Genomic DNA, 43,570 nt, shown 5'->3' with positions numbered 1-43,570 from the left:
TGTTGGGTGTGTTTGGGGGGGGGTTGGGGGGAATGGGTGGTACAGGCACGTTTGCTTGCCGATTGATCAGCAGTGGGTCGTTGGGGATTGAGCTCGGATTGATGGCACTTGGGGTGGGGCCTGGTGCCAATGTCGCCGTTTGCGCCTACGACTACCCTGGGAACTTTCGAGCCATCGAACTGCTCGGTGCACGTCCCGTCCTGGTCGATGCTGCTCTTGATAGCTATTCGATTTCCCCTGATTCGCTCCGCGACATCGAAAGTGACCAAGTCGACGTCGTAATCGCCTCCCACCTCTATGGGGTGCCCGCTCAGGTCGCCGAAATCGATGCCATCTGCCGTGACAAGGGCTGGAACTGGGTCGAAGATGCTTGCCAAACGCCTTTGATGGCAATCGATGGGCGGTTTGCTGGCAGCCACGGGGATCTTGGCGTGCTCAGTTTCGGTGGCAGTAAACCGCTGACCGCTGGCAACGGCGGCGCGATCCTGACTCGCAACCCGCTGCTGGTGAGCAAGCTGAATGCCCGGCTGGATCGGCCCAGCGACGCCACTCCGGTCAGTTCACTGCAAGCGGCGGCACTGCTGCCGCAACTCGATCGAATTGCTGAATGCAATCGGCGGCGGGCCGACACTGTCCGACGGATCGTCGACGAAGTCCCTTGGATCGTGGAATCGCTGCACGGCATTTGCCCTGCCCCATCGGCAACGTGCTACAAGCTCGCTTTCTTGTCGCCAAAACGTGATCACATCGTCGATTCATTGATTCGCGCTGGCCTTCCGGTCGGCGCCGGTTTCCGTTCGATGCACCGCAGCAGCAAACGGCGGTGCAATAAAATAGGCGAGCTCAATCGCAGCGCGCAACTTGGCGACCAAGTTTGCTTGCTCGATCACCGGGCGCTGCTAGCCCAAGGTGACTCACAGGATCGATTGATCGAATGCCTGCGGCGATTCAGCTAGGCATCGTTTGCAACACTGCGTTTTCAACACTGGGCAGCTTTGAACAGGAGGCAGTACTAATCAGGAGGCTGTGAAATCCAGCACGCGAATCGCGTGTCCCGTGCTCGCACCGTTTTTTTGACTCGCCAACGCGAAGTCTGACTTCATGCTCGCCGTCGTTGAGTTCCGCTTCCAAGACGACAGTGCGTGGATAATGGAGTCCTTTGCTAAAACGATGAAACAGATCACGCGACTTCCATTCGCCACCGTCGACGGAGTATTCGAGGACGCCAGCATCGGGACCCGCTAAAACATAGGCTCCAAATGCATTCCCGCGGAAAGTGAACGAGCATTGCGCGCCCGGTTGTTCGGCGACCATCAGGTCACGATTGGCAAACCGATCACGGAATCCACCAGCGATCGTTTTCCAGTCTGGTGTTTGCCAAGTCCATTCGGCGCTTCCGTTGATCTGATCGTGTTCCAGATACCGGCCATTCGAAAAACTGAATGGGTCGATAGGTGGCTCGTCTGCTGATCTGCGTTGGTCGCTTTTGCGTTCCCCCTTTATCAGTGCATGATCGAAAACCTGGGCGACCAGATTCGCAGCCAACTGATTGCCAGGTTGCTGTGGGTGCACGCCACCGTATTCCGCCCACGTCATCTCGCCGGCATTGATTTGTTTCGCCAGTTCTACAGCGACGCTGCAGGTCGACACGCCATAGCGTTCTGCAACTGCAAGGTGCGCCGCGATACTGACGGGTGTTTCGCCCCGTTGAATCGTTTCGAGCATCGATTCATTGACGAAGAGCAGCATGATGATGTCCATCTCCGGCCGCTCGAGTCGGGCGGCTCGGATGATGCCTTCCATTCCACGGACTGCATCGGTGTAAGTGTGGCCCGCGTCTTGGTCATCATTCACGGCGAATTCGACGAGCAGCAGGTCCGGGGCTTTCGCCAGCACGTCGCGGCGAAATCGGAACGCACCGGTGTGCGAGCACGTCGAGGAGATGCCTGCGTTCACGAACTCAAATTCGGTATTCGGAAATCGTTTGCGAAGCGATTCCATCACGATCGGTCGATAGCCATCCATTTCAGTGATCGAGCCCCCCATAAAGGCCGCTGTGCCTTTGCCGGCCGCAAATGTCGCGCTGCTTGTGAATAAATCACCGCGAACCTGAATCGACGGAGGCAGCGTCTGGGAGAACACGTTCGGTGTCGCTGCCGCGCCGGCCAGCAAGATGGCAAACAGCATTGGTGTGACCATGCTTCGGAAGGGAATTACGTCATCGCTTCGGAGCCAAGAGGGTGGCGAGTGCATTAAACTTGAAGGGGTGGGCGAGTCTTGGTGGGCGGGGAAATCCTGGGGGACGGAATCCGTTCATGATAAACGCACCGGGAGTCGGCCTTGAGGTCGCGATTCGCGAAAAAGGCGAACGTCGGTGGCAGGTGTGACAAACGAAGGGGCCGAGACGCGTTCGTCCCAGTGGCATTGACGTGACGTCCGGCAGTGGCCAGGGTTTGCGGGAGCAGGCGGTTCGAAAACTAGAATTCAGGTTGATCGAGTGCTTGCGTTGAGCCGAGAACGTAAAATGATGGTCTGGCCATCACCCAACCAAATCAATGGAGCCCTGAAGTGGATTCACCGATCGTTATTGTCGACGACAAGCATGTCCCGTTGTACCGCATCGTCTGGGTCTCAGACTTGCCTCATTATTGCGGTGACGAAGAATGCCAATGCGAAGGTGAATATGAAGTCCGTCTGGATATCGATGATTCCCTTTGGACAAGTCAAAAAGGACGCGACGACGTGATTGCGGCACTCAAGAAGTGGTGTAGCGATCCCGTCGACGGTACCGACAATTCGCTTTAGTGTCTGCGACGAATTCGCGACCACGTTTACTTACCTGTTGACTCGTTTCGCCCCAACCGACTCGATGTTGTTTGAATCTCATTCGCACACTCCGCTGTGCAAGCACGCGACCGGTGATCCGGTCGAATACGCCGCCGTTGCCGAAGAGCGTGGCCTCTCTGGTATCCACATCACCTGCCATAACCCGATGCCCGATGGCTTTTCGGCAAACGTTCGGATGGGGTTGGAAGAGTTCGACACGTACGTGGATTTGGTGGCCCAAGCGACTGACGAATTCAAAGGACGCGTGGAGGTTTGTTTGGGACTGGAGGCGGATTATTTCGAAGGCTACGAAGCGTTCTTAGAAAAGCAACTCGCCAGCGCTGACTTCCATTTCGTATTGGGATCGGTGCACCCACAGATCGCCGAGTGGCGTGAGCGATATTGGCAAGGCGACTTGGTCGAAGTCCAACGCACGTATTTCAACTTGCTTGCCAAAGCGGCTGAGACGGGGATGTTCGATTCGATCTCGCATCCTGATTTGATCAAGAACTTCACCGATGAAGTTTGGGAGATTAACGTCGCACTCGACTTGGTTCGTCCGGCACTCGATCGGATCGCAAAGACCGGCGCCGCGATGGAACTCAACACGAGCGGAATGTTGAAGCGGATTCCTGAAATGAATCCTTTTCCAAAGATGCTTCGTGAAATGAATCAGCGAGGCATTCCAGTGACATTGGGAGCCGACGCGCATGTTCCTGAACGCGTCGGCGACGGGTATGTCGTCGCGATGGGATTATTGAAGGACGCCGGGTACCAGCACGTGCGGTACTTCCGGTCGCGTCAGCCCATCGATGTCGAAATCGATGCCGCGATCGAATCGTTGGCCGCCAATTCGGCCAACGTTTCGTAGTCATTCTCTCGGAGCCGCAGCGAGCTACTTTGCCCAGCCAACCGGCTGCGTCCAAGCTTGCTTCTTCTGTCCTTCGAAGGACGGATCGGTGTGTGCGGCGCTGCTCGTGATCAGCGCCCGGATGTAGCACTCGCCGTCTTTCATCTGGTAACTCGCCGAGTTGCCTTTCTGGGATGAAACGGTGATTCCAATCTTGTGTGGATCGGTTCCCGGTTTCATCGTCGTGATGAAATCGATTTGGTAATCTTCGCCTTCCGCCGGATCGATTTCGACCGTGAGAGTGCGAGTCGATTCGTCGAATTCATGTTGTTTGAGAACGACGCCACTGGACGCATGGAAATCGCCACGACGCATCGCATGGATCAAATATTCCGGCGTCAGGAAGCGGCTTCGTACCATCACCCAACCACGTCCCGGGCGCGAGCCGCGACGACCGTGGTATTCGTGTGAATCGTCGGTCGCGATACCGAGGATTGGCTCGACGCCGGCGGCAAACCGGATCGCATTGATCTGATCCCACATCAGTTCGATGCTGGGATGCTCATCATCGCCGAGTTGGTTAACGCCAGGGTGCCCGTTGTAGACCTCGAAGAATTGTTCGGCGACAACCGCCGCCAAATCTTCGGCCGTCATTGCGTATCCGAAGTTGGGGTGATTGACGTGCGGCAGGACCGGGCGTCCGTGCGACTTTTCGTGTTCGAGGATCATGCGAAGATTGTTCTGCATCGCTTCGCGGACGGTGTCTCCGCCAACCGGCTGCAACGCCTCGGCGACATTGGTCGCGTTGATATGCACCGGTTTGCCCTCGCTACGATCACTGATCTCTTCGGCCTGGATCATCAGGAACTCGCTGGGGCGTTCCAACAAGGCGCGGAACTCGCTCAGCGGTTTCAGGCGGATTTCGAGTTCGTCGTTTTTGGGGGACTTTCGCTGTTCGACCCAGTGGTCACCGAAGCGGTCGCGATAGCGATCGAGCACTCCGTCGTCGCTGCGATCGATGATCGACTTCAAGCTTTTCCAACGCTGTCCTTCGCTGATGACGTTGTGGTCCGTCAGTGCCAGAAAGTTGTAGCCGCGTTCGCGATACCAGTCCGCGATCATTTCAGGGAACTGGTCACCATCGCTCCACAGCGAGTGGGTATGCAGATTGCCTTTCCAGTGGCGCGGCTGGTCGTCGGTCAACTGGGTTTGCGCGACGGCCAGATGGGTCTGGCAAATCAGCAAGGCTACAAACGCAAATCTAAACAAAATCTTCATCGGGTCGCGGTTACTAAAGTCAATGTTTTCCTGTCTGAAATCGGGCTGCGACCGAAGTGCAGCACGGGTGCTCAGTATAGCTTCACCCCGGGGAGCTGACCTCACTGGTACACCGGGTCGGCGACTCGCTCGGGGGAGCGGTCGCCCGTCGGACTGGCAGTTTCATGCCCACGTTGGGGCTTGCTACGTCGTACAAAAACGGCTGAATTCGGCGCTCTCGCCCCCTGGCGAAGGGCAAATGTGGGGGCGACTGGCATTTATGTACTAGGCAATGCCTCCTCGATCTCGCTATACAACGCGGTAGATAAATCGCGATTACTTCGCGCGATCTTCACCGCATTGGTGCACCGAATTCAACGTTTTGGCGATCTGCTGGTCGCGCCGATGACGATTTTCGACTAAGCCAATGTTCAATTCAGCCAATGGCTGCCGACGGCACGGCCCCTGCGAGATGGGGCATTCATTTGCCGTCGTTGGATCCAGCCCATTGAATCATCGCTCCGCTTGATTTTGTCACTTCATCTATGGAACAGTCTTTCCTCGCCTACCTCCGTGGTCGAACACGTGGCATGCGCCAAGTCGATGTTGGGATTGGTGATGATGCGGCCGTGATCAGTGTGCCGGCAAACCCGATTGTTGTTTGTGCCGATCAGATCATTGACGGAACTGATTTCGATTCTGAAAATCAATCACTGTCGGACATCGGGTACAAAGCGATGGCGATTAATTTGAGCGACATCGCCGCGATGGGGGCGGTTGCTGATAGCGCGATCGTGACGTTGGCATTGCCCCAGCAGGACGCGACGAAGATTGCGGGTGATTGTTACGAAGGAATCTTAGAAGCGGCAAAGCGATTCAATGTGGCGATCGCCGGCGGTGACTTGTCGACTTATGACGGTCCTTTGTCGATCAATGTCACGCTACTGGGGCATGTCCCTAATGGCGGAAAGCCTTGGTTGCGTAGCGATGCCCAGGAAGGCGACGTCGTGTTGGCGAGCGGAAGCTTTGGCGGTTCGCTTCGCGGTCGACACTTGCGTCCCGAACCACGCATTGAACTCGCTCAAGCCATCCGTGAACTCGCCGACGTTCATGCGGCGATCGATGTGAGCGATGGATTTTCACTCGATCTCGATCGATTGTGCGCGTCCAGCGGCTATGGCGTTGAATTGGATGTCGACGCGGTCCCGGTTCATCCCGATGCGACCTCCATGAGCGCCAAATCTGGCAAGTCGGCGTTTCATCACGCATGGAGCGACGGCGAGGACTTCGAATTACTGCTTACTGTCAGCCCTGAAGATGCCGAGCGATTGCTGGCCGCGTCGTTGCCAGCGCCGCTTACCGCCGTCGGCAAGATCATTGGGCGAACCGGATTGTGGAAAATGCAATCCGGCAAATACATCCGCATGGCCCCTCAGGGCTATCAACACACCGAATAGTGCGTAGCGTCATCATGGCGAAAAAGAAACAATCCTCCCGCCCACGTGGTTCGGCTTCGCGAAAGCGTTCTGGCGGTCAACGATCTGCAGGCCCACGTTCCGGAGGTGCTCGTTCAGGCGGTTCATCGTCCGGTCGTTCGTCGTCCGGCCGTTCATCGGCACCGCGGGCAAAGCGTAAACGTCCCGAACGCGATGTGGTCGCGGAGGACGCCAACGAATCCGCCGCACCGCAAGCGAAGTCGCGTTCCAAAGCGAAACCTTCGCAGGGGAGCACCAAGTCCATTACCAAACCGGTAAGTACGCGCGACAAACCACAGCGTTTGCAGCGACTGCTTGCGGCGGCCGGCTATGGCAGTCGTCGTCAGTGTGAGGAGTTGATCGAAGAAGGGCGTGTTGAAGTCGACGGCACGATTGTTTCCGAACTTGGCACCACGGTTGATCCCAAGAAAAGCCGTGTGCGCGTCGATGGCGTCGAACTGCGTCAACAAAAACTCGTGTACTACGCGGTCAACAAACCGACCGGATACTTGAGCACCAACGCCGACCCACGCGGCCGGCAGCGTGTGATTGATCTCGTCCCTCGCAGCGAACGTGTCTTCCCCGTGGGGCGTTTAGATCAAAGCAGCCAAGGGTTGATGTTGCTGACCAACGATGGTGATTTGGCACAGCAGCTGGCGCACCCCAAATACGGCGTGCGAAAGGTCTATCGCGTAACCGTTGCGGGCAAGATCGATACCGAAACGATGCGGAACATGCGGAAGGGGATTTATATCTCCGACGGTTTTGTCCGCGTCGAAGGTGCCAAGATTCTGAAGTCACGTGCGCGTGCGACGGAATTGGAAATCACGTTGCGTGAAGGCAAGAACCGCGAAATCCGCCGGATCCTGGCTCGTCTCGGCCACAAAGTACAGGTACTCAGCCGCATCGCGATCGGCCCATTGCGTTTGGGTGATGTGCCGACGGGGGCGTATCGCCAGCTGACCCGCGAAGAGGTCCAACGATTGAAACTGGCGGTCGAACATAGCCGCCGTGAAGTAGAACAAGAAGAAGAGCAGGTCCGCGAACGACGTAGTGCCTCGAAGGGTTCCGCATCAGGCGGAAAACGAAAGGCCACTAAGAAGCGTTCGGGTGGACAGCGTCATGCCGAAAGCCGGTCAGACGTGATGGCGAAACGGACGGGACGCAAACATGCCCCCACCAAATTTTCGTTCCAGCCCAACAAGAAGAAGCCCGATGGCGGTTCGATCATCGGCGGCGATTGAGCTGCCGACCTAGCAGGCCGCTAATGTCCGGCAAGCGTATGGCTGTTGACCGAATCGTGGGCGACAGATTGAAGCACACGACCTTGGGGGTTGATTGACGAAACCAAGGTCGTGAAATCGTTCGGCGAAAACGATTCACGCAGGCGATCGGCGCGTTCGCGATTTTCACACCACGCGAAGACGGTCGGCCCCCAACTGCTCTGCCCTGCTCCGCTAGTCCCTTGGTGTTTTAACCGGTCCACAATCGTTGCGACCGCCTCGCCGTTGTACGGTCCGCCTTGGACTGCTTCAAATAGTAAGCCGCTTTCGTAGTTATAGCTTTCGATCGAGTTTGCGAACGATTCGAAGTCGCCTCGCTCCGCCGCCGGCATAACTTCTTTGATCGCGATTTGCTTCAGGCGTTCGGTGCGTTTGGGATCCCGGTCAAGTTTGTCGAATTGCGTTTGTTCCTTGTCACCGGCAACCGGTGGCGGTGTTTGGTTGGGACGAATCAACAGCACGCACCAATCGGGCGGCGTCTCGACTCGACCGGCGATCGCATTCAGGCGATTATCGGCTGTTTGTTCGCTGCTTTCTTGATTGGTTTCGAAAATCAATCCGCCAACGAAGTAACCGTGGGCACCAACAGCGCTGCGTCGAGCTCGTGCGGCGATGTCGATGACGAGCGTTTCCTTGTCGATCGGATTGCTACTGATCAATCGGCAGTACGATTCGGCAAAGGCCAACGAGTACTGCGTGCCACTTCCGAATCCGCTGTGTGTTGGCGGGTATTCGAGAAGCGAAACGTTGACGGGAATTGGCCGGGGCAAGCCAAAGTGCTTTGCCGCTCGCGCCATGATCGCGCGGGTGCGCGCTTCGAATCCGATCGAACTGATTCGCGGGTCAATGGTCGTTTGATCGGACTGCGTCAGTTGGATCGTTGTCGCAGGCGCATCGATCATCACGCCGAGGCCACCAAACGGCGGCAAGCAGTCGAGCAAGCCGAAGTGCAGGCGAGCACCGGTTTTGATTCGGATCGTTTGTGGTGCTCGATTCATGTTGATGTATTGACCGAAACTTGGCTGAGCTTGCGGTCGACATAACTCGTGATCAAGTCCCAAGCTGCGCGTTCGTCATCGCCGGCCGTTTTTTCGACTGGGATGCGAAGCTGTTCGAGTTGGGAGCGTAGCGATGCTTCGTCGATCAGGCCGATGCGTGTCGCAAGGATCGCCGCTTCGATCACCGCATGTTTGGCTCGATTGAATCCGATGAAGGGTGCATCGATGCCTTGGTCAAGCACTCTGCATCGCATTTCGTAGCGCGGCGGCATTGCTTCGATGTGTTCAATCTCTACGGCAAACCAGCGATGGCATGGATCAAGGATCGCATGTTGGTAGGGGAGATCATCATTCGGCACCAGCATCCGAACACGGTCGTTCGCGTCTTCGATGCGTCCGACGGCAGCCTTGGCGAGCAGCAGCACATCGTCCGTCAAGTGAATGGTGGCCCGTCGCGATTGTTGCAAATTCGCCAGCGTGCGCGAGCCTTCGAAGGGACGCAGAACAAACCCCGGGTCGTCGGCGACCGACAGACGCATCCGATCGGGATGACGAACCCATGGCCCCATCGGGGCAATGTTGACTTGCCCGGCGTTGTCGATGGTGGTCACGATGGATTCAAGGATCACGATTTCGTTCAGGCTCGATGGCGTGTCAACGCGGCGAAGTTGTCGATGATTTGCTGGCCGCAGGGGCTGAGGACGGATTCGGGGTGGAATTGAACACCGAACACGGGGCGGTCACGGTGCCGCAGGCCCATGATGCAATGATCGTCCAAACTGCGTGCGGTCACGACTAAAGTTTCTGGCAAGCCGGCTTCGCGGACGATCAACGAATGATAACGCGCGACGTCCACGGGATTGGGGCAGCCGGCAAAAACGCCACGTCCGTCATGTTGCAGGGGGCTTGCCAACCCATGCCTTGGTTCGCTCTGTCCGATCGTTCCTCCGAAGGCGGCGCCGATCGCTTGGTGGCCCAAACAGACCCCCAGGATTGGAAGCTGTTCGGGTGCTTTTCGAACCAGATCGACGCAACATCCGGCATCTTCGGGGCCCAATGGGCCTGGAGAGAGCACTATTGCACAGGGGGCAAGGTCCAGGGCTTCTTCGGCGGTGACTTGGTTACTGCGCAGAACCCGCGTTTCGGCGCCCGTAAGGCGGAAATATCGCGCCAAGTTATGCACGAAAGAATCCTGGTTGTCCAACAGCAGAATCATCGTCGCCCGCCCTTGCGGCCTGTCGTGTCGGTGGGATAATCGCCGGTCGAACTACAAGTCTTCAACACCATTTTTAGCTCAAGGTACTCGATCATGGCATTGGTCCCTCTTCGCGTCGTCTTGGACCACGCTGCGGAAAACGACTACGGCGTCGCGGCATTTAACGTCAACAATATGGAGCAAATCCAGGCGATCATGGAAGCCGCCGAAGAAACGGATTCTCCTGTCATCATCCAAGCCTCGCGCGGTGCTCGCTCTTACAGCCAAGACGCTTACTTGCGTCACCTGATGATCGCTGCGACGGAACTCTACCCGCACATTCCGATCGTGATGCACCAGGATCACGGCAACAGCCCCGACACTTGCCAATCGGCCATCGAAAACGGCTTCACCAGCGTCATGATGGACGGATCACTGGAAGAAGACGGCAAGACTCCTGCTGATTACGACTACAACGTCGCCGTCACCAAGAAAGTCGTCGAACTTGCACACAAGCAAAACGTCAGCGTCGAAGGCGAACTGGGTTGCTTGGGATCGCTCGAATCGGGCGGTGGCGAACAAGAAGACGGCCACGGTGCTGTCGGCGAACTGTCGCACGACCAATTGCTGACCGACCCCGATGAAGCCGCTCGCTTTGTCGAAGAAACCGGCGTTGACGCATTGGCCGTCGCGATCGGAACCAGCCACGGCGCGTACAAGTTCACCGCGAAGCCAACCGGCGAAGTTTTGGCAATGGACCGTATCGAAGCGATCCACGCCAAGATCCCAAACACTCACTTGGTCATGCACGGCAGCAGCTCGGTGCCACAAGAACTGCAAGACATCATCAACCAGTTCGGTGGTCAGATGAAGCAGACTTACGGCGTACCAGTTGAAGAAATTCAACGTGGTATCAAGAGCGGCGTTCGTAAGATCAATGTCGACACCGATTGCCGTATGGCGATCACCGGTGCGATCCGTAAGGTCCTAACCGAAGACCCATCGGCATTCGACCCACGTGCTTATCTGAAACCAGCACGCACCGCGATGAAAGAAGTTTGTGTCGCTCGTATGACCGCCTTCGGTCAAGCTGGCAACGCTGCTAAGCTTCGCGCGACTCTGTAACCAGTCGCTTTCAAGCAGATCAATCAACGAAAAGTGCCAGGGTGTTTAGCCCTGGCACTATTTTGTTGTCTGCATTTCGCGGAAGCGTGTCGATTCAATCGCTGGGGATCAGCACTGATCTGAAATCAGTGCTGATGAAGGCCGCCTCGCAACTCACGCCGCGACGAGTTCGCGATTCTGTTTCGCGTAGCTGATCCACTCGTTGATCTCTTCGAGATCCGGCAGCTTGCCGCCACGTAGGATTCGTTTGCCTTCGTTGCTCTTTGCGATCGGGCTGATCAGTTCGAACAGTTCGTCGGCATCCGATTCGGCGACTTCTTCCGCGGTGTTGACGTCAGCCGCAACGAGCAATTGAGCATCGTGTCCACGCAACATCGGGATCCGACAGACCAGGATCGCTTGGTTCTGCCAAACGCGGATCACATCGGCGTCGATCCGTCGATGGTCCAGTTGATCTGCCAAGGTTTCCGGGTCCGCTTCGAGGAGGTCGTTCACATCAATGATTCCGACCGTTTCCAGGCGTTCTGCCATTCGCGATCCGATTGATGGTGCGTCAACCACGGGACTGTTTCGTTGCAGGTAGAACTTGAGTTCCCCGTCTTCGCCGTAGACTTCTCGATCAGACGAGCGTTCTCGTTGCGATCGTTCGGATGTGCTGCGGCGTTTCTTGAGGCTGCGTGCTGGCCGGCCGGAGCGTTCCGTTTCAACACCGTTGGCTGACGATCGTGACTCGTACGAGGTCGTCGATCGAGAGCGTTCCGGGCGTGACTGACGGGGCTCGCGGTCGGTGCGTTCGTGGTTTCCGTTGATTCGGTTGGTCTGTTCAGACCGCTGGCGGTTGAGATTGCTTTCGTGTCCGTTCGCGTAACCGTTGGTGCGCGATTGAGACGAGCGTGCAGCGTTGTCACGCGAGCGTGCAGTGCTACCACGCGAGCGTCCGGCGCTACCACGCGAGCGACCGGAACTCGCCCGAGCAATCCGTCCGTGGTCGTCGGTGAATTCGTACTCATAGCAATCTTGGTCGCGTTGGCCGCTAATCGCACGGCGTTCTTGACCGGACAGGCTGCGTGACTGTCGGACGACTCGGCCATTGACGGTGCGCCGTTCGCGTTGGCCATTGGCGGCGTCGATCATCGGTTGTACGCCGGCAGCGGCGATCCAGCTTGTGATGCGGGAAAGCTCGTAGCTTGTTCCGCTCAGCAGGATGCGTTGACCACGTTCGGTGGCCAAGAATGCTTCGACGCGGTCTAACAAGTCATTGGGATCAGTTGCGGCAAGCAGACCTGGATCCGAAATTCCGCAGCCGACCAGGACCCGTGCATCGAAGCCACGAAGTTGTGGCACGTTGCAAACCAACCGGCATTCAGCTTGCCAGCGACGGATGGTTGCCGCGGTGACGCTGGCCAACCCCAGCGCGTCGGCCAAGCGATTGGGGTCTTGGTTCATCAGGTGCGTGATGTGAGTCACATTCAATGCACGCAAACGAGCTGCGGCCACTGCATCGACCGAGGGTGCTTGGTCGATTGGGCTGTCGATCGTCAAGAAAAATGGCGAGCTTGATGGTCGTTCGCCATTGCGAGCTTTGTTGCTAGGTTCCCCTTGCGACTGCGTCGGCTGTGACCGCGAGAGTGGTGCGGTGGTGTAGCTGTCGCAATAGTAGTACCCATCGTTCCAGGTTTGATGTGGGGCACTCGGTGCTTGGGTCGGAATCGACCCTTTCGATTGGTAGGCTCGAGCGGCGGAAGCGTTTGACGCTACACCGTATTCCGGTGCCGCACCGTAGTTCGGTGCGAAGGAATCATTCGGTGCAACGCCGTGGCCTTGTGGATTGCTGCTCGTTTGCAGGTGTGAGCGAAATGCCGTTCCGTTGACCGCACCGTTGTATGGATTGCCATGTCCGTTTGCCGTTCGATAAGGCATCTCGGTCGCCGCGTAACCATGTTGCGAGGACGCGGGGTATCCTGCGATGCCGTATGCCTCTTGCCAGACGGCGTCCAGGTTGCGATTGACGTCGGCAAATGATTGCCCAACTGGCAACCCTTGGAAGTATTCGTCGTAATAGTGGTCGATCATCGCATCGCCGTTCAGCAGCGGGTCGACCGCTTCGCCAGGAACGAACGCGCCCGCATGCGGACCGACGTAAGTTTCCGAAGCGTAGTGTGGTCGCCACACGGGGCGATGTTCATGTGCAACACGTTCGCCTTGGATTTGGAAGACTCGACCGCCACGGCGCTGAACTTGGTCGGCGAACGCAGGGTCGCTAGTCAGGACAACCAGTTGGCGACCGCTTTTGGCGTAGTCATTCAAAGCCGCGATGACCGCCAAGTTGACTTCGGGAAATTGCCCGTAGGCATTTTCGAGCGTGTTGGCATTCAGTGCGGAAGCCGATGGTTCCGTCGTGGTCTGTGCCGCTGCATGCAGCAATTCCCGATGGGCTTCAACAACCAGTGGGATTGCCCGGCCAGTGCGAGCCAATAGGTCACCTGCCGCAAGCCGGATTGCCAACGTTGCCAGGGCGCGGTCGACGCCCGAGCAGCTGGTTTCGTCTTGCCCATCGATGTGAGCACGGCCGGCTGGTTTGTTACCAGTGGTGAATTCGGCAGGGTTCCAGTCGACGCGTCGCAAACGTCCGCCGGACAAACGCACGAGCCAAGCACTCGCCTCGTCAGCCAACGGGACGGCGCTTCGGTATGCCGATTGTGGTGCACCCAATTTTTCTTGCAGTTCACTTCGGCGTCGCTGCAGCCATTCCAATCGCGGTGAACTCGGCGTGGCGAAGCTTGCTTGATCGATCGCGCCAAGTTCGGCGTGGATCGAATTGATTTCGGCGTCGATGGCACCAAGTGTTGTTGTGTCGTAAGCGGCTGGTCCCGCAAAATCACGAAGTGCGACACGCAATTCCGAGGCACGCGAAACGCAGCGGTCCAGTTCTGCGGCACTTGATTGCAGTTCTGCCGTTCGTGCGGCGATCTCTTGTTGCAGATGATCGACGTACCATGGCGACCAGGATTGGACGTAGTAGCGATCGTCCAGCCACGATGGGTAACGGACCAGTTCCATTTGGCGATGATCCCGGACCAATTGGCTGCGGTGAACGAGCAGTCGTTCGATCGACGCGATGATCCAGTTCTCGCTCGCTTGCAAGTCCATCATTTCGCGTTCGCGACGAACTGAGATGGCATTTGGTGCGCTGACAGGCAGTGTGCTGACGGGCAGTGCATTCGCGAATCCGAATCCGTGACGGCGTGCCGCGGAAAGGTCTTCGCGCAGTGCACGCAAGTGACCGACCAAGCCACCGTCATGGTAGCGGGCCCAGTTGTTCGGCAGATCCGGATAGGTTTGGCCAGTGGCGTCACCGTACCATGCCCAGGTGCTTCGCCCCGATTGGCCATAGTAGTGATGCAGTGAATCGATTTTGCGGATCAACGCCTCGACACGCAGGTCGATTTCATCGGGCCAGGCGAACGATCGCGTGGCTTCGATTTCGGCCCAACTGTGCAGTTGCGAAGGCGCGACGCGTGGATGACCGGCAAAGTAGTCGAGCGATGACGCGACGTAGTTCATTCGTTCGCGTTGCAGCCACCAGTCGGAAAGCGGCTGTGCATCGGTGCGGGTCGCGAATTGATGCAATGCGTGGCGGTGACGGTCTGCCCAGACCATGTCTCGCAAGCTATTCAGTTCGGCAAGCACTCGGCGCCAGCGGATGATTTGGCCATCCACTTCGGTCAAACGCTCGCGTAGCCGGGCGTCGATTTCCAGTTTGGAGTATCCAGGTTGTGTCGACGGACCGGCCATCGAACTGCTGGCGTAAGGCGACGAAGTGATCGGCGCGGAATAGCGAATACGATTTTGGTCGGACTTGAGGTGATCAAGCCAGCGGACCAGTTCGCCGTGACGGACACGTAGCGTCCAAATGCGATGTTGGAGCGACGACAGTTCTTCGGAGGTCGCTTCGTTTGCCGCGTAGGGAACGCCGTATCCGGCGCGGACGCGGTGCGATCGCGAGTACAGATCGTTTAATCGCGCACGGAGTGCTTGGCGGCGTGATTCGCTGTTGGTGACAGGCGTGTCGCTGTTGGGGATCGTTGCCAGTTCGGCTTCGATGCGAGCGAGTTCGTCTCGGATCGCACGGCGCTGTGCTTCGGCGTCTTTTTGTTCCGCTGGAGAAAGTCCGCTGACTGCCGATGCGTTCTGTGGCAATTGCGAAAACAGCGACGGATCGTTCAGGCCGGCGGTCAGGCAAGCGGCGATGACGCGTGAAACGCTTGTCACGGCGGTGTCAGTGACAATACCGTCGACGATCGCGTCGGGGATACGAATCGACTCGAGAGCGCGCGAAGCGTCGTTCGAATCGGCGATGCCGTTGATCCAGCTGCCGTGCAGCCAGTCGAAGCGATGTGCGGTTTCGCCCCGTGTTTCGAATTCGATCGTGCGGCGACCGGCGGCAGTTCCATCGTGTTCGCGACGGCAATGAATCTTGCCGTTTTGATCGGCCCAGACGACTCGGCCAGCCGAAGAGCTCATCATGCCGAGCGGGTATTCGCGGCGAACCAATGAATCGCGGATAAAGCGAACGAGTGCGGTCTTTCCCGAACCTTCGGGAGTGCAGACGACGTTCAGGCCTTCGCTAAAAGGCCCCAGTTCGACACGATTGAGTGGGCCATGTGTGTCAATGTCTATGCGATCCAACAACATGGTCAGGCTCCTCCTTGGCCTTGATTGCATTGATTCGGTGCCACTCAGGGTGTTTGAAACAACAATTTCAAACGTTTGCGGGATGTGGGAGTGGCTTGCGATGCGGGACGGGCGAACTTTAGTGAAAAGCGAGTTTCACGGAAAGGTCGATTTAAGACCTGCCTTGACGCGAGGCTTTAAAACAGCGTACTCCCCCGCGTGTGAGATACGAAAAAAGCCTCGATCGCCGTTCCTCCACCGTCATTTCGATGGCCGCTTTGTTGCTGGCTGTCGTGATTGGCGGCTGCGCTTCGTTGACGTCTTGGCCCGAAACGGAGCGGACTGATACGGCGAAACCGCTCGCGAACTCGCCGCTGCGAAAAGTCAGGCGTTCGATCGAACTTGACGCACAGTTCGTCAAAATTCGATTCAATCCCAGCGAACCCGATCAATTGCAATCAATGTGGCAGTGGGTCGATGAGACGGTTTTGTCCCCCGAGATTCGCCAATCGCTTTACGCCAATGGCTTGCGGATCGGCAAAGCGGTGCAGCCGGACCGTCTGAAATCGCGGCTCGACGATTTGAGAAGCCAGGAAGCACGCGACGAGTTGGATACTTTTTTGACGTCGGCCGGCGTTGCGAGCCATCAAAGTGAAGGCCGCGTGGCGATACCGATGCGTTTGGGACGCCGTCATGAGTTGCCGGTACGCGATCCGATGGTCGGTGCTCATGTGATTATCGTCGATGACGAGCCACAGCCGGTTGGCCGGACGCTTCTTAATCCCCATTTTCTGTTCGCGATCACGCCGCAGCCATCGCGTTCGCCAGCAGAGGTCAGGCTGTCGATTCGTCCTGAAATCCCCTATGGCGACATGCAAATGGACGGTTTGCAGGCCAGCGCGGCCTTTCGAATCGACGTCCGTCGGCAAGCTTGGGTGCTCGACAAGTTGGGGTTTGAACTCGTCGGCGGCGAGGGCGACGTCTTCGTGATCGCCGAAACCGCCACTCGCCATGGCTTGGGCGAGATGATGCTGGGCGGCAAAGACGTGAACCAGCTGAAAGAGCAGACCGTCATCCTATTACGGGTGGCGAATATTCCGACTCCGGCCGAAGAAATCTAATCGCCGAGATTGTTCTACTCGCTTTTTAGTCCCACCCGTTTTTGGGGCGAGCTTATGGGGCAAGGCGTTCTAGCTGTGTCCGCAAGGTGAATCCAAGTCCGGTTCGTGACCGAAAAACGGTGCGAGCCTGATCGGTCGCCAAGTTGCCATCTTCGAGAAAGCCGTTCCATCCGATATCATCGGCAACGTTTGTGAGCATATTGACTGCTCGACCCATCTCCCCGTTCTATCCCCCGTCCGTTCGCGATCCATGAAGACAGACGAATTACGCGAAAAGTACCTGGACTTCTTTGAAACCAAAGGCTGTGTCCGTAAACCGAGCGATGTCTTGGTCCCCACTTGGGATCCATCGGTCTTGTTCACACCTGCGGGGATGAACCAGTTCAAAGACCACTTTTTGGGCAAGGTCAAGCTGGACTTCACCCGCGCGACGACCTGTCAAAAATGTCTGCGAACCGGGGACATCGAAAACGTCGGCCGCACCGCGTTTCACCACACGTTCTTTGAAATGCTGGGCAACTTCTCGTTCGGCGATTACTTCAAAAAAGAAGCGATCGCGTGGGCATGGGAATTTTTGACCGACAAGAAATGGTTGGGCATCGATCCCGCCCGTTTGTCGGTGACCGTTTACAAAGACGATGACGAAGCGTTCAAAATCTGGAACGAGTCGATCGGGTTGCCCGATAAACGCATCACACGCATGGACGAGGACGAGAACTTCTGGCCGGCTTCGGCGCCAAGCGAAGGTCCCGATGGCGTTTGCGGGCCATGTAGCGAAATCTATTACAACCTAGATGACGGCAGCGACGTCGAAATCTGGAACCTGGTGTTCACGCAGTTCAACCGGGTTGGCGATCCGCCGGACAACCTGAAACCGCTGCCCAGCCAGAACATCGATACCGGGATGGGCCTGGAACGGACGGCAAGCGTTTTGCAAGGCGTACCGACGAACTTTCACATCGACACGCTGCGTCCGATCGTTGACGCGGCCAGCGAAGTCGTCGGCGTGAAGTACGAACTGGACAGTGACAACGGCCGCCGCTTGCGCCGAATCACCGACCACGCTCGCGCATGCACGTTCGCGATCCACGAGAACGTTTACCCCGGTCGTGATAAGGCTCGCTACGTCGTCCGCCGGCTGATCCGTCGCGCGGTACTGGACGGCTATCAGATGGATCTTCGCGAGCCGTTCTTGCACAAGTTGGTGCCAGCGGTCGCGGACGCGAGCAAGACTCCGTATCCGGAATTGGCCGAAACGATCGAACGCGTCACCGAAGTCATCGAGGCGGAAGAAAAAGCGTTCTTCGGCACGATCGATGGCGGCATGAAACGCATCGAGCAACTGTTCGGCGAAATGGAAGACGAATCCGCCGTGATGGTTCCTGGCCAAGAGGCCGCGTCGCTGAACACGACGTATGGCGTGCCGCCAGAATTGCTGCAGACGATCGCGGCCGAGCGTAATTTCACCTTCGATTGGGAAGGCTACAAGAACGCGATGCACCAGCACGCAATCGACAGCGGTGCTGGCCAAGTCGAACTGTTCCAGACCGGTCCGCTGGAAACGCTCAAAGAAGCGCTCCGAGAGACTCCGTTCGTCGGTTACGACGCGACCGAATCCGAAGCAATCGTCAAAGGCATCATCACCGGCGATGGCAAAGGAAAAGACGATGATGGCCAATTGCTCAGCAAGCTGAGCCGCCCTGGCGATGCTGAGCTTCGCTTGGTGCTCGATCACTCGCCGTTCTATGGCGAATCGGGTGGCCAAATCGGCGACACGGGAACGATCTCGTCCGATGATTTCGAGTTCAACGTCATCGATACGCAAAAGCACGGTGGGCTGATCGTCCATCACGGGATGCTCGTCAGCGGCGAAATCAAAGAAGGCGTGAGCTGCAAAGCCGTCGTGGATACCACGCGTCGTGACGCGCTCGCACGTGCCCACTCTGCAACGCACATCCTGCATCACGCATTGCACACCAATGTCGGCCAGCACGCCCAGCAACAGGGCAGCAAGGTGGAGGAGGATCGCTTGCGGTTTGACTTCACCAACCAAAAGCCGATCGACGACAGCGTCTTGGCAAAGATCGAACGTGATGTTGTCACTCGCATTGCCGAGAAAGGAGCTGTGAGCTGGAAAACCGTTCCGCTGGCAGAAGCTCGCGAAGCGGGTGCGATGATGTTGTTCGGCGAAAAGTATCCCGACCCGGTGCGAATGGTTTCGATCGGCGAATACAGCAAAGAGCTTTGTGCGGGAACTCACGTCGGCAACACTGGCGACGTGACCTCGTTCGAGCTGATGGCCGAAGAGAGCGTTTCTGCCGGAACTCGCCGGATCGTCGCGCTCACCGGACAACGTGCGAAAGAGCATCGTGAGCAAACACAAAAGCTGCTCGGTGAACTCGCCAAGTTGCTTTCGATCGACGAATCAAAAGTTAACGGTGCGGTTGAGCAACTGGCCGAAGACGTCCGTCAAATCCGCAAGGAATTGACCAGCGGCAAGCCGAGCGAGCACGCCGCGACCTTCGCTGTCAGCGGTGACGTTGCCAAAGATAACGTTGAGGATTACTTCGGCGTTCGCGATGTCGTTCGCCAAGTCTCACGTCGCTTGAATGTTTCGCAAGATGACGTGCTGGCGCGTGTCGAAGCGTTGCTGGCTGAGCGTGCCGACTTGATCGAACAACTCAAGCAAGCGACCGCCGGTGGCAAGATCACTGCCGATGACTTGATCGCCCAAGGTGAAACGGTTGGCGAGTGCATGGTCGTGGTTGCCGAAGTTCCCGGTGCAAACCCGAACGTGATGCGGGGCTGGATCGACCAGATTCGCAAGAAGAGCCCCGGCGGATCGGCCGTGTTGCTCGGCACCGTCCAAGGTGACAAGGTGCTGTTGGTCGGTGGCCTTTCGGATTCGTTGGTCAAGCAAGGCTTGAAAGCTGGCGAGTGGGTTGGTGCCGCGGCCAAAGTGGTCGGCGGTGGTGGTGGCGGTCGCCCCGACATGGCCCAGGCCGGTGGTAAAGATCCGGAGAAACTTGGTGAAGCGTTGGCAAACGCCAAGACCTCAATGACCGCGAAGCTGACTGCCTAGTCAGCCGATCGCGATCGAGCCAGAGTCCAGGCTTTAACTGTCCAGCCGTCGCCGCTTGTGGCGAAGGCTTTTGAGGCGGTCGAGGTCTGGACTTCGGTCTGTTGCGAATCCTTGTTGTTAATTATCTGTCCCTTTTGTTCACAGCCGATTTTCGATTCCGATGACCGTTCTGATTCAAGTTCGCGACGCTCATAAACGCTATGGCGATCAAGTGCTGCTTGATGGTGCCGAAGTTTCCTTGACTGACGACGTGAAAGTCGGATTCATCGGACGCAACGGCGCGGGGAAGAGTACGTTCCTGCGTGCGATTCTTGGTGATGAAGAACTGGAAAAAGGTGACGTGATCCATCACCCGTCGCTTCGGATCGGTTACTTGCGCCAGCATGATCCGTTTCAGCCGGGCGAGTCAGCGCTCGATTTTCTGATGCGTGAAAGTGGCCAGCCGGATTGGAAGTGTGGCGAAGTCGCCGGGCAGTTTGAGCTCAAAGGCGACTACCTCAACGGCCCCGTCAAATCTTTGTCCGGTGGATGGCAAACCCGTGTTAAGTTGGCCGGGCTGCTGCTGAATGATCCGAACTTGTTGATGTTGGACGAGCCGACCAACTTCTTGGACTTGCGCACACAGATTTTGCTCGAGCACTTCTTGCGAAGTTTCAATAAGGCGGCGTTGATCGTCAGTCACGACCGCGCGTTCTTGAAAGCGACCTGTTCACAGACGCTGGAGCTTTCACGTGGCAAATTGACTATGTTCACGGGGCCGATCGATCGGTTCTTGGAGCATCGTGAGGAACGTCGTGAGCACGACCGGCGTGTTAACGCGACGGTGGTCGCCAAGCAAAAGCAGTTGCAGCGATTCATCGACAAAAATCGTGCTAACGCGTCGACTGCAAGCCAGGCGCGTAGTAAGGCGAAGCAGCTCGAACGCTTGCAAACGACAGAGGTTCAATCCGATGAGCCGACCGTTTGCATTCGCGCCCCGCTGGTTAACCCGCGTCAAGGAACGGTGATGCGGGCCGAAGGGCTGGCCATTGGCTATCCCGACAACACCGTTGCCGACAACATCTCGCTTGAAATCGAACACGGCCAACGGGCGGCAATCGTCGGTGACAACGGCCAGGGAAAGACAACGTTGCTGCGGACCCTCGTCGATTCGTTGTCGCCAATCGAAGGCCAGATCAAGTGGGGCCACGGGACGGAGTTGGGGATCTATGCACAGCACGTCTACACCAGCTTGGACGAGCGTCGCACCGTGCTGGAGCACCTCGAATATGAATCGAACGCCGATACAACGCGGCAGGAATGCTTGAACATGGCCGGGGCGTTGCTGTTCCGTGACAGCCATATCAACAAGAAAGTGAAGGTGCTTTCTGGTGGCGAGCGTGCCCGGTTGTGCATGGCTGGTTTGCTGCTGGGGACGGCCAACGTGTTGGTGCTTGACGAACCGGGCAACCACTTGGACGTTGAAACCGTTGAAGCTCTCGCGGAGGCACTCGAGAGTTATCAGGGAACGGTCATCTTTACCTCGCACGACCGGCACTTCATGGGACGCGTCGCAACCAACGTGATCGAAGTTCGCGACGGGACCGTCAAAAACTACTTTGGCGATTACAACTCGTACTTGGAAAGCGTCGAAAGCGAGATCGATCAAGGCGAACGAGAACGATCGTCAGGCAACAGCAATTCAGTCCCAGCCGGTAAGGCCAAAGCATCGGCCACCAGCTATCGCGAAAACCAGCGCGAGTCGCGAAAGGCCGAGAAAGAAATCAAGAACCTGGAAAAGAAGATCGCGCGCTTGGATGACGAAAAAAAGGACATCAACGCCCAACTGTTGACGGAGACGAACCCGGGCAAGGCGGTGAAGCTGCACGAGCAACTGACGAAGGTCACCGAAGAATTGGAAGCGGCAGAAGTGCGCTGGATGGAATTGAGCGAGTTTTAGTCTCCCGCGTCTTTGCCCTGTGCCTCGCCCGCGCGCTATAACAACTCAGTCGCGCTTGCGCGACTTTGTTTTTCGATTCTTCTGATCAAGCGGCAACGATGGGATTTATAAAAGACTTCAAAAAATTCGCCATGCGCGGCAACATGCTGGACCTGGCGATCGGCTTTACCGTAGGTGCCGCATTCACAACCGTTGTCAAATCGTTGGTCAATGACGTTATCATGCCACCGATCGGAATGGTCACGGGCAATGCCGATTTTTCAGATCACTTCGTCGTTCTGAAAGGCGAAATCCCCGAAGGTGGTTTCAAGACACTTGCGGATGCACAGGAAGCCGGTGCCGTGACACTGAATTACGGCGTATTCCTGAACAGCTGCCTTTCGCTGCTGATCGTGGCGATCGCGATGTTCGTGATCATTCGCTTGGTGAACCGCTTGGACGAAGAGCTCGATGAGCGGTTTGGTGAACCACCGGCTCCGGGAGAGCCGACGGAAAAGAAGTGCGAGTTTTGTCGTTCAACCATTCCCTATCGAGCGACGCGCTGTCCGCAATGCACGTCACAGCTGGCCGCGGCAGAGCCCGCAGCCAGCGTTTAGAGAGACGATTTGGTGAGCAGTACTGCTAACTAGGCGACGTCGTCGGTCGTCCACACGCCGTCGATACGGCGTGGCGTTTTGCCGGTCGGATTCTTGTCCGCCAACAACGCCGGCAGGCGTGCCGCGCGAACGTTGTCAAAGCTGGTCAGCTTGCCGAATCGAATCAAGCTGGCTGGGATTCCGACAGCGGTAAATCCAGGGTGCCCGGTCGAAGGGAATGGCCCGCCGTGGTTCATCGCGGCAGACACGGCGACACCGGTGGGCATCTTGTCATTGAGTACACGGCCGACTTTAGGCGTCAGCTCAAACGCAACGGCATCGTAGGCTTCGTCGTCGCTGCCTGCCGGATCGCTGTAAACACAACCGGTCAGATTACCTTCCAAGCTCGCGATGACTTTGCAAAGTTGATCGAGGTCGTCGGCGACAACGATCAGCGACGCATTGCCGAATGCCTCAGTTTGGAAGCCTTCTGGATTGTCGATGAACTGGCTGGCACTGGCACGCAGCACAGTGTTGGCAAGTGCACAACGTCCGGCCTCCAGTTCGCCGCCACCAGCGAGCAACTCGGCACCGAAACCACACAGTGTTTCGACGCTCGACTTCAAACTGGTTGCGACCGCTGGAGATAACAAGGTGCCCGGAGTTCCGCCGGCGTAGCGTTCTTTCACTTGAGTGATGAATGATTCGGTCGCATCGCTGGCGAGTAGCAACACCAAGCCGGGGTTGGTGCAGAACTGGCCGGTGCCCATCAACGCACTGGTGGTGAACTCGTCCAAAATTTCGTTGCCGCGTGCTGCCAATGCGCCGGGCAGGATGACCACGGGGTTCACGCTGGACAGTTCCAAATAGATTGGCTTGCCAGCGGCGTCCGCGGCTGATTTTAGCTTCAAACCTGCACCTCGACTGCCGGTGTACCCCGTCGCACCGACACGTGGATCGGAGACCAGGCGTTCGCCATCGGCATGGCCGGTGCGGTAGATCAGCTGAACGATCGATGTCGGAACGCCGGTTTCTTTGGCTGCGGCCAACGCCAATTCGGCGAACAGTCGTGTCGTTTCGGGGTGCGAACTGTTTGCTTTGCCGATGACGGGGTTACCCGCCGCAATCGCAGCGGCAAAGTCACCGCCGGAGACGCTGCCGAATGCGAAGGGAAAGTTGTTTGGTCCGAAGACGCAGACCGGTCCGAGCGACTCGAAGCACGAGCGGATACCGGTAGCGGTGTCGATCGTCGCTTGCGCCCAGTCGCCCGATCGGCATGACGCGGCGGCGGTCCGCAACTGATTGCTGGTTCGTGGCAATTCGACATCGGCCAGACGAGGTGACTTGGCCAATCCGGTTTCGGCGAACGCTGCATCGGAGAGCGCGTCTTTAGCGGCTTCGATTTTGTCCGCGTAACACTCCAGGAACTCGGCGATTTTTGCGGCAGGAAGCTTGCGCATCTCGCGTGCGGCTTCGACGGCAGCGTCCAGTGCCGCGTCGCAGTCCGCCCAAGAGCTGACCGGGAATTCGGTAGGCAGTTTTTCGTTGGTGTTTGGGTTGGTCGCTTGGAAGGTTCCTGTGGCATCGGCTTCGCGCCACGAACCGGCAATTAACACTTTGGCGGACATAGAATCAGGTCGACTTGGAGTTCGATAGAGTTGGAAAGGCGGCGTTAGCGGCCAATTGATTTTCAGAGTTGATTTCTACCGATGTCGACTATTGCTGGGCAAAAGCAGCGAAACGGAACGCTGCGTTCGCGGAGCGAACAGCGACAATCGAAAATCAATCGGCTGTTAGCCTTGGACGATCGGGTTGGTCAGGGTGCCGACACCGGCAATGGTGATGTGAACTAGGTCGCCAGGCAGCAACGTAAAATCGCTGGTTGGTACGATCCCGGTTCCGGTCATCAGGAATGCGCCATCGGGAAAGGAATTATCCTTGGAAAGCCAGCCCACCAGGTCGACAAAGGTTCGTGCCATTTGGTCGCCAGCGGTCTGTTGATCGAACACAATTCCGCCATCGCGTTCGATTTTCAAATCCACTGTGATTTCGCTTGGTGCGGGCAGTGAATCGAATAGCGTGATCCACGGTCCCAGGCCGGCGCATTGGTCGTAACACTTCGCTTGTGGCAAATAGAGCGGGTTTTCGCCTTCGATGTCACGCGAGCTCATATCGTTGCCGACGGTCAACCCGACGATCTTCATACTCGGGCTTAGCACCAGGGTGATTTCGGGTTCGGGGACGTTCCAGGTCGCGTCTGCGCGGATACGGAGTGGTTGTCCATTCCCGGCGACACGGTGTGGCGTCGCTTTAAAAAACAGCTCGGGCCGATCTGCGTTGTAGACTCGGTCATAGCAAGATGCCGCCGCTTCGGATTCTTCCATCCGTGCGGTTTGGCTGCGTTTGTAGGTGACGCCGGCGGCCCAGACCTCTTGACGGTCGATCGGCGGCAACCAACGGACACTGTCGTCGATTGTGATTGGGGCTTCGGTCGCCAAACTCTGCACGGCCTCCATGGGGGAGGATGCGGCCAGAATTGACGCCAGCGTCGGATAGGCGTCGCTAGCAACCAGCGGAATTAATTCGTTTTCAGCAACGCAACCAAATCGTACCGAGTCGGAAGAGTCGATAAATTTTGCTAACTTCATGGTGAATCGATTTTCAATTCTTTTCTAGCGGGACCAGACCGAGAACGGATTTATGTACAGAAGCCACTTTGCCGTGTTCGCGTTGTGCCTGCTGACCGCATTGGGATCCAACAGCGGTTGCCGCAAGAAACCGGCAGATACAAACGGTACCACGCCCAGCGGCTCGGGTGAATCCGAGGCAACTCTGGTCAAATTAAATACGGCGTTGGCCGCTACGGAGAATTTAGAGGCGGATCAAGCTGTCCAATTATGGCAACAATTGGGACAGCAGCTGCCCGAAGACCCCTCGATCGAGCTTAACCGGGCACTTGCGTCGGTATTACGTGTCGATGATCTGACCGCGATCGCGACCGATTCGGTCAAAACCAAAGACGAACAGCGTGCGGCTCGATCCAAGCTGCCGACGGCAATTGATGTCGCCCGTTCCGCGATACAGGCTTACGGCATCGTGTCTGGTGATGAAGTGACGAAGCTCTGGCTGTCGACGCGAATTGATGCCCACGAGGCCGCCTTGCTTGGCACAACGATTGGGAAGTCACTGCGCAAGGAATTGCTGCAGCGGATCAATCAAGCCATTGCAGGCCCACTCGGCAAAGATCCGCACGCGGTCATTTTGGGCGGTCCATTGACCGAGTTGCTCGACAAGATGTCAGATCCTGTTGACGGATTGCCCAAAGACATCCTTGGACCGGCGGCAGAAACGCTTCAGCGTCTGTCGGATGCAAACCCCGACAACTTATTCATCGCGATGCAGGCGTTGCGTCTGGCGATCGACGGTCGAAAGAAAACGGCTGCAACATTGGTCGATCGAACATGGGACTTGGCTACCGCCGTCGAACCGACCCTGCGAGCTTACACCAAGCCGATCGGTATCGAACCCAAAGAACTCGCCGATCGAATCAAGCAGTCCATCACTGATGGCGACTGGGCCAAAGCAGATCAGTCGTATGTATTGTGGTCGAACGTGTTGAACCCGTTGGAAATCGTGCGTGCCGATCGCCGCCGCGCGAATCCGCACCCACTGGACCGATTGAACTTTGACGTCGTCCGTCGACTATCCAGTGAAATCACCAACAAGTCGCCGATTGGCGCATCAACCGAACCGTTAAAGTTTGCCAGTTCGGCCGTCGATGTTGGCGGCACCGTCACGGCCGTGTTGTCGATCGACTTCGATCTGGACATGGATCTCGATTTGGCAATCCTGACCGTGGACCAGCAACTAAAACTGGTCGAAAACGCAGCAGGAAAATGGAGCAACTACGCTTCGTTATCGCTGAAGAATCAACCCTTGGGTTTGATCGCCGCGGACCTATTCATGGTCGACAGCAGCGATACTGATCGGATCAAACAATCACAATCGGCCGCCAGCCAGGAAAGCTCCAGTTCGGCACGTCACAACACGTTCCAAGGTTTGGTGTTGTATGGCGAAGGCGGCGTGCAAATCGTCCGGATCGATGCCCGCGCACAAACGGAGGCCGATCAGCGACTCGCTTACCTTGATGACGAAACCGGCTTGGAATCGGTCGCGGCAACTACCGCAGTGATCACAGGCGACTTGGAAGGCGACGGCGACTTGGATTTGATTGTCGGCACCCGCGACGAAGGCATTCGCGTGTTCGTCAATCGTGGTAACCGAACATTCTTCGAAGCCCCTGTGAAGTCGTCCACCGTAGCAAAAGACGACCCGGTTGCCGATTTTGCCATCGGTGACTTGGACCGTGATATTGACCTGGATGTCGTCGCCATACACCAATCGGGACTGGTCAGCCAACTCGAAAATTTACTGCACTTACAGTTCCGACATCGAGAATTGAAACAAGTCCCCGCGTTGCCCGTCGCCGAAAACGACACGGCACTGACAATCAATATCGAGGACGTCGATTCGAATGTCGGTTGGGACATCATCGCAACGAGCAGCAAACAATCACAAGTCGCCTTCGCCAACTCGTCGGACATCGGCGTCTGGACGGTTGACCGCGTGGAAACCAGCAAAGGCTTTCCCGTTGCTCCCGCGATCGCCGACTTTGATGGCGATAGCTATTTGGAAATGGTTGGCGGAAAAGTTGCAACTCGTCTCGGGCCATGGGGGATCGCCGAAGTGAACGAAGCGACCTCCGTCCCCAACGGCTTAACGGCAGCAGGTGATTTCAACGGCGACGGAAAAGTCGATCTCGCGACCGCAGGCGACAACTTGCAACTCCAACTCAACCAATCCGCCGACAAGCCCGGATTTGTGAAGGTTCGCTTCAAAGGCATCGCGGACAATGCCGCCGCCAGCGGGCGTGTCAATCACTACGCAATTGGTTCTGTTCTGGAACTGCGCAGCGGTCCGTACTATCGCAGCCGAATCGTCACCCAGCCGGAAACCTACTTCGGACTTGATGGGCTGGCAAGGATCGACAACATCCGCGTCATCATGCCGAATGGTTTGACGCAAACACTGCGTGAACCGAAGATCAATTCGGTGATCGAAGAAGAGCAAACGTTGAAAGGATCTTGCCCGTACCTGTATAGCTGGGACGGCGAAAAGATGGCGTTCCAAACGGACTGTTTATGGGCCGCGCCACTGGGACTGCAAGTCGCCGCCGGTGTTGTCCAAAAGGATCGCCCTTGGGAATACCTGAAACTGGATGGACGCTCGATCGCACCAACAAAAGACGGTCACTATGACTTGCGGTTGACCGAGGAACTTTGGGAAGTCGCATACGTCGATCACATCGAATTGATCGCGGTTGATCGACCCGCGGATATGCAGGTCTGGACCAACGAGAAAGTCGGCCCGCCAACGGTCGCCGAACCAAGGGTCTATGCCTTCCGTGAATCGGAATTGTTCTCGCTGCAAAATGCGACCGACACCAATGGCGATAACGTCACCGAAAAGCTCAGCAAGTCGGACGAGGTCTACGTCAAAGGCTTCGATCGTCGTCTGCGTCAAGGATTGTGCCCACCGCACTGGATCGATCTGGACTTCGGTGATCGGGCCGCCAAAGAGTTACAGAAAGCTGCTGAAGACCGCCGAGTCTGTGTCGTTCTGCGTGGCTGGATCCTGCCGACCGACACGTCGCTGAACATTCAAATCGACCAGAACCCAGAACTGCCATCTATCGAATTCCCGTCGGTCTGGGTGCCACAAGAGGTCGATTCGGAGGACTGGAAACAGGTGATCCCGTTCATGGGATTCCCAGGGGGCAAAACCAAAACGATCGTCGTCGACGTTACCGAGCATTTATTGCGTGATGATCCACGCGTTCGGATTCGAACCAGCGCCCAGATTTACTGGGACAGTGCTTCGCTGGCGATCGCCAGCCAAGACGCGGACATCAAACAACAAGTCCTGCCGCTGAATAACGCGATGGTTACCTTCCACGGTTTCAGTGCCCGTAGCAAAGCAGACGAAACACGACCTGAATCCTATGACTATGGCAACGCCAGTGTGAAGCCGAAGTGGCCGCCACTTCGCGGTGCGGTCAGTAACTTTGGCGACTGCACCGATCGGCTGTCACAATGGGATGACCAGATGGTCGTGATCAGCGGTGGAGACGAGATCCGCATGCAATTCGAAGCTCCTGCCAATGGACCGCCCGAAGGTTACCAACGCGACTTCATTTTGCACTGTGTCGGCTGGGACAAAGACGCAGACCTGAACACACTGACCGGACAATCGATTGGTCCGCTGCCGATCCGTGACATGCGATCCTATCCGCCAACGTTTGATTCGGCTGCCGAATTTGACGCGATCGCGGACCGACATGACGCTTCACGCCGCAGGCGGCAATCGTTCCGTGCGTTCTGGCAACGCGGCGACCTGCCGACCGACGCGTTCTTGCCGACGAAGGAATCACGCTAATTAAATGCCGACCCGTATCGCGCCAACGGTGCGCTAATCGGTCTGCGAGATTTCGGCTTGGCCGTTTGACGGTTCCTGTACGCGAGCTTCGACGCCCACACGGCTCCGCATCAGCGTTTTGATGTCGGTGCCGTCGGAGAACGAGAAGTTCACGTCGCGCTGCGGGAATGGGATCTCGATGCTGGCCTTGGAGAACGCTTTGGCAATCGCGGTGTTCAACTGATGAGTGATCTCAATTCGGTTATCGAGTTTTTCCAGATACAAGCGAATCGCGAAGTTCAGTGAGCTGTCGCCGAAGCTTTCGAAGTTGATCAATGGGGCGGGGTCTTCCATCACTTCCGGATGATTGGTGACCACATCAAAAAGGATGCCACGGACTACGTTGGGATCCGATCCATAAGCCACGCCGACGTTCAGCGTCAAACGATTGACGACGTTGGTCAGTGACCAGTTCAGTAGTTTTTGCGTGATCAGGTCCTTATTGGGAATCACAAGCTCCTTGCGGTCCCAGTTGGTCACCGTGGTCGCACGCATTTGAATGCGACTGACGATCCCGGTGGTATCATCAATCGTCACAACGTCGCCTACACGGACCGGGCGTTCGAGCAATAGGATGATGCCGGAGATGAAGTTCGCGACGATTTCCTGCAAACCAAAACCCAGGCCGACCGAAACAGCCGCGAGCAACCATCCCAATCGGTCGTATGGCACGCTCAGCATGTTCATTACGATCACCGCCCCGACGATGATCAATGCGTATCGCAGCAGCGTCGAAATCGCATACCGGGCACCGGCGTCCAGTGTGGTTCGACCAAGAACCAACAAGTCAAACAAACCTGGCAAAACGCGTGTGATGTAGATCGTCACTCCAACACTTATCAACGCAATCACAGCATCCAAAATGCTGACGCGGTCGATGTTTTCGCCAGTGCCGACTTCGATGGCCCATTCGTCGAACAGTTGCAACGCAGGAATCACGTCGCTCCAGATGTAGCCCAATCCGACAATCGCCAGGATGGTCGAGATCACGAAGGAGGTTTGCCGGGATTGCAAATCGATCGCACCGAAGTCAATCTCCTCTTCTTGCAATACGATGCCAGCTTCTTTCGCGGCGGCTGTCGGTGTTGTGCCTTCCGCTTGCAATTCGGCGGTGCGGCGTGCCCGCATTTCCTTGACTTTTTGCCGTGCCAGATCACGTTTCTTAAGTGTCATCCAGCGCGAAATCAAACCGGATGTCAGTACCACGACGACCAACAGCAGGAACGTCGATTGCAGCGAACGCCCTAGGCGAGCAGTCGTGTCGAGGTATCCGGCCATCGCAAGTGCCGCGAATACAACCGGAATCGCGATCGCGATTGCCCAAATCAGTTTTCGAAAATGATAGAGATTCGATTCGTGATTGTGACTGATCACTTCCGCATGTAGCGGACTCTTGGTTTTCAAAATGATGTGGTGAAACAACGCCGTCAAAGTGAACAGGCAGGTTGCGGCAACCCGAGTCGCAAAGGCTCGTGTTGCCGTATCGGGATGCTGATGGAATCCGGCCATCACCAAGACACAAACGCTGCCTAGCAGCGTGTACCAACGCAGGTGTTTCCGCAGGTACTTGCGAAACGCATCGCCCCAATCGAAGTGGTACATTGCCAATCCCTTCTCGCGGCAGATCTGTCGTAGCAGCTCTCGAGAAGCGATATACAACGCCACGACGCCCAATCCGACACCGAGTCCACGGACAAAGGAGCTTGCGGTCCCCGTTGCGGTCAGCAGGAAACTGAACGTGACAAACACCATCGGCCAGCAAAGTGAGTCAGCAATCGTGCCTGCGAGCGCCATCAACGTCGACTTGAACGTCGCGTCGCTGCGACGTGCCGCGTCGCCTTCACGGTTGACGACTCGGCGAATTCGCGATCGTCCCATCAATAATCCCAACACGGCCGAGACCATCACCAGCGACTTGAGCGGGTAACTGGAAATCGTTGCCAAGATCTGTGCGAACGCGTTGTTCCAAGCGTTTGGGTCGGCGACCCATTTCACCGCCGCAGGAGCACGCGCCAATTCTGAGATCGAAAATGCCGGCGCACTGCGGGTCCAGAACAAGTGGCGATCGACGAATTCGGTAAACGTATCGACTGCTTTACCAAATTCGCGACGCTTGGTGTCGATCACCACCATCGATTGCAAAACCTTGTTCTGGCTCTGAAGCGTTGTATCGAGCAAGTCCTTGCGGCGGCGGAGCAGCACCCATTCGGCTTCTTCAATCGTCAGGTCCGCCCAAGGAATCGATGTTGCGGTCCAGTCAATGGATGCCGGAGTCAACTCTTCCAACTCCTTGTTGATCTCTCCCAAGTCTTCTTCCAGTTGAAATGCATAGACTTGGTATTCGTTCAGTTTTTCTGTTAGCTCCGCTCGTGGCTGGTACTTGGCTCGCAAGTCCAACGCTTCTTCACGTTGCTTTCGCAAGATCACCCCAAGCGCGTCAGTCAAGCCGACCGCTTCGATCCGATTTTCGCTGGTCGCCAAGTCAGCCTGTACATCGTCGAAAACATTCTGAACCTCGGTTTTTTCCGCCTCCGCCCTTTCATCTGCGGTGACCAATACTTGGTTCTTTTCGGCCAATTCGATGTTGGAGAGTGCCAGTTCACGAAGTTGCTCTGGAACTGAATGGACGGCTTTCTTCATGTCCGTCGTGGTTTCTTTGGCCGCCTGCTGCTGTCGGGCGTTGACGACAGCAGTTAGCTTTTCAGCTTGCACTCGCAATTGTTGTGCATTTGCTTCGGCCAATTGCCGCTCCAGCGGTAGCAGTTCTGCGGTTGCCATGTACGCCGCTTGCTCGCGCTGTAGAGCCTCGATCTTCGTCGTTAGCTCTTTGATTTTTGATCTTAACGTGAGCTTTTGAACCCGCTGTTCCAGATCGGTCGTTCCTTCGACAACTGGCTGCGCGAGTTGAGTCCGAACGGCGGTCACTTCTTGTTCAGCTTTGGTGACCAGTTCGGGGATTTCGCCAAGCCGGGTTCGACGACGTGTCGGCTCTGCCGTGAGGTCGGCAACACGTTTCGCCGTTGACGCAGTTTCGTTCGTGATCGTTGCTAGGCGAGTGGTCAACGCTGTCGTTGATTGATTCTCGTCGACAGTGAACTTCTTTTCGGTCACCTGCTTGATCTGGTCCTGAAGTTGCCCCTGGCGGACAGGGGCTTCCTGCAACATCGCTTGATAACGTTTGGTCGCTTCCTGGTTCGTGGCGACGTTCGTCAGCGACTCCTTGGCTCGCTTCAGCGAATCGGACAATCGGCCTTTGACAGCATCCTCAAGACCGGTATTCGCTTCGAGATCCGCCAGCTCTTTGTCGATGGCAGCGACATTCAACCCATCATCAATTTGGTCCGCCGCTGTCGGCGTCTCTTTCGCCTGTGGAAGAGTGAGCTGCGCAGTGGCTTTCGTTGCAGCGAACCAATTGAAAGCAATGAACGCAGAAAGCAGGAGAAGACGGAATCCGTGCCGTGTCATTATTTTGAATCGAATGGAGTCAGCAGTTGACGGGAAAGCAAATCCGTTAGCTCCCGTTCTAATGATCCGAGCGATTGTTTCCTAGAGCGACTCCCCGGTAGAGCCTGCTTAGTGACCCGGATGACGGGTTAATCGCCAGCATGGACGCCTGTAGGGCCGGTTCGTTCATCGGGAGAACGCACCTGACAATTCAAGCGAGACGCTGACGGTTTCACCGGAGATTTAAGGATTGGTGATCCGCTGTAAGCCATCGGTACGCCAAACCGAGACATCACCTTGTTCGCCGCTGACCGAAAGGAATTCTCCATTGTCAGTGATATCCAGTGCATACAACAGTTGACCCGCACCAGCAGCAGAGACCTGATTGCCGTTCCCAGTGTCGTGGATTCGGATTTGCCCGTCCAGCGTCGTGCTGGCAACTCGGTTGCTATCTGCGAGATACCGTACGGCTGTTACTTCTTCAGAAAGCGGTCCGATGTTGCGTTGTTGCTGGCCGCTCTCGACGTCCCAAAGTTTGATGTTTTTGTCGGCACCGCCGCTGACCAGCATCCGTCCGTCGCGTTTCCAGTCCAATGCCAAAACGTGGTGAGTGTGTCCGTCGAGTGACTTGATCACTCGCGACTGCCGAAAATCGATCAGTCGGATGGACTTATCAGCCGATCCGCTGGCCAGCAAATCTCCGCTTGGAGAAAAACGCAGCGTCAGCACCGAGTCACTGTGGATCCCGTCGAATTGACGAACGACTTCACCGGTGCTGGTGTCCGCGATGGCGACCATTCCGCTGCGGCTTGGCACCCCGCTTCCCAAGGCGACCATCGTGCCGTCGGGGCTGAATGCCAAGGCCATCACACGATCACTGATCAATTCTGATTGCAGGCCACCAATCACCGACTGCAGCTTCCATCGCTCATCGAGCTGAATGGTACGCGGCGTAAACCGTCCAAGCACGCACCATGAATTGCCAATGTTGGCAAGCTGCGTCTGCTTGGTCACCGATTCGAATCCGATTGAAATTGCTGGGCCCAGTGGTTGACCGCTGGCAACGTCAAAGCGACGAAGCTTCCCGGCGGCGTCCAATACCACGATGGTGTTGTTCGAAAGACTTTCTCGAATCGAAACGACCGGTTGCGTGGAAGCCCCAGTGTTGCCGATCTGTTCGAGATCTTGTTTGATCGAGTCCACGCGAAGCGAACGAACCAGAATTTCACGCTGCTGTGCGGGAACCTTTTCGGCAGCGACTTTGTGAGCTTCCTTGGTTGCTTCAAGGGCTTGTGACTTATTGGCCAGCGTCTGCTCAGAAGTCGCTACTGTTTTTGCACGTTCGCCAAGCGTCTTCTGGTGTTGTTCGATTTGCTTGGTTTGGTCGGCAAGTTGTTTTTCCGATTCGGCACGTTTGCTTTCGAGTTCTTTCCGCTCTGCCGTCTGCTGCTCACGAAGCTGTTGTTTTTCGGCAAGTTCTTTTTCGGAGGCTTGCAGGGTAGCCAGTTCTTTCGCGGCCAAATCTTTCGCCTCTTGAAGCTGTTTCATTGCTTCGGCGAGTTTGGATTCAGCGTCCTTGACCTGTTCATTCGCAGCGACCGATTTTTGCCGGAGCGAAGTCATTGATTGCGTCATCGATTCCGTTTGTTGATCGATCGACGCGATTGATTGCTGCAATGTCTCGTCAGCCGATTTGTTCTTCGCGATCGATTCTTCGAGGGTCGCTTTATTGACATTCGCAACCTCTAATTGCAGTTTCACTTCGTCCCGTTGTTGACGATCCGTTTCAAGCTTTTTCTTCGCCTCGTCGTGTGCTTTTTGGGCTTCATCGAGCGACTTCTGTTCTTTCTCGACGTTGGCTTTCAGCGTTTCGGACTGTTTCTTGAGATGCTCGGTCCAGTCTGCCTGCTGTTTCAATTGGTGTTGTAGCGTTTGCTGCTGCAATCGAATTTGCCAGTCACCACTGCTGGTGCTAACCAGTTGCGATTCCGCACGATTGAACGTTTTGATTTCCCCCGATTCACTGCCAACGTAGAGACGTTCTTGACCGACAGCGATTGTGCTGACAGGGGACCCGTTGGCAAAGCTTTGCGAGACTTTGTCAGAATTTAAATCGATGTGTTGCACATTGCCGGATCGTGTCCCAACCCAAAGAGCATTGGCTGTCGTGGCAAACGCCACGGTCACGTCTTCGAGCGAACTGACAGACTGTTTTTCGATTCCCTGTGTCTGATCGAACAAACGCACGCGTCCGTCACCTTGAACAACAGCAGCAAGCCCTCCGTCTGCCGAACAGCTGAGCTGCCTGACGTTGGATTCGAGCAAGTAAGACGCTTTCTCTTGTCGTGTTTCAACATCGATGTAACGCAATGTTTTCGACCGATCAACGATGGCAATTTGGTTTGCTGCGTTCCAGTTGATCAGAGACGCCTTATTGGGAACGGCGATCGTTGCCAAGTGTTGTTGCTGATCAATCGACCAAAGCTGCACATCGCCAATGGTGTCGACAAAGGCCAACCGTGATTGATCCGGCGACAGGACGGTCATTCCTCCGATTGGCATTGACCATTGCCAAGGCTGGACTTGTCCGGGAACACGCTGCCAGAGACGAACGGTCTTGAAACCGCCGGTCGCGAGGCGTTGACCGAGCGGTGAATAGGCAATCGCACCGACAAAATCGAGCGAGGCAACGCCGGGTTGTGCCAAGCCCGGATCAACTAACTGAGTAATGGATTGCCGATCCGGGATGTTCACCACATTGACGCGATTCGCATGCGCAACTGCCAGGCTGTGAGCATCTGGTGAAACCGCCAAGGCCAAACTGGTGCGGATCGATTCTGGAATCGGCTCCCAATTCATCGAATCGTCGTTCATTCGATCAATTGGCGAGCCGCCTTCGATCCAACGACGGATCAAATCCACTTGTGGTGCGGTCAGGCGTTTCGCGCCAACGGAATTGTCGTCCGGCGGCATGATTTCATCCGGATCGGTGACACGATGCAAAATCAAACTCTCAGCAGGTTGTTTGAGATCGACTAATTCCCCGCTATCGCCACCTGTTTGAATCGCGGTCGCACTTTCGAGCGACAATCCGCCTTCTGCCTGCCTTCGCGGTGGCACGCTAGGCAGTTCTGCTGGAGGATGGGCGCGATGTCACGCGCGAAACTGATTGCGGAATCCTGCTGAGACTGATCGGCGTAACAGATGCTTTGGCAAACCAATGCCGAGCCGACCAAGAATTGGCCGAAGAGTTGAGCGGAGCGGATCATGGCGGGTGTCGGTGGGTGGGCGGGAACCGAAGGCGGGGCGTTCACTCGATCACAACGGTAATCAATGAGCTAGGCAGGTAAAGCGTGATGTCTTTAGGGGCCACCTGTGCGGCAACGCTCTGAACGTGTTCTTCAGCTTTTTTGATTTGCTGGTTCAGCGATTCTTGAACGGTCGGATCGGTGGCCGATTCAAGTTGCAGTTTCAGATCATTGACCTTCGTTTTCGCGCGTTCGAGCAACTGTGGGTTGGTCGCAAATTTGACTTTGCTTTCTGCCTGTCCCCAGAAAGTGTAGGTCCCGGGGGTGGCCTGATCGGTGACTTCGATGACCCATTGTGCTTCGTTTTTGTCTGCGGCAATCGTTAAATCCGCCACTTTGACGCCAGGCGGAAGGTTCTTCGCACGCAGCACAATGCTGGACGCGTTCCCCTCGGCACGTGTAACGATGATTTTCGCTTCGCTTTTCGTGCCCTTCTTGATCGGCAAAGGAGATTCATCCGTAGTCACGGTAATCGGGCATCGGTCGAAGTCGCTGACTTGAATTCGCAGCGCGTCGCATAAGCGAACGGTCGATCGAGTCCGCGCCGTGTCTGGAGCCCAAATCATGGATGCCGCGGCGGCTGGGCGATCCGCGATTCCGGAGTGGTCGTTGACGTCGACTTCACCGGTTCCGGAAATCTGCAGCTCGACGTCTGCCGGCATCGCATCGATCGCCGCGGTCAACGTCAGATCGACATAGCTTTGATTGGCTGCAATCACGCCAGGCGTGCATCGCAGGTCATCGGGTAATCCGGTCACGCGAACCGTGATGGGATGGGGTGTTCCGTGACGGATGGCGAAAACACGGATCGTTTCCGAGCCGCCACGCGGCAAATAGATGCCGGACGCGCGAGACTGATTCAAGTCTTTGCTGGGCAGCAAATGATACGCGACCAAACGAAAGTCTTCATACGCCGGGCGGACGACCAAACGGTACGATTGGCGTGTTCCCAATGCATTGCCGTTGTCTTGATCCCAGACGACAATTCGATAGACGCCTTCCGCTGGTGGATCGAAACGAAGCTGTGGATCTTTGCTGGTCAATCGCACGATCGCGTCGCCGACGTTCGGTCCGTCGTCCGCAGTCGCGATCGAATTCCATTGCACCGCGCCGTCAGATTGGGTGACTTGCTGCTGCACGATCAGTCGAACGTCAGTCGGTTGGGCGGCACGATCGGAGACGACGCTGATCGATACGGGCACGCCTTTTTCGAAACGGACTAGATGGCTCTCACGCTGCTGCGACAAATCGAAAGTGCCTTCGATTTGAAATGGAACTGTCTGAGGTTCGGTCGCATCGTCAGCCCCCCAAGGCACATCCGTTTCAGCGATTTTGAGGGACCGGGGCATACGGTTTTGATGGAGGTATTCGGCTTCGGCGTCGCCACCTTCACGGATCAATAGTCCGCCTTGGAATGCGACCCCACCGCGAAACAAGGCATCGCCCAAAGTCACTGTTGCCGTTCCGCTTGCCGGGGAAACGAAGTCAAACACCGTGTCAGCCCGGTCACTGCCAAACCGACTTTCGATCAAGTGTCCGTTGGGATCGACGACAGCGACACGGCCAATCAATTTGGAGTCGACGGCGTCAGCGATCAGTCGCAAGTGATACAGTTTGCCCGCTTCGACAGTTAGCGTTGCGTGGAAACGCTGTGCCGCCCGCGCCTCCAATGCATAGATCGTTCCAGGTTTTATCGCGACTGGATTGTGACGTGCTCCTGCATCACTGGACAAGTTTTCGACGCGTTGATCCACCACGATCGAACGTGGATTGGAAAGTCCGAATCGGCCGACCGCGCGGACTTCGTAGCGTCCTGCTGGCACATCAGGACCAATCGCCACTTGGAAGTGATTGTCGATTGGCTGGTCACCGTTGCGTAAAACGTCGGCATGGATTGCAGGATCAGAAAACCGCAGCTCGCGAATTTCCTGGCCATCAACCGCATCGGCGATGTGGACCTCGTAGGTCTTGCCGGGAGCAAAAAAGGATTGTGAAAGTGACCGCAAGCCTAGTGATGGCAGTTGAGCCGAACACGGAGTGGCAAGAGTCAAAGTCACTATCAAGAATCCCGTCAAGGAAGACAGAATGCTTGCGGTGAGGTTACGAACAACCCCGCGCACACGGAATTTGTGTGGGGCGGATCGCGACGTTCGCCGCGATCGATTAATCAATGGAAGCATCATCAGTGATTGAACAGAAACTCTTTCGAGTTGACCAACGCCCAGATGAGATCTTCCCAAAGCTGGACGGGTTCAACTTCGTGGCTCAAGTAGGTCAGGCTCGCTTTGAGTTCCTTCTCTGACGGTTCACGGCTAAGCGATACGAGATACAGTTCGCGTACCTTTTCTTCTACCGTCCGTGAAGCATTTTCGGCGTACTCATGGGCACGTCCCTTCTGAGTGGCCAGTTTGTTTTGCATTTCCTCGGAATTGAGCAAATGCAGACTCTGGGCCAAGTTCGCTTCGGCTGAACGTTCGCACTCGCAAGCCGTCTTCGCATCGGGCTGACCAAACACTGTCAAAAAGTACGAATCGAAACCGGTGTCCGGCAGCTCGATCGCCTTGGTCATCGCCGGCATTCCTCCGAAATCAGTCGTCGCACCAGTCACCCGATCGACCGCGTCGAGCAACGTCTCGGCGAGCAACCGTTTTGGGAAGAAACGCGAGTAGCTGCGTCGGTCGATCAAGTTGGTTTCGTTGGCGTCCGACGATGACGCGTACGTCTCCGACGTGCAAATCGTGCGAATCAATTCGCGAAGGTCAAAACCTGATTCGGTAAACGACTGCGCCAGCGCATCCATCAGTTCCGGATTCGAAGGCGGGTTGGTGACCCGCATGTCATCTTCGGGCTCGACCAGACCGCGTCCCATGAAATGTTTCCAGTAGCGATTCACAAGTGAACGTGCGAAAAATGGATTGTCCGGTGAAGTCAACCAGGAAGCCAATTCGCCACGAGGATCATCATAAGGGTCGATCTCTCGTGGGATCGCGTCCAGCCCTGCCGGGGGCAGTGGCTGGTTAGTGCGCGGGTGCGGTGCGGTTGCCGGTGCGACCCGTGAGACGAATGTGATCTCGCCGCCAACGTCTTTCTTGGAAACCGTCGTAAAGAAAGCCGACATTCGGGCGTAGTCTTCTTGGCTCCATTTCTCGTAAGGGTGATGGTGACAGCGAGCGCACTGAATCCGCTGCCCCATAAACAGTTGACTGACGTCTTCGACGCGTTCGTTTTGGTCCGTCACATGATTCAACCAAACCACCGCAGGATTGCTGAAGGCACTGCCACGCGCCGTCAACAATTCACGGACGAACGTGTCATACGGTTTATTCAACTGCAAGGAATCTTTGATCCAGTGGTGGAACACCATGGTGTCCGGTTTCAGTGCACCACCGTCACGGCGGTTGCGCAGGATCACGCTCCACTTGCGAGCGAAGTGCGATGCGTAGTCCTCGCTGTCGAGCAACCGATCGACGCACTTGGCTCGTTTGTCGGCGCTTTCGTCAGCCAGGAATTGCTGCGTTTCATCAAGTGTGGGAATACGTCCGCAAATATCGATGGTCACTCGGCGCAAAAAGGACGAGTCGTCGCAGCTTGGTGATGGCTCGATCCCCAGCGAGGCGAGCTTGCGGCGAACGGCTTGATCAATGGGGTGCTCGTACTTTGCAAGTTCACTCGGTGCGACGGCGCCTTGCCGAGGAATCTCGGCGCGAAACACGGAAACCCAGCCGTTGTAGCGCGCCATCACTGCTACATCGCCGATCGCTTCGCCGGTGGAGACCAGTCCGGTCGCGTTGACATCAGCCATTTGCGTGTCGTTGGATTCGAACACGGCCGCGCGTGTGACGTCTTCACAACGACCGTCATCAAACGTCGCGATCACCGCCAGTTGCTGTGACTGGCCGGCATACATTCGGCGATTTTTGGGAAAGACTTCCAGCTTGGTGACGCTGGGGATCTCTCCCGAATCGTAGGGCATGCCTTGCGAAATCCAACGCCTCATTACACGGTACTCGTGTGAATGACGATCGGTTCGTGCGCCCCCACCGTGCGGCATTTCGCCTGTCGTCTTGAGCAGCAGCAAACTGCGGTCCGGTGCCGCCGGAGAAACGCGGCGGCCGCGTGATTCGGCGACCAAGTGCCGGTGGTCCTCGCGGGGTTCAAATCCCAGCAGCGACAAACGGAAGCCGTTTTGGCCAGCGATTTTGCCGTGGCAACCGCCGCCGTTGCAGCCAAGCTTGGTAAAGATCGGAACAATCTGACCACAAAAACTGACCGGCTCAGCAGACTGCATCGCTTCGACGGAAACCTGCGTCACCGTTTGGCTGCCGTCCGGCATCGTGGCAAGGATTTCGACGTTCCCATCGGCGACAGGGCTGACAAATCCTTGGGGATCGATATCGACAATACCGCTGGGCGCTGCCTTGAAAGCGACTTCGCGTGTCACGTCGCGCTTTTGCAAGTCGTTGTCAATCGCGGTGACGATCAATTGCATCCGGGCATCAACGCCGACCAAACGATTGGATTCGGATAGCGTCGATGTGAATTGCAGTTCGGCGGCGTACGCCTGATGACATAGCAAGAGCGTGACTAAACAGACGGAAGCCAAACAGACGAAGGATCGTTGAAGCGATCTCAATGCGGGTTGGTTGCTCATCCGACTAACTCGGCAATTGGGTCCTTATCGACCAAGAATTGTGGACGTCCGGTAGGATCCGGGATCGCCGTCGTCTGTGTGTCGATGCCCAGCGTGTGGTACAGCGTTGCGACGATTTCTTGCATGTCGACGGGCCGTTCGGTCGCCTCTTCGCCCATGCGATTGGTGGCGCCGATCGCTTGCCCGGTGTTCAATCCGCCGCCAGCCAGGAAAGCACAACTGACCTTCGTCCAGTGATCACGTCCGGCTTGTGGATTGATTTTAGGTGTCCGACCAAATTCGCCCCACACCGCGATTGCCGTGTCGTCCAGCATGCCGCGTTGGTCCAAATCGGTGATCAACGCACTCAAGCATTGGTCTAGCTTGCCGCCGTGATCGCGAACCAAATCAAAGTTCTGGCCGTGGCTATCCCAGCGACCGTAACTCAAGCTGACAACTCGCACGCCGGCTTCAACCAAACGCCGTGCGACTAAAAGCTGTTCATTGCAGGTCGGTGCCCCATCGTATTGGTATTGGTACGGTTTTCCTGTTCCATACATTTCCAACGTGCGTGGGTCCTCTTTGCTGAGGTCCAAGGCATCAACCAGTTTGCTGCTGGTCAACACATCGAGCGCACGTTGGCCGAACGCGTCCATCCCCTCCATCGTGCCATGGATGTCGATGTCGCGTCGCATCACATCCAGCTCCGACAAGAGTGCTCGGCGATTCGCCAAGCGGTCGAGTGTGATGCCTTGCAGCGTCATATTTTTCATTCCCGGCCCGTCCGGTTTGAACGGCGAGTAGGCCGAACCGAGGAATCCAGATTGGCCTGCGTCCGACCAAGGGCGGTGCTGCGTTGGGGCCGCAAGTCCGACAAATGGCGGAACGGCTGGGTCGACAGGGCCGTACAGCTTTGACGTGGCCGCACCGATGGAGGGTCGCCCACCGATACTTCGCAGCGAATTGTTGTCCCAGCCGGTGAAGCACTGAATCGCGTCATGACCGCCACGACATCCCACAACACTTCGAATGACAGCCGCTTTGTCCATCATCGATGCGATCTTTGGGAACACCTCGCAGATTTGGATGCCTGGAACGTTCGTGTTGATCGGCCGGAACTCACCACGGATCTCGCTGGGGGCATCCGTTTTGATTTCCCACATGTCCTGGTGCGGAGGGCCGCCTGCCAGGAAAATATTGATCACCGATTTGTGCTTCCGCCCCGAAGGATTGGAAGCCTCGGCTCGATAGAGGTCAGCGAGCGATAGCCCGCCTGCACCGAATGACAGTGCACCAATTTTCAAAAAGCTGCGCCGGTTTCGTCCGTCACAATAGCGGCTAGCCGGCCCCTTGATCGTTAACATGATCAGGCCGTGGAGTTAGGAGGTGGGTTCGTCAGGCGGGAATATCAGACGCCCGCGAGGATCATGCGGAGCCTGATATGCTGATTGTTGGTGGGACGACGCGAAAAATCTTCAGTCCATTTGCGCCGTTCCTACGCAGTATAGCAATCTAAGGGCGTCCAGTGCAACAAAAGCATTTCCTGACGGAAAACAGCCACCTGGAGGGTTACCAAGGGCACCGCGAGGTGATGCCTGGAGGGGGCACGCAACTCCTCATCGAGGGCTCTGGCGTAACCACTACAACCGTCTTAATCACGCGTTAGAAAACGCAGTGATCAGACGCGCCCACGCCACGCGATCGTGCGACCTGACAATTGAAGTAGCATCGCTCCCCACTGAAGGGCGACGAAAAAAATCGTTGCCGGGATGTGAAATATCACCCCCTGGATGGACTGTCCGAGTTTCATTGTTGCCAGGCTTCGCGGTACGTGAGCCAACGCCAACGCGATCGCAGAAATGATCATCGCGACAACGTCGCCGGAATCGATCGCGATGGTCAACGTCACTAGTGGAAGCAGGCTGCATCCCAGCAGTAGTACCGTAAAAATCACGATCAGCCTTGGATTGGCGATGCCTTCGTTCGCGTTCTTCATCACACCGCGAATGACTTCGCCAGCGTTTTGATACATCCGGCAACTTGCCAGTTCCGTTCCGTCGATCACGTCGGTCATCAAGCCTGCTTCGCGGAACGCACGCGGCAATTTGATTCCGTCGTGCCGCGAATCATGAATCGCTTCATGAGTTCCGGCTTGGATGTACGCATTGCGATCCGCCAAAAACAACTGCCCGCAGCCAGCCGCCAAGCTGGGATCTCCCATCGTTTGCATCCGCGAAAACGGCAAGTACGACAGCAAGATGAAGTGCATCATCGGAATCAGCCATCGCTCCAGCCAAGTCTCGGTCACTTGGTATGGAAACGCGCTGACAAGTCCAAGCTGATGCTGCTCAAGTCGACAATTGAGTTCCGCTAGTGCGTGCGGCAGCAAGCGAACGTCTGCATCCAAAAACGCAAGCCGTTCATATTGAGCAGCCTCAGCCAACTGCTTGCATGCGTGTTGCTTGCCGTTCCAACCGGCCGGCAGCGGTGCACCCGAAATCAACCGCACACGCGAGTCGCCAGCTGCGATCCGCCGCACGATGTCGGCCGTTTCGTCTGATGAATCGTCATCCAAGACCAACACTTCGACACAAACCGATTCACTGGCCAATGCATGCCGGACGCAGGTTTCGATACCGGCCGCTTCATCGCGTGCCGGGATCAACACCGAAATCTTGGGCAACGAGTCACCATCAACAACTGTGTCACTACCACTCAAGTCACGACTCGGTCGCAACGTCTGGAAACGCGGTAGGTTCGCCAGCCACATTAACACCGGAATCGCAGACAGAAGTAACGCAAGAATCGACAATGCGACAATCACCGAAATTGATCCCCGTGGCTCGCGTCGAACGGTTTGCCCATCAACTTCGCTTTCAGTTTTCTACACGCATCGTAAACGCCGCCTGCACCTCGCCTGCCAGTCAATAGGTTGTCAAACGGATCACTGGAACGGGCGATCGATGCCGCGGCCAAATCAGCTTGTGCGTCGCGCAAACCATCGCGTAGTGCGTCGCCCCACGCCGCCTTATCCCAATCGCGATGCTGCTGCGCATCAAGCGGCTGTCCCAGATTCACCAGGCAAACCGGCAGACGCTCATCCCAGAACACGTACTCAAGTGCCAGAGGGATCGCGATCACATCGCTGCATTTGGAACAGAGGTGCGACAGTCCCGGCATCAGTTCCGCACTGTGATCACGAACATCGGCAAAGCGGCCTTCGGGCGTGATCCACAATGCCGAATCACATCGAT

The 43,570-nt window shown here is 56.6% G+C and carries 27 protein-coding genes (1 of these 27 running past the window's edge); 11 read left to right on the top strand and 16 right to left on the bottom strand.

Features of this window, described 5'->3' with window-relative positions; all coding sequences use genetic code 11:
• The coding region (locus tag CGZ80_RS11820) for a DegT/DnrJ/EryC1/StrS family aminotransferase (RefSeq protein ID WP_233148374.1) at positions 1-956 on the top strand (956 nt) is incomplete at its 5' end.
• On the opposite strand, the gene CGZ80_RS11815 is transcribed toward CGZ80_RS11820, so the two are convergent.
• Positions 949-2,187 carry an SGNH/GDSL hydrolase family protein gene (locus CGZ80_RS11815; protein WP_158222664.1) on the bottom strand — a complete coding sequence of 413 codons (1,239 nt, stop codon included), beginning with the start codon at positions 2,185-2,187 and terminating at the stop codon, positions 949-951. The genes CGZ80_RS11820 and CGZ80_RS11815 overlap by 8 nt on opposite strands.
• Positions 2,188-2,568: 381 nt before the next feature.
• Between CGZ80_RS11815 and CGZ80_RS11810 the strand changes: the two genes are divergently transcribed.
• Together CGZ80_RS11810 and CGZ80_RS11805 are read left to right on the top strand one after the other, a co-directional pair.
• Positions 2,569-2,805 (top strand): hypothetical protein, encoded by a 237-nt coding sequence (locus CGZ80_RS11810; RefSeq protein WP_094414561.1) that lies wholly within the window; start codon positions 2,569-2,571, stop codon positions 2,803-2,805.
• Between the two features lie 64 nt (positions 2,806-2,869).
• Entirely contained in the window at positions 2,870-3,697 is an 828-nt protein-coding gene (locus CGZ80_RS11805; RefSeq protein ID WP_094414559.1) for a histidinol-phosphatase HisJ family protein, read from the top strand.
• Positions 3,698-3,721: 24 nt separating this feature from the next.
• Here the strand turns inward: CGZ80_RS11805 and CGZ80_RS11800 are convergent, their stop codons facing one another.
• Positions 3,722-4,954, bottom strand: a complete 1,233-nt coding sequence (locus CGZ80_RS11800; protein WP_094414558.1) for a PHP domain-containing protein — start codon at positions 4,952-4,954, stop codon at positions 3,722-3,724.
• 524 nt (positions 4,955-5,478) lie between these two features.
• Here CGZ80_RS11800 and CGZ80_RS11795 point away from each other — a divergent pair.
• Positions 5,479-6,390, top strand: coding sequence for a thiamine-phosphate kinase (locus CGZ80_RS11795; protein ID WP_094414556.1), 912 nt, complete (start codon positions 5,479-5,481; stop codon positions 6,388-6,390).
• Between the two features lie 14 nt (positions 6,391-6,404).
• Positions 6,405-7,652: a pseudouridine synthase gene (locus CGZ80_RS11790; protein WP_094414585.1), complete on the top strand. Its 1,248-nt coding sequence runs from the start codon at positions 6,405-6,407 to the stop codon at positions 7,650-7,652.
• Between the two features lie 20 nt (positions 7,653-7,672).
• Here CGZ80_RS11790 and CGZ80_RS11785 read toward each other — a convergent pair whose 3' ends face one another.
• The 3 genes from CGZ80_RS11785 to CGZ80_RS11775 are packed head-to-tail and all read right to left on the bottom strand — an operon-like array spanning position 7,673 to position 9,905.
• Entirely contained in the window at positions 7,673-8,689 is a 1,017-nt protein-coding gene (locus CGZ80_RS11785; RefSeq protein ID WP_094414554.1) for a hypothetical protein, read from the bottom strand.
• The gene (locus CGZ80_RS11780; RefSeq protein WP_094414553.1) at positions 8,686-9,318 is read right to left on the bottom strand and encodes a DUF447 domain-containing protein; all 633 of its coding nucleotides are present in this window, start codon (positions 9,316-9,318) and stop codon (positions 8,686-8,688) included. The genes CGZ80_RS11785 and CGZ80_RS11780 overlap by 4 nt, the downstream gene beginning before the upstream one ends.
• Positions 9,319-9,326: 8 nt before the next feature.
• Positions 9,327-9,905, bottom strand: coding sequence for an anthranilate synthase component II (locus CGZ80_RS11775; RefSeq protein WP_094414551.1), 579 nt, complete (start codon positions 9,903-9,905; stop codon positions 9,327-9,329).
• A 93-nt stretch (positions 9,906-9,998) separates the two neighbouring features.
• Between CGZ80_RS11775 and fba the strand changes: the two genes are divergently transcribed.
• A complete protein-coding gene (gene fba / locus CGZ80_RS11770; protein ID WP_094414550.1) occupies positions 9,999-11,009 on the top strand; it encodes a class II fructose-bisphosphate aldolase in 1,011 nt (336 codons plus the stop codon).
• Positions 11,010-11,162: 153 nt separating this feature from the next.
• Here the strand turns inward: fba and CGZ80_RS11765 are convergent, their stop codons facing one another.
• On the bottom strand, positions 11,163-15,704 hold the full coding sequence (locus tag CGZ80_RS11765; protein WP_158222663.1) for a DUF4332 domain-containing protein: 4,542 nt from the start codon (positions 15,702-15,704) through the stop codon (positions 11,163-11,165).
• A gap of 248 nt (positions 15,705-15,952) precedes the next feature.
• Between CGZ80_RS11765 and CGZ80_RS11760 the strand changes: the two genes are divergently transcribed.
• Positions 15,953-16,804, top strand: a complete 852-nt coding sequence (locus tag CGZ80_RS11760; RefSeq protein ID WP_094414547.1) for a hypothetical protein — start codon at positions 15,953-15,955, stop codon at positions 16,802-16,804.
• A 52-nt stretch (positions 16,805-16,856) separates the two neighbouring features.
• Here the strand turns inward: CGZ80_RS11760 and CGZ80_RS27940 are convergent, their stop codons facing one another.
• Positions 16,857-17,003 (bottom strand): hypothetical protein, encoded by a 147-nt coding sequence (locus CGZ80_RS27940; RefSeq protein WP_158222662.1) that lies wholly within the window; start codon positions 17,001-17,003, stop codon positions 16,857-16,859.
• Positions 17,004-17,054: 51 nt separating this feature from the next.
• Here CGZ80_RS27940 and alaS point away from each other — a divergent pair, with 51 nt between their 5' ends.
• From alaS to mscL, 3 genes are all read left to right on the top strand, one after another.
• Positions 17,055-19,886, top strand: a complete 2,832-nt coding sequence (gene alaS / locus CGZ80_RS11755; protein ID WP_094414544.1) for an alanine--tRNA ligase — start codon at positions 17,055-17,057, stop codon at positions 19,884-19,886.
• A 160-nt stretch (positions 19,887-20,046) separates the two neighbouring features.
• On the top strand, positions 20,047-21,825 hold the full coding sequence (locus CGZ80_RS11750) for an ABC-F family ATP-binding cassette domain-containing protein (protein WP_094414542.1): 1,779 nt from the start codon (positions 20,047-20,049) through the stop codon (positions 21,823-21,825).
• 98 nt (positions 21,826-21,923) lie between these two features.
• Positions 21,924-22,421, top strand: a complete 498-nt coding sequence (gene mscL / locus CGZ80_RS11745; protein ID WP_094414540.1) for a large conductance mechanosensitive channel protein MscL — start codon at positions 21,924-21,926, stop codon at positions 22,419-22,421.
• Positions 22,422-22,450: 29 nt separating this feature from the next.
• Here the strand turns inward: mscL and CGZ80_RS11740 are convergent, their stop codons facing one another.
• Both CGZ80_RS11740 and CGZ80_RS11735 read right to left on the bottom strand, forming a co-directional pair.
• Positions 22,451-24,028 carry an aldehyde dehydrogenase (NADP(+)) gene (locus CGZ80_RS11740; RefSeq protein WP_094414538.1) on the bottom strand — a complete coding sequence of 526 codons (1,578 nt, stop codon included), beginning with the start codon at positions 24,026-24,028 and terminating at the stop codon, positions 22,451-22,453.
• 165 nt (positions 24,029-24,193) lie between these two features.
• Positions 24,194-25,048, bottom strand: a complete 855-nt coding sequence (locus CGZ80_RS11735; protein WP_094414536.1) for a fumarylacetoacetate hydrolase family protein — start codon at positions 25,046-25,048, stop codon at positions 24,194-24,196.
• Between the two features lie 52 nt (positions 25,049-25,100).
• Here CGZ80_RS11735 and CGZ80_RS11730 point away from each other — a divergent pair, with 52 nt between their 5' ends.
• The gene (locus CGZ80_RS11730) at positions 25,101-28,895 is read left to right on the top strand and encodes a CRTAC1 family protein (protein ID WP_094414534.1); all 3,795 of its coding nucleotides are present in this window, start codon (positions 25,101-25,103) and stop codon (positions 28,893-28,895) included.
• A gap of 33 nt (positions 28,896-28,928) precedes the next feature.
• Here CGZ80_RS11730 and CGZ80_RS11725 read toward each other — a convergent pair whose 3' ends face one another.
• The 7 genes from CGZ80_RS11725 to CGZ80_RS11695 form a co-directional block, all read right to left on the bottom strand.
• Entirely contained in the window at positions 28,929-32,399 is a 3,471-nt protein-coding gene (locus CGZ80_RS11725) for a mechanosensitive ion channel domain-containing protein (RefSeq protein WP_094414532.1), read from the bottom strand.
• Between the two features lie 222 nt (positions 32,400-32,621).
• Entirely contained in the window at positions 32,622-35,498 is a 2,877-nt protein-coding gene (locus CGZ80_RS11720; RefSeq protein ID WP_094414530.1) for a c-type cytochrome domain-containing protein, read from the bottom strand.
• Between the two features lie 190 nt (positions 35,499-35,688).
• Positions 35,689-37,692 carry a hypothetical protein gene (locus CGZ80_RS11715; RefSeq protein WP_143543883.1) on the bottom strand — a complete coding sequence of 668 codons (2,004 nt, stop codon included), beginning with the start codon at positions 37,690-37,692 and terminating at the stop codon, positions 35,689-35,691.
• A 176-nt stretch (positions 37,693-37,868) separates the two neighbouring features.
• Complete coding sequence (locus CGZ80_RS11710; RefSeq protein WP_094414526.1) at positions 37,869-40,337, bottom strand: DUF1549 domain-containing protein; 2,469 nt, start codon at positions 40,335-40,337, stop codon at positions 37,869-37,871.
• Positions 40,334-41,680: a DUF1501 domain-containing protein gene (locus CGZ80_RS11705; RefSeq protein ID WP_094414524.1), complete on the bottom strand. Its 1,347-nt coding sequence runs from the start codon at positions 41,678-41,680 to the stop codon at positions 40,334-40,336. Before CGZ80_RS11705 ends, CGZ80_RS11710 begins: the two co-directional genes overlap by 4 nt.
• Positions 41,681-41,994: 314 nt before the next feature.
• Complete coding sequence (locus CGZ80_RS11700; protein WP_233148373.1) at positions 41,995-43,140, bottom strand: glycosyltransferase; 1,146 nt, start codon at positions 43,138-43,140, stop codon at positions 41,995-41,997.
• A protein-coding gene (locus tag CGZ80_RS11695) for a lysophospholipid acyltransferase family protein (protein ID WP_233148372.1) crosses the window boundary here: on the bottom strand, positions 43,137-43,570 show its 3' portion. The gene runs 412 nt beyond the window's last position; 434 of the gene's 846 nt are visible here — the last part of the coding sequence; the start codon falls outside the window, past its right edge; its stop codon occupies positions 43,137-43,139. The genes CGZ80_RS11700 and CGZ80_RS11695 overlap by 4 nt, the downstream gene beginning before the upstream one ends.

Source organism: Rhodopirellula sp. MGV (genome assembly GCF_002251265.1).
Classification (GTDB): domain Bacteria; phylum Planctomycetota; class Planctomycetia; order Pirellulales; family Pirellulaceae; genus Stieleria; species Stieleria baltica_A.
Note: the sequence above shows the minus strand (reverse complement) of the source record. Positions and strands in the feature narration are given on the sequence as shown.

Bases quoted from the DNA above. Each gene is read 5' to 3' on its own strand.
- CGZ80_RS11815 (WP_158222664.1), bottom strand. From the start codon at position 2,187: ATGCTGTTTGCCATCTTGCTGGCCGGCGCGGCAGCGACACCGAACGTG.
- CGZ80_RS11805 (WP_094414559.1), top strand. From the start codon at position 2,870: ATGTTGTTTGAATCTCATTCGCACACTCCGCTGTGCAAGCACGCGACC.
- CGZ80_RS11800 (WP_094414558.1), bottom strand. From the start codon at position 4,954: ATGAAGATTTTGTTTAGATTTGCGTTTGTAGCCTTGCTGATTTGCCAG.
- CGZ80_RS11795 (WP_094414556.1), top strand. From the start codon at position 5,479: ATGGAACAGTCTTTCCTCGCCTACCTCCGTGGTCGAACACGTGGCATG.
- CGZ80_RS11790 (WP_094414585.1), top strand. From the start codon at position 6,405: ATGGCGAAAAAGAAACAATCCTCCCGCCCACGTGGTTCGGCTTCGCGA.
- CGZ80_RS11785 (WP_094414554.1), bottom strand. From the start codon at position 8,689: ATGAATCGAGCACCACAAACGATCCGAATCAAAACCGGTGCTCGCCTG.
- CGZ80_RS11775 (WP_094414551.1), bottom strand. From the start codon at position 9,905: ATGATTCTGCTGTTGGACAACCAGGATTCTTTCGTGCATAACTTGGCG.
- fba (WP_094414550.1), top strand. From the start codon at position 9,999: ATGGCATTGGTCCCTCTTCGCGTCGTCTTGGACCACGCTGCGGAAAAC.
- CGZ80_RS11765 (WP_158222663.1), bottom strand. From the start codon at position 15,704: ATGTTGTTGGATCGCATAGACATTGACACACATGGCCCACTCAATCGT.
- CGZ80_RS11760 (WP_094414547.1), top strand. From the start codon at position 15,953: ATGGCCGCTTTGTTGCTGGCTGTCGTGATTGGCGGCTGCGCTTCGTTG.
- CGZ80_RS27940 (WP_158222662.1), bottom strand. From the start codon at position 17,003: ATGCTCACAAACGTTGCCGATGATATCGGATGGAACGGCTTTCTCGAA.
- alaS (WP_094414544.1), top strand. From the start codon at position 17,055: ATGAAGACAGACGAATTACGCGAAAAGTACCTGGACTTCTTTGAAACC.
- CGZ80_RS11750 (WP_094414542.1), top strand. From the start codon at position 20,047: ATGACCGTTCTGATTCAAGTTCGCGACGCTCATAAACGCTATGGCGAT.
- mscL (WP_094414540.1), top strand. From the start codon at position 21,924: ATGGGATTTATAAAAGACTTCAAAAAATTCGCCATGCGCGGCAACATG.
- CGZ80_RS11740 (WP_094414538.1), bottom strand. From the start codon at position 24,028: ATGTCCGCCAAAGTGTTAATTGCCGGTTCGTGGCGCGAAGCCGATGCC.
- CGZ80_RS11735 (WP_094414536.1), bottom strand. From the start codon at position 25,048: ATGAAGTTAGCAAAATTTATCGACTCTTCCGACTCGGTACGATTTGGT.
- CGZ80_RS11730 (WP_094414534.1), top strand. From the start codon at position 25,101: ATGTACAGAAGCCACTTTGCCGTGTTCGCGTTGTGCCTGCTGACCGCA.
- CGZ80_RS11725 (WP_094414532.1), bottom strand. From the start codon at position 32,399: ATGACACGGCACGGATTCCGTCTTCTCCTGCTTTCTGCGTTCATTGCT.
- CGZ80_RS11710 (WP_094414526.1), bottom strand. From the start codon at position 40,337: ATGAGCAACCAACCCGCATTGAGATCGCTTCAACGATCCTTCGTCTGT.
- CGZ80_RS11705 (WP_094414524.1), bottom strand. From the start codon at position 41,680: ATGTTAACGATCAAGGGGCCGGCTAGCCGCTATTGTGACGGACGAAAC.